This window comes from Ruegeria sp. BHSC029 (genome assembly GCF_059613085.1).
Genome location: NZ_JBXWRU010000007.1, coordinates 54,172 through 107,597 on the forward strand (window position 1 = coordinate 54,172; position 53,426 = coordinate 107,597).

General features: G+C 61.9%; 68 protein-coding genes and 1 tRNA gene (2 of these 69 only partly in view). 35 read left to right on the forward strand and 34 right to left on the reverse strand.

Annotated elements, in window-relative coordinates:
* Positions 1-120 carry the 3' end of an FCD domain-containing protein gene (locus tag AC2FML_RS17410; RefSeq protein ID WP_496783966.1) on the forward strand. The gene continues 657 nt to the left of window position 1, outside the view, so 120 of the gene's 777 nt are visible here — the last part of the coding sequence; its start codon lies beyond the left edge, outside the window; the stop codon is at positions 118-120.
* A 13-nt stretch (positions 121-133) separates the two neighbouring features.
* Here AC2FML_RS17410 and AC2FML_RS17415 read toward each other — a convergent pair whose 3' ends face one another.
* The gene (locus AC2FML_RS17415; protein ID WP_496735388.1) at positions 134-1,489 is read right to left on the reverse strand and encodes a glycosyltransferase; all 1,356 of its coding nucleotides are present in this window, start codon (positions 1,487-1,489) and stop codon (positions 134-136) included.
* 67 nt (positions 1,490-1,556) lie between these two features.
* On the opposite strand from AC2FML_RS17415, the gene AC2FML_RS17420 reads away from it, so the two are divergent.
* Positions 1,557-2,402, forward strand: a complete 846-nt coding sequence (locus AC2FML_RS17420) for an ATP-grasp fold amidoligase family protein (protein WP_496783967.1) — start codon at positions 1,557-1,559, stop codon at positions 2,400-2,402.
* A gap of 15 nt (positions 2,403-2,417) precedes the next feature.
* Here the strand turns inward: AC2FML_RS17420 and AC2FML_RS17425 are convergent, their stop codons facing one another.
* From AC2FML_RS17425 to AC2FML_RS17450, 6 genes are all read right to left on the reverse strand, one after another.
* Entirely contained in the window at positions 2,418-3,353 is a 936-nt protein-coding gene (locus tag AC2FML_RS17425) for a glycosyltransferase family protein (RefSeq protein ID WP_496783968.1), read from the reverse strand.
* A 129-nt stretch (positions 3,354-3,482) separates the two neighbouring features.
* Positions 3,483-4,043 carry a F0F1 ATP synthase subunit B gene (locus AC2FML_RS17430; protein ID WP_093965218.1) on the reverse strand — a complete coding sequence of 187 codons (561 nt, stop codon included), beginning with the start codon at positions 4,041-4,043 and terminating at the stop codon, positions 3,483-3,485.
* A 5-nt stretch (positions 4,044-4,048) separates the two neighbouring features.
* Positions 4,049-4,600 (reverse strand): F0F1 ATP synthase subunit B', encoded by a 552-nt coding sequence (locus AC2FML_RS17435; protein ID WP_170343394.1) that lies wholly within the window; start codon positions 4,598-4,600, stop codon positions 4,049-4,051.
* A gap of 86 nt (positions 4,601-4,686) precedes the next feature.
* A complete protein-coding gene (locus AC2FML_RS17440; RefSeq protein ID WP_005981269.1) occupies positions 4,687-4,911 on the reverse strand; it encodes a F0F1 ATP synthase subunit C in 225 nt (74 codons plus the stop codon).
* A gap of 69 nt (positions 4,912-4,980) precedes the next feature.
* Positions 4,981-5,736, reverse strand: a complete 756-nt coding sequence (locus AC2FML_RS17445; protein ID WP_093965215.1) for a F0F1 ATP synthase subunit A — start codon at positions 5,734-5,736, stop codon at positions 4,981-4,983.
* Between the two features lie 2 nt (positions 5,737-5,738).
* Positions 5,739-6,071 (reverse strand): AtpZ/AtpI family protein, encoded by a 333-nt coding sequence (locus AC2FML_RS17450; RefSeq protein WP_093965213.1) that lies wholly within the window; start codon positions 6,069-6,071, stop codon positions 5,739-5,741.
* A gap of 231 nt (positions 6,072-6,302) precedes the next feature.
* On the opposite strand from AC2FML_RS17450, the gene AC2FML_RS17455 reads away from it, so the two are divergent.
* Entirely contained in the window at positions 6,303-6,638 is a 336-nt protein-coding gene (locus AC2FML_RS17455) for an ArsR/SmtB family transcription factor (protein WP_170361571.1), read from the forward strand.
* Here the strand turns inward: AC2FML_RS17455 and AC2FML_RS17460 are convergent.
* From AC2FML_RS17460 to AC2FML_RS17475, 4 genes are all read right to left on the reverse strand, one after another.
* The gene (locus tag AC2FML_RS17460) at positions 6,635-7,048 is read right to left on the reverse strand and encodes a universal stress protein (RefSeq protein WP_170361483.1); all 414 of its coding nucleotides are present in this window, start codon (positions 7,046-7,048) and stop codon (positions 6,635-6,637) included. The two genes, AC2FML_RS17455 and AC2FML_RS17460, sit on opposite strands and share 4 nt — an antisense overlap.
* A gap of 74 nt (positions 7,049-7,122) precedes the next feature.
* Entirely contained in the window at positions 7,123-7,392 is a 270-nt protein-coding gene (locus tag AC2FML_RS17465; RefSeq protein WP_141138530.1) for a hypothetical protein, read from the reverse strand.
* Positions 7,393-7,449: 57 nt separating this feature from the next.
* Positions 7,450-8,364 carry a DMT family transporter gene (locus tag AC2FML_RS17470; RefSeq protein ID WP_170372685.1) on the reverse strand — a complete coding sequence of 305 codons (915 nt, stop codon included), beginning with the start codon at positions 8,362-8,364 and terminating at the stop codon, positions 7,450-7,452.
* Complete coding sequence (locus AC2FML_RS17475; protein ID WP_170367906.1) at positions 8,361-9,239, reverse strand: LysR family transcriptional regulator; 879 nt, start codon at positions 9,237-9,239, stop codon at positions 8,361-8,363. Before AC2FML_RS17475 ends, AC2FML_RS17470 begins: the two co-directional genes overlap by 4 nt.
* Before the next feature lie 121 nt (positions 9,240-9,360).
* Between AC2FML_RS17475 and AC2FML_RS17480 the strand changes: the two genes are divergently transcribed.
* Together AC2FML_RS17480 and AC2FML_RS17485 are read left to right on the forward strand one after the other, a co-directional pair.
* Entirely contained in the window at positions 9,361-9,942 is a 582-nt protein-coding gene (locus AC2FML_RS17480; protein ID WP_496783969.1) for an FMN-dependent NADH-azoreductase, read from the forward strand.
* A gap of 73 nt (positions 9,943-10,015) precedes the next feature.
* On the forward strand, positions 10,016-10,756 hold the full coding sequence (locus tag AC2FML_RS17485; protein WP_496783970.1) for an aspartate/glutamate racemase family protein: 741 nt from the start codon (positions 10,016-10,018) through the stop codon (positions 10,754-10,756).
* Here AC2FML_RS17485 and AC2FML_RS17490 read toward each other — a convergent pair whose 3' ends face one another.
* The gene (locus AC2FML_RS17490; RefSeq protein WP_496783971.1) at positions 10,757-11,287 is read right to left on the reverse strand and encodes a prolyl-tRNA synthetase associated domain-containing protein; all 531 of its coding nucleotides are present in this window, start codon (positions 11,285-11,287) and stop codon (positions 10,757-10,759) included.
* A 258-nt stretch (positions 11,288-11,545) separates the two neighbouring features.
* On the opposite strand from AC2FML_RS17490, the gene ffh reads away from it, so the two are divergent.
* The 10 genes from ffh (at position 11,546) to trmD (ending at position 17,891) form a co-directional block, all read left to right on the forward strand.
* Positions 11,546-13,054 (forward strand): signal recognition particle protein, encoded by a 1,509-nt coding sequence (gene ffh, locus AC2FML_RS17495; protein ID WP_496783972.1) that lies wholly within the window; start codon positions 11,546-11,548, stop codon positions 13,052-13,054.
* Positions 13,055-13,663 carry a GNAT family N-acetyltransferase gene (locus AC2FML_RS17500; RefSeq protein ID WP_496783973.1) on the forward strand — a complete coding sequence of 203 codons (609 nt, stop codon included), beginning with the start codon at positions 13,055-13,057 and terminating at the stop codon, positions 13,661-13,663.
* Positions 13,660-14,211 carry a GNAT family N-acetyltransferase gene (locus tag AC2FML_RS17505; protein WP_496783974.1) on the forward strand — a complete coding sequence of 184 codons (552 nt, stop codon included), beginning with the start codon at positions 13,660-13,662 and terminating at the stop codon, positions 14,209-14,211. Before AC2FML_RS17500 ends, AC2FML_RS17505 begins: the two co-directional genes overlap by 4 nt.
* A complete protein-coding gene (locus AC2FML_RS17510; RefSeq protein WP_170342735.1) occupies positions 14,208-14,504 on the forward strand; it encodes a chorismate mutase in 297 nt (98 codons plus the stop codon). The genes AC2FML_RS17505 and AC2FML_RS17510 overlap by 4 nt, the downstream gene beginning before the upstream one ends.
* 70 nt (positions 14,505-14,574) lie before the next feature.
* Positions 14,575-14,970 (forward strand): 30S ribosomal protein S16, encoded by a 396-nt coding sequence (gene rpsP, locus AC2FML_RS17515; protein WP_170421814.1) that lies wholly within the window; start codon positions 14,575-14,577, stop codon positions 14,968-14,970.
* Between the two features lie 12 nt (positions 14,971-14,982).
* On the forward strand, positions 14,983-15,618 hold the full coding sequence (gene bluB / locus AC2FML_RS17520) for a 5,6-dimethylbenzimidazole synthase (RefSeq protein ID WP_496735405.1): 636 nt from the start codon (positions 14,983-14,985) through the stop codon (positions 15,616-15,618).
* A gap of 6 nt (positions 15,619-15,624) precedes the next feature.
* The gene (locus tag AC2FML_RS17525; protein ID WP_170372674.1) at positions 15,625-15,774 is read left to right on the forward strand and encodes a hypothetical protein; all 150 of its coding nucleotides are present in this window, start codon (positions 15,625-15,627) and stop codon (positions 15,772-15,774) included.
* On the forward strand, positions 15,767-16,270 hold the full coding sequence (rimM, locus tag AC2FML_RS17530; protein WP_093965189.1) for a ribosome maturation factor RimM: 504 nt from the start codon (positions 15,767-15,769) through the stop codon (positions 16,268-16,270). Before AC2FML_RS17525 ends, rimM begins: the two co-directional genes overlap by 8 nt.
* Complete coding sequence (locus tag AC2FML_RS17535) at positions 16,267-17,085, forward strand: hypothetical protein (RefSeq protein ID WP_480638301.1); 819 nt, start codon at positions 16,267-16,269, stop codon at positions 17,083-17,085. The genes rimM and AC2FML_RS17535 overlap by 4 nt, the downstream gene beginning before the upstream one ends.
* On the forward strand, positions 17,082-17,891 hold the full coding sequence (trmD, locus tag AC2FML_RS17540; RefSeq protein ID WP_496783975.1) for a tRNA (guanosine(37)-N1)-methyltransferase TrmD: 810 nt from the start codon (positions 17,082-17,084) through the stop codon (positions 17,889-17,891). Before AC2FML_RS17535 ends, trmD begins: the two co-directional genes overlap by 4 nt.
* Here trmD and AC2FML_RS17545 read toward each other — a convergent pair.
* Positions 17,888-18,691: a glycoside hydrolase family 25 protein gene (locus tag AC2FML_RS17545; RefSeq protein WP_170367885.1), complete on the reverse strand. Its 804-nt coding sequence runs from the start codon at positions 18,689-18,691 to the stop codon at positions 17,888-17,890. The two genes, trmD and AC2FML_RS17545, sit on opposite strands and share 4 nt — an antisense overlap.
* 395 nt (positions 18,692-19,086) lie before the next feature.
* Between AC2FML_RS17545 and rplS the strand changes: the two genes are divergently transcribed.
* A complete protein-coding gene (gene rplS, locus AC2FML_RS17550; RefSeq protein ID WP_093965183.1) occupies positions 19,087-19,470 on the forward strand; it encodes a 50S ribosomal protein L19 in 384 nt (127 codons plus the stop codon).
* Positions 19,471-19,481: 11 nt separating this feature from the next.
* Complete coding sequence (gene rpmE / locus AC2FML_RS17555; protein ID WP_093965180.1) at positions 19,482-19,703, forward strand: 50S ribosomal protein L31; 222 nt, start codon at positions 19,482-19,484, stop codon at positions 19,701-19,703.
* A 64-nt stretch (positions 19,704-19,767) separates the two neighbouring features.
* On the opposite strand, the gene AC2FML_RS17560 is transcribed toward rpmE, so the two are convergent.
* Both AC2FML_RS17560 and AC2FML_RS17565 read right to left on the reverse strand, forming a co-directional pair.
* Positions 19,768-20,088: a Dabb family protein gene (locus tag AC2FML_RS17560; RefSeq protein ID WP_170439825.1), complete on the reverse strand. Its 321-nt coding sequence runs from the start codon at positions 20,086-20,088 to the stop codon at positions 19,768-19,770.
* A 25-nt stretch (positions 20,089-20,113) separates the two neighbouring features.
* A complete protein-coding gene (locus AC2FML_RS17565) occupies positions 20,114-21,001 on the reverse strand; it encodes an AEC family transporter (RefSeq protein WP_496783976.1) in 888 nt (295 codons plus the stop codon).
* 218 nt (positions 21,002-21,219) lie between these two features.
* Here AC2FML_RS17565 and AC2FML_RS17570 point away from each other — a divergent pair, with 218 nt between their 5' ends.
* The gene (locus AC2FML_RS17570) at positions 21,220-22,029 is read left to right on the forward strand and encodes a division plane positioning ATPase MipZ (RefSeq protein ID WP_093965175.1); all 810 of its coding nucleotides are present in this window, start codon (positions 21,220-21,222) and stop codon (positions 22,027-22,029) included.
* On the opposite strand, the gene AC2FML_RS17575 is transcribed toward AC2FML_RS17570, so the two are convergent.
* Positions 22,026-23,258, reverse strand: a complete 1,233-nt coding sequence (locus AC2FML_RS17575) for an adenylate/guanylate cyclase domain-containing protein (RefSeq protein WP_496783977.1) — start codon at positions 23,256-23,258, stop codon at positions 22,026-22,028. The genes AC2FML_RS17570 and AC2FML_RS17575 overlap by 4 nt on opposite strands.
* 59 nt (positions 23,259-23,317) lie before the next feature.
* Positions 23,318-23,770, reverse strand: a complete 453-nt coding sequence (locus tag AC2FML_RS17580) for a MarR family winged helix-turn-helix transcriptional regulator (RefSeq protein ID WP_093965172.1) — start codon at positions 23,768-23,770, stop codon at positions 23,318-23,320.
* Positions 23,771-23,826: 56 nt separating this feature from the next.
* Between AC2FML_RS17580 and hmgA the strand changes: the two genes are divergently transcribed.
* The 7 genes from hmgA (at position 23,827) to AC2FML_RS17615 (ending at position 30,451) form a co-directional block, all read left to right on the forward strand.
* Complete coding sequence (hmgA, locus tag AC2FML_RS17585) at positions 23,827-25,182, forward strand: homogentisate 1,2-dioxygenase (protein WP_496783978.1); 1,356 nt, start codon at positions 23,827-23,829, stop codon at positions 25,180-25,182.
* Between the two features lie 42 nt (positions 25,183-25,224).
* The gene (gene fahA / locus AC2FML_RS17590; RefSeq protein ID WP_496783979.1) at positions 25,225-26,481 is read left to right on the forward strand and encodes a fumarylacetoacetase; all 1,257 of its coding nucleotides are present in this window, start codon (positions 25,225-25,227) and stop codon (positions 26,479-26,481) included.
* Positions 26,482-26,491: 10 nt separating this feature from the next.
* Positions 26,492-27,442, forward strand: a complete 951-nt coding sequence (locus tag AC2FML_RS17595; protein WP_496735156.1) for an MBL fold metallo-hydrolase — start codon at positions 26,492-26,494, stop codon at positions 27,440-27,442.
* A gap of 134 nt (positions 27,443-27,576) precedes the next feature.
* Positions 27,577-29,187, forward strand: a complete 1,611-nt coding sequence (locus AC2FML_RS17600; RefSeq protein WP_496783980.1) for an FAD-dependent oxidoreductase — start codon at positions 27,577-27,579, stop codon at positions 29,185-29,187.
* Between the two features lie 5 nt (positions 29,188-29,192).
* Positions 29,193-29,384, forward strand: a complete 192-nt coding sequence (locus AC2FML_RS17605; protein WP_149776332.1) for a DUF2783 domain-containing protein — start codon at positions 29,193-29,195, stop codon at positions 29,382-29,384.
* Positions 29,381-30,019, forward strand: a complete 639-nt coding sequence (maiA, locus tag AC2FML_RS17610; protein ID WP_496783981.1) for a maleylacetoacetate isomerase — start codon at positions 29,381-29,383, stop codon at positions 30,017-30,019. Before AC2FML_RS17605 ends, maiA begins: the two co-directional genes overlap by 4 nt.
* 90 nt (positions 30,020-30,109) lie before the next feature.
* Positions 30,110-30,451 (forward strand): DOPA 4,5-dioxygenase family protein, encoded by a 342-nt coding sequence (locus AC2FML_RS17615; protein ID WP_170361437.1) that lies wholly within the window; start codon positions 30,110-30,112, stop codon positions 30,449-30,451.
* On the opposite strand, the gene AC2FML_RS17620 is transcribed toward AC2FML_RS17615, so the two are convergent.
* Positions 30,448-32,076: an acyl-CoA synthetase gene (locus AC2FML_RS17620; protein WP_496783982.1), complete on the reverse strand. Its 1,629-nt coding sequence runs from the start codon at positions 32,074-32,076 to the stop codon at positions 30,448-30,450. The genes AC2FML_RS17615 and AC2FML_RS17620 overlap by 4 nt on opposite strands.
* Before the next feature lie 222 nt (positions 32,077-32,298).
* On the opposite strand from AC2FML_RS17620, the gene AC2FML_RS17625 reads away from it, so the two are divergent.
* Positions 32,299-33,690, forward strand: coding sequence for an aminotransferase family protein (locus AC2FML_RS17625; RefSeq protein ID WP_496783983.1), 1,392 nt, complete (start codon positions 32,299-32,301; stop codon positions 33,688-33,690).
* 120 nt (positions 33,691-33,810) lie between these two features.
* Here AC2FML_RS17625 and AC2FML_RS17630 read toward each other — a convergent pair whose 3' ends face one another.
* From AC2FML_RS17630 to AC2FML_RS17655, 6 genes are all read right to left on the reverse strand, one after another.
* Positions 33,811-34,614 (reverse strand): methyltransferase domain-containing protein, encoded by an 804-nt coding sequence (locus tag AC2FML_RS17630; RefSeq protein ID WP_496783984.1) that lies wholly within the window; start codon positions 34,612-34,614, stop codon positions 33,811-33,813.
* A gap of 200 nt (positions 34,615-34,814) precedes the next feature.
* Positions 34,815-35,540: a LamG domain-containing protein gene (locus tag AC2FML_RS17635; protein ID WP_496783985.1), complete on the reverse strand. Its 726-nt coding sequence runs from the start codon at positions 35,538-35,540 to the stop codon at positions 34,815-34,817.
* 161 nt (positions 35,541-35,701) lie between these two features.
* Entirely contained in the window at positions 35,702-36,067 is a 366-nt protein-coding gene (gene rplT, locus AC2FML_RS17640; protein ID WP_170344760.1) for a 50S ribosomal protein L20, read from the reverse strand.
* Positions 36,068-36,081: 14 nt separating this feature from the next.
* Positions 36,082-36,282 carry a 50S ribosomal protein L35 gene (gene rpmI, locus AC2FML_RS17645; RefSeq protein ID WP_039523697.1) on the reverse strand — a complete coding sequence of 67 codons (201 nt, stop codon included), beginning with the start codon at positions 36,280-36,282 and terminating at the stop codon, positions 36,082-36,084.
* 181 nt (positions 36,283-36,463) lie between these two features.
* A complete protein-coding gene (locus AC2FML_RS17650; RefSeq protein ID WP_170361427.1) occupies positions 36,464-38,017 on the reverse strand; it encodes an alanine/glycine:cation symporter family protein in 1,554 nt (517 codons plus the stop codon).
* Between the two features lie 14 nt (positions 38,018-38,031).
* On the reverse strand, positions 38,032-38,469 hold the full coding sequence (locus AC2FML_RS17655; protein ID WP_093965150.1) for a universal stress protein: 438 nt from the start codon (positions 38,467-38,469) through the stop codon (positions 38,032-38,034).
* A gap of 189 nt (positions 38,470-38,658) precedes the next feature.
* Between AC2FML_RS17655 and AC2FML_RS17660 the strand changes: the two genes are divergently transcribed.
* Positions 38,659-39,144, forward strand: coding sequence for an Lrp/AsnC family transcriptional regulator (locus AC2FML_RS17660; protein WP_093965149.1), 486 nt, complete (start codon positions 38,659-38,661; stop codon positions 39,142-39,144).
* A gap of 2 nt (positions 39,145-39,146) precedes the next feature.
* On the opposite strand, the gene pyk is transcribed toward AC2FML_RS17660, so the two are convergent.
* The gene (gene pyk / locus AC2FML_RS17665; protein WP_170361425.1) at positions 39,147-40,592 is read right to left on the reverse strand and encodes a pyruvate kinase; all 1,446 of its coding nucleotides are present in this window, start codon (positions 40,590-40,592) and stop codon (positions 39,147-39,149) included.
* Positions 40,593-40,709: 117 nt separating this feature from the next.
* Between pyk and AC2FML_RS17670 the strand changes: the two genes are divergently transcribed.
* The 3 genes from AC2FML_RS17670 to AC2FML_RS17680 all read left to right on the forward strand — a co-directional run bounded on the left by AC2FML_RS17670 (position 40,710) and on the right by AC2FML_RS17680 (position 42,161).
* A complete protein-coding gene (locus tag AC2FML_RS17670) occupies positions 40,710-41,447 on the forward strand; it encodes an N-formylglutamate amidohydrolase (RefSeq protein ID WP_480638322.1) in 738 nt (245 codons plus the stop codon).
* A gap of 87 nt (positions 41,448-41,534) precedes the next feature.
* A complete protein-coding gene (locus tag AC2FML_RS17675) occupies positions 41,535-41,774 on the forward strand; it encodes a DUF6868 family protein (RefSeq protein WP_005981131.1) in 240 nt (79 codons plus the stop codon).
* A gap of 72 nt (positions 41,775-41,846) precedes the next feature.
* Positions 41,847-42,161 (forward strand): DUF1244 domain-containing protein, encoded by a 315-nt coding sequence (locus AC2FML_RS17680; RefSeq protein ID WP_170452998.1) that lies wholly within the window; start codon positions 41,847-41,849, stop codon positions 42,159-42,161.
* A 42-nt stretch (positions 42,162-42,203) separates the two neighbouring features.
* Here the strand turns inward: AC2FML_RS17680 and AC2FML_RS17685 are convergent, their stop codons facing one another.
* From AC2FML_RS17685 to dgcN, 3 genes are all read right to left on the reverse strand, one after another.
* A complete protein-coding gene (locus tag AC2FML_RS17685) occupies positions 42,204-43,064 on the reverse strand; it encodes a D-amino-acid transaminase (protein ID WP_496783986.1) in 861 nt (286 codons plus the stop codon).
* Between the two features lie 49 nt (positions 43,065-43,113).
* The gene (dgcA, locus tag AC2FML_RS17690) at positions 43,114-44,079 is read right to left on the reverse strand and encodes an N-acetyl-D-Glu racemase DgcA (RefSeq protein ID WP_496783987.1); all 966 of its coding nucleotides are present in this window, start codon (positions 44,077-44,079) and stop codon (positions 43,114-43,116) included.
* Positions 44,080-44,151: 72 nt separating this feature from the next.
* A complete protein-coding gene (gene dgcN, locus AC2FML_RS17695) occupies positions 44,152-45,153 on the reverse strand; it encodes an N-acetyltransferase DgcN (protein ID WP_170445794.1) in 1,002 nt (333 codons plus the stop codon).
* Positions 45,154-45,446: 293 nt separating this feature from the next.
* On the opposite strand from dgcN, the gene AC2FML_RS17700 reads away from it, so the two are divergent.
* A complete protein-coding gene (locus AC2FML_RS17700; RefSeq protein ID WP_496783988.1) occupies positions 45,447-46,409 on the forward strand; it encodes an L-malyl-CoA/beta-methylmalyl-CoA lyase in 963 nt (320 codons plus the stop codon).
* A gap of 58 nt (positions 46,410-46,467) precedes the next feature.
* Here AC2FML_RS17700 and AC2FML_RS17705 read toward each other — a convergent pair whose 3' ends face one another.
* Both AC2FML_RS17705 and AC2FML_RS17710 read right to left on the reverse strand, forming a co-directional pair.
* Positions 46,468-47,043 (reverse strand): PA14 domain-containing protein, encoded by a 576-nt coding sequence (locus tag AC2FML_RS17705; protein WP_170366169.1) that lies wholly within the window; start codon positions 47,041-47,043, stop codon positions 46,468-46,470.
* A gap of 119 nt (positions 47,044-47,162) precedes the next feature.
* A complete protein-coding gene (locus AC2FML_RS17710) occupies positions 47,163-47,615 on the reverse strand; it encodes an Lrp/AsnC family transcriptional regulator (RefSeq protein ID WP_170373309.1) in 453 nt (150 codons plus the stop codon).
* Positions 47,616-47,687: 72 nt separating this feature from the next.
* Between AC2FML_RS17710 and AC2FML_RS17715 the strand changes: the two genes are divergently transcribed.
* Together AC2FML_RS17715 and AC2FML_RS17720 are read left to right on the forward strand one after the other, a co-directional pair.
* A complete protein-coding gene (locus tag AC2FML_RS17715) occupies positions 47,688-48,284 on the forward strand; it encodes a LysE family translocator (protein WP_496783989.1) in 597 nt (198 codons plus the stop codon).
* A gap of 120 nt (positions 48,285-48,404) precedes the next feature.
* Positions 48,405-49,367, forward strand: a complete 963-nt coding sequence (locus AC2FML_RS17720; protein WP_170372615.1) for an acetyl-CoA carboxylase carboxyltransferase subunit alpha — start codon at positions 48,405-48,407, stop codon at positions 49,365-49,367.
* A 4-nt stretch (positions 49,368-49,371) separates the two neighbouring features.
* Here the strand turns inward: AC2FML_RS17720 and AC2FML_RS17725 are convergent, their stop codons facing one another.
* From AC2FML_RS17725 to AC2FML_RS17735, 3 genes are all read right to left on the reverse strand, one after another.
* Positions 49,372-50,511, reverse strand: coding sequence for a lytic murein transglycosylase (locus tag AC2FML_RS17725; RefSeq protein ID WP_170361404.1), 1,140 nt, complete (start codon positions 50,509-50,511; stop codon positions 49,372-49,374).
* A 112-nt stretch (positions 50,512-50,623) separates the two neighbouring features.
* Positions 50,624-51,271 carry a GntR family transcriptional regulator gene (locus AC2FML_RS17730; protein ID WP_093965127.1) on the reverse strand — a complete coding sequence of 216 codons (648 nt, stop codon included), beginning with the start codon at positions 51,269-51,271 and terminating at the stop codon, positions 50,624-50,626.
* A 30-nt stretch (positions 51,272-51,301) separates the two neighbouring features.
* Entirely contained in the window at positions 51,302-51,997 is a 696-nt protein-coding gene (locus AC2FML_RS17735; protein WP_244952479.1) for a M48 family metallopeptidase, read from the reverse strand.
* Between the two features lie 100 nt (positions 51,998-52,097).
* On the opposite strand from AC2FML_RS17735, the gene AC2FML_RS17740 reads away from it, so the two are divergent.
* Both AC2FML_RS17740 and AC2FML_RS17745 read left to right on the forward strand, forming a co-directional pair.
* Positions 52,098-52,418 carry a TIGR02300 family protein gene (locus tag AC2FML_RS17740; protein WP_170342794.1) on the forward strand — a complete coding sequence of 107 codons (321 nt, stop codon included), beginning with the start codon at positions 52,098-52,100 and terminating at the stop codon, positions 52,416-52,418.
* 144 nt (positions 52,419-52,562) lie between these two features.
* Positions 52,563-52,638 (forward strand) — tRNA-Ala (locus AC2FML_RS17745).
* Between the two features lie 36 nt (positions 52,639-52,674).
* On the opposite strand, the gene AC2FML_RS17750 is transcribed toward AC2FML_RS17745, so the two are convergent.
* Positions 52,675-53,426, reverse strand: the 3' portion of a protein-coding gene (locus tag AC2FML_RS17750) for an ester cyclase (protein ID WP_496783990.1). It continues 256 nt past the right edge of the window; 752 of the gene's 1,008 nt are visible here — the last part of the coding sequence; its start codon lies off the right edge, out of view — the gene reads right to left on this strand; it ends in the stop codon at positions 52,675-52,677.

Here is a 53,426-nt window from a genome sequence, read left to right on the forward strand (position 1 = left end):
GCGGTGGAACAGCACCTTAGCTTTGTCGAACGCTGCATGGAAGACCAGCAGAAGGCCCGGCGCAACGAACTGATCGCGCGGCAGCGGCTGGAACATGAGGTTGGCAACACGGACGGTTGAGGTCCTCCGCCTCTCACTGCGCCTTCAACCCCAGTGTTTCATAAAGGCGCCTGTACTGCTCGGCCACGATTGGCATCGCGTAGCTCTGCAGGGCATGTTTGCGCGCGGCATTCCCGTCGCGCTTCTGCCCTTGAACCTGGCAGGAACGCTGATCATCGATCACCCCCTTTAGGCAATCCGCCAAGCCCCGCGCATCAAACGGCTCGGCCAGCCGCCCGCACCCGGGGTTCGGGACCAGATCGGGCAATCCGCCGATCTTGAACCCGACGATCGGAATACCGCAAGAAAGCGCCTCAACGCCGGTGTTGGGCAGGTTGTCTTGTCGGGACGGCAACGCAAAAACGTCCGCGCACGCGTAAACAGACCGCAGTTCCTCGGGCACTGAATGTTGTCCAGTGAAATGAGCCGGAAAGGGCAGATCTACCTCATGCGCATCCGCGCCGAATATCAGAACGCGGATATCAGATCTTTCCTGTTTCAGAATCGACAAAGCTTCCTTGAGGTGCCGAAATCCTTTGCGCGGATCGCTGTCGCCCCCCATGGCCCCAAAACCGATGACAGCAGAATCGCGTGGCAGACCCAATCGGTCTCTGGCCGCGTCTCGGTCGGTGGGGCGCCAGACGTCGGTGTCGATTGCGTTGGGAATGACAGAGACGGGCCAGTCCTGTGTCAAGGCGCTTTGCCGGGCGCAATCCGCCAGCCAGCGGCTGGGTGCAACAAGATGGAACGGCCGCGTCCAAAACCGCTGTTTTGTTTTCCAAACACGGCGGTTCAGCCTGCTCGCTCGGCTATCCTGCTGGGTCGCGTAACCGTTTTTCCAGGCATCGCCCTCAGAGTAATGCTCCACCCCACATAACGGCCACATGTCATGCATGGTCCATACAACCGGATGAGACAGGTTTCCGATCTCGCGGATCGACATCAGATCCGAATTGACCCAGTGCAGGTTCAGAATTTGCGAGGGCTGTTTGTTCAGGTACTGCGCCAAACCCGAACGGACCTGACCTAGCGAAATCAAACCCGAGAAATCCGCTTCATGCCGGCGCCGGATACTGCGCGCTATTTCCCGTTGGATCATTCGTCCCAGACCCTTGGCCGGCTTGAACGTCGTGATGCCCGGCCCTTCCTGACCTCGCGCAACGGTCATGATCGAATTCACGCCGCTGGCGTTTAGGGCCATATGCAGCCTGTGCGCCGCAATTGCCGCGCCCCCCTCAGAACTACTGAAACTGATGTGATTTACGCGTTCCAACTCTTGCGCCTGAATTGATGCCCCAAATCTGGATTGATCCAACCGACAACGCCGTATTTGTGCGAATTCAGCGGGAACACTTGCAACACTGTCTACTGTGCCGCATAGCAGACACAACCCTTAAGGCGCCAAAATCACTGGATACATGCTCTCGTTTCTGAAACTCATCCGCCGCAAACTGTACATGGCTATCGCCCGTCCGATCGCCAAAAGGCTTCCCTATTCGGACAGAGGCGACAGGTGGTTCTACTGGCACCATTTCTTCACGCAGCACGACCGGTGGCCCGGCAAGCGCATGCTTTTCAACGATGTGCTCTACCGCATCAAGTCAGGGCCGGAAATCGTGTCGCCCTTGCGGTTAAAAACAACAGACAAGGAACTGGCAAAGGAATTCATCGCGGAACGTGCAGGAGCGAAATACAACGTCCCCACGATTGCCGTGCTGCGCAACAAGGAAGATATCGACAAATTCGACTTTCCCGAAGACTGCGTCATAAAGCCAACGCACGGTTGCGGCGGCGTGACGATCCTGCAAGGCGGGGCGCAGCCGGACCGGGCCGCGTTGGCAGAACAGCTTACCAGCAACTACTACTATGCTGCGCGGGAACGGAACTATCGCGACCTGACCGGGAAACTGATCGTTGAGCCTCTTCTGTTTCAGGGACATGACGTGCACGACTTCAAAGTCTTTTGCTGGAAGGGCAAGGCTCGCTGTATCCTTTACGTCAACGACCGCAACGTGGCCTTCTATCGTCAGCTCTACGACACCAATTGGTCGCTCCTTCCGATCGAGCTGTCCCCGTACGGGATAGAAAAACCTAACGTTGACCGCCCTCTCGTTCTGCAGGAAATGCTGGAGGTCGCGGAAAAGCTCTCGGCGCCATTCGACTTTGTGCGGATCGACTTCTACATCGACGGCAAAACCCTGCTGGTCGGTGAAATCACCCATTGCCACTGGGGGGCCAACGACAGATTTCTCAGCCTTGACGATGAGAAAGCGCTTTCACGACTGGTTTTCGACGAGACCTGACTGTCTATCGGTTCATTACCCAAACAGCTTGCGGGTAAGTTTTCCCAGCTTGCGGGCAAGACGCCGGTGCAACGGCGGCCTACGGGTATAATAGTCCTTCAACTGCCCCAGCGCCGCGGCGTCTTCAACAGTCGTGGCCGGCCATATCGGATCGATCGAGGTGTTCAGACCCGCTCGGCCATACGAGCTGTTGACCACGCCATGACTGCCAGAGCCGTCAAATCCGATGTTTTCGACGTAGGAGAAATGGGGGGATAAACACAGCCCCCCATTGCGGAAGATCGTGGCGTACCAGAACACGGCCCAAGTCTTCAGTTCCCCACTCTTATTGGCAAGAACCTGAGCCCAGAAGTCATTTGCTCCGTCCAGGTTGAAACGGTGGATGTCTTCATCCGAAAACACACGGGGCAACTCGTCCGGATCGCGCGAGTAATGGGTCCATCTATCAGCCCACGTCGCCCAGCCCCAGCAACTCATGAACCGCCACAGACTCGCATGGTTCGAGCCTCTGTTCTGCGGAATATCCTCATTGTACCCGGCTATGTGCCACACATCCGGAGTATCCCTGTAGTGCTCTAGGGCAAGGTTCATATAATGAAGAAAGGCTGGCGACGTGAGTATATCATCCTCGAGAATGATCGCGCGGCCATGCTCGGCCATCATCTGCGAAACACCCTCCTCGATCGAGACCGCCAGCCCTGCATTTTGGTCACGTCGGCGCAGCTCGATACTGGCGAAGCCCTGCTGCGTTTCGGCGACCTTCGCAACAGCGTCGACAATCGGCTTCTCGGCATCATTGCGGGGGCCGTCGATGAATACGGTCAAGGATGTCGACGCGGCCAAGGGCGATTGGGCCAGGGCATCCAACGTCCGCCGCGTGTGTTCGGGTCGGTTGAACGCGAACACGCACACAGGGGCGGGATCAACAATCTTGGTATGTCCGGATGTCATCGTACCTCACCGAAACGCCACAAGCTGACTGCCCTGAATCAACAGACAATGACACGGGCTACAAGCAAAAAACCCGAAAGCAGGTAGCCTTCGGGTTTTGGAAATTGAGATTGGCTCACGCCGAACAGCTCAGTGCAGCTTGTCACCGACCTCGGAGATCGCCGAGTCAATCAGCTTGTTGGCTTGCGCCGCAGTCATCTGCTTGGCCAGCACGGACTTGGCCGCCGCAACGGCCGCAGTCACAGCCTGGTCACGCACTTCCTTCACCGCCGAGGCCTCGGCCGATGCGATTTGATCCTGTGCGGCAGCCAGACGACGCGCGATGGATTTCTCCAGATCCGCCTTTGCCTGTTCGGCAGCCAGAACCGAATCTTCCTTCGCCGCGGCCACGATGGCTTCGGCCTGAGTCTGCACTTCGCGCTGCTTGCGCTCGTATGAGGCCAGCAGGCTGCGCGCTTCTTCATGCAGGGCACGGGCCTCGTCCAGCTCGGCCTTGATGCCTTCGGCGCGGTTGTCCAGCGCCCCGCCGATCATCGACGGAACCTTGAAATAGAACAGGACCGCGATGAAGACGATGAAGCCCAGCGTCACGACGAAGTCGGTGTTCGCCAGCGAGAAGAACGGGCCGCTTGCGGCCAGCGCCGGGCTGGCGAAGCCTGCGGTCAGGATAAGAGCAAGTGTATTCCGCATGTCACTTATCCTTTCATCTGTGCGCTGACGGCACTGCTGATGGCTTTGGCATCCGCCTCGCCGCCCAGCGCAGTCACCAGTTCGGCCGCCGTATCGTTGGCAACCTGTTGAATGCTTTCCAGCGCTCCGGCACGGATTTCGGCAATTGCCTTCTCCGATTCTGCCGCCTTGGCCGCGATTTCCGCATCTGCCTTGGCAATCGCGTCATCCAGATCCGCCTGGATTTCGGCGCGCGCTTCGGCTGCGATCCGCTGAGCCTCGGCACGGGCATCGGCCAGCGCCTTGTTGTAGGCCTCTTCGGCCTCGACCGCCTTGGCCTTCAGGTCTTCGGCCGCAGCCAGGTCATTTGTAATGGTCCCCTGACGCTCGGCCAGGATCGCCGCGATGCGCGGCAGGGCCACGCGGGACAGGACCAGAAAGATGACGACCAGCGTAATGACCAGCCAGAAGATCTGGTTGGGGAACCAATCGAAGCAGAGCTGCGGCATCCCGATGGCCGAGCCATGGGAATCGACGCATTTGCCGACTGCTTCTGCAGCTATGGGTTCTGTCGCCATGATGTCCTCCGTCGGAACGTTGTCTTTACAACAGGTGGGCCGCTATGGCTTGGGCCCACCTGCGCGTAAGGATCAGGTTCCGCAGATTATACGGCGAACATCAGCAGCAGCGAGACCAGGAATGCGAAGATCCCCAGGGCTTCTGCGAATGCGATACCGATGAACAGGGTTGCGGTCTGCGAAGCAGCCGCCGAAGGGTTGCGCAGAGCGCCGGCCAGGAAGTTGCCGGCCACGTTGCCCACCCCGATTGCGGCCGCGCCGGAACCGATTGCTGCCAGGCCTGCGCCGATGTGTGCGAGATCGCCTTCCATGATGTATCTCCTTACGAATTGGAAGTTTCGATTTTGGGTTATCGTTCCTGTGCTCAGGGTCGCCCCTGATCAGTGATGCGGATGCAGAGCGTCCTTCAGGTAAACACAGGTCAGAATGGTGAATACGTAGGCCTGGATGAAGGCCACCAGGACCTCGAGGCCGTACATTGCGGTGATCGCCAGAACCGATACGGGCGAGATCACGGCGACCGCGGCGAAGCCGGCGAAAACCTTGATCACAGCGTGGCCGGCCATGACGTTACCTGCAAGACGAATGGAGTGGCTGACCGGGCGCACGAAGTACGAGATCAGCTCGATGATCGCCAGGATCGGGCGCAGCGCCAGCGGCGCGCTGGACACCCAGAACAGGCTGAGGAACCCAGCTCCGTTCTTGACAAAGCCCAGAACGGTCACGGTCAGAAACACGGCCAGCGCCAGCGGAATGGTGACCGCGAAATGCGATGTCGTGGTAAACGAGGTCGGGATCAGGCCGAGGAAGTTCGCGGTGACGATGAACATAAACAGGGTCATGACATAGGGGAAGTATTTGACACCTTCCTTGCCACAGATGTCTTCCAGCATCTTGTAGATGAAGCCGTAGGCGAGCTCGGCGATCGACTGCATGCGGGTCGGGACGATTGCGCGCTTCGAGGTGCTCAGCACCAGCAGGCCGATGATGGCCAGAACCGCGAAGAACAGCCACAGGGTCACGTTGGTGGGCGTGTACCAAGCCATCTCACCGCCGAAAAGCGGCTTGACGATGAACTGGTCCATCGGATGGAAAACCAGGCTGCTGCCTTCTGCTGCGGTGGTCTCGGTCGCCACGTTCAGTCCCTCTCGTCCTTCTCGGCCTGTGTCGAGGCCGCTTGTTTCTCTTGAGCTTCTTGCGCGCTGCGGAGCATGACCTTCACGCCCGCGACAAGGCCCAGCAATGTGAACAGCACCAGGAAGATCGGGATCGTCCCGAACAGGCTGTCCAGCCCGTACCCGATGCCAAATCCGATCCCCAGACCGGAAACCATCTCGATGACCATCCGCCAGGCCAGTTCGCCCCCGGATATGTCAGCGTCCGCACGAGGTTTCGGCGCTTTGGCCTTTTTTGCCGCGTCGATCTTGGCCTCAAGCTGCGTCAGGCGCTGCTTTGGGTCGTCATCGGTCACGGGCGTTTCCCTCGCACAGTCTTGGCGCAGTTGCTATGCGGCCTCGCGCGCAGAGTCAACGCTGTTGATGGCTCCAATTGACGCAGCTTAAACCTTTGTTTTCTAATGTATATTAAGGGAGAACGTTGTCTGCCGATCGGGTCACTGGCAATCCATTCCGCTGGAAGCACCGGATTCCGCATATTCAACCAAATGGTTGACCAAACTTTCCGGCTGTGGTTCAGCGGGATCATGTCCGATGACCTCGATACCGTCTTTGCGGCCCTGGCCGACCCCACGCGGCGCGCCATTCTGGCGATGCTGCTCGAGGATGACATGGCCGTCACCGACGTGGCCGAGCCGTTCGAGATGTCACTGGCGGCGATCTCAAAACACTTGACGATCCTGACCCGGGCCGGGCTGATCAGCCAGGAAAAGCGCGGCCGGGTGAAATGGTGCAAGCTGGAACCCGACGCGTTGCGCGCGGCCTCGGTCTGGATGCAAGGGTTCGGGCAGTTCGAACCCGTGAATCTGGACGCGTTCGAGCGGTTCCTGGAAAACCAGCTTTCCGCGGGGGACGAGGTCTAGCGCACTACGAAGACCGACATGCTGGCATGTTTGGCCAGATATCCGGCATGACTGGACAGTATAAAGTCGGTAATCCGCGGCGCATGGGTGCCCACCACGATCAGGTCGGCACCGATCTCTTCAGCGGTGCGGGCCAGGTCACCATCCACTTCGACCGCCACATCCACCGAATGAATGTTGCGGAAATCAACTTGCGCTCCACTGGCTTGGGACAACTCGTCCGCCAGATCGGACAGATGGTCCTTGATCGCGGATTCGGTTTGCGTGGGGTCGCCGGGCTGATTGCTTGTCACGCTGACGATGGTTATCCGCGCCCCCTGCCACCGGGCGACTTGTGCCGCAACCTCGGCCGCCTTGCGCACTTCGGGTGGCAGATGCAGATCGACGGGAAACATTATGTGTTTGAACATCAGTCCCTCCTTTCACGCCGACAGCTTAGCGGGTTTGACACAACCGGCCCTTGATGTGGCTCAACCCAAGAGGATCAGCCTTGCTGGCTGTACTCGACCCCTGTGACCACGCCGCTGGGATCGGCGCGGCACAGCCAGGGTGCCTGAGCGCCGGCCACTGCGACCTGCGTGACGGTTCCCGCCGGTTCGGCAGTTGTAGACAGAGCCTGGACATCCGCGGGGCTCCGGTTTGCCTCAGCAGCCACCAATGCCTCGCAGCTGGCTTGAAGGGTTGAATTGTCGGCGGTGTCCTGCGTACATCCAAAAACCAACATTAGCGTGGCCGAGGCAATCAATCTGTGCATGTTCCGATCCTTTCGGAGTTTGCCCCACCCTGCCACGAACGGGCGCTTTGGCAAAGGTCAGTCCGGCGCGGTTTGTTGCCGAGCCATCCCCAGGTCATCCCCTTTCAGCAGCAACACAAGGGCAAGGATCGTCAGCCCGATCCCCACTAGAACCAGAAGGCCCGGCGCCGGCTGGCCCAGCGCGATCTGCCAGATGATCACCCAGCTGGGCGTCAGGTAGGTATAGGCCATGACCTTGGCCGACGGCAGCAGCAGCGTGGCGTATTGCAACAGAACGAAGGTGGCCGCGCTGGCGCAGATGGCGACGTAGAACAGGCCGATCCAGACGATCGCCGGCAGGTTGGCCCAGTCGGTCGCGCGGATGTCGCTCCAGCCGAACACCGTCAGCACCGCGCACCCAGCCACCAGAGTGCCGAAGGTGAAAACGACCGGCGGCTCGCCCCGGTTCAGCTTGCGCACCATGGGCGTATAGATCGCATGGGCCACGCAGCCCCAGAAATAGATGATCTCGCCCTGCCCGATCTCGAAGGCGCGAAAGGCCAGCCAGTCGGCGCGGAACACCACCCACAGCGCGCCAACCGCGCCCACGCTCAGCGCGAGGGCCATGTGCGGGGTGGTGATCTGGCGCAGCAACACCCACCCCGCCACCGCCGACAGGATCGGCGTCAAGGTGAACACCGCCGCCGCGCTGACTGGCGGCGCGGTTTTCAGCCCGTAGAACATCAGCACGAAATAGGCCGAGAACAGCCCGCCCAGCACCAGATAGCGCCACGGCGCGCGCGCCGCGCTGCGCGGCAAACCGGTCGTCATCAGCGCCGCGATGCCGATCACCACGCCGGCAATCGCGAAGCGCGCGGCGTTCAACGCCGCCGGCGCGATCTCGTTGGCAATCATCGAACCCAGCGAGAAACTGCCCGCCACCAGCGCCGAGAACACCAGCATGGCCAAGTGGCCACGCGCCTGCGGGCTCATGGCAGCCAGTCCTTGGCCTGCTCCTTGAGGAATTTGAGAAAGGTCTGCACCTTGTTGGTGCGGTGCAGATCCACATGGGTTACCAGCCACAGATTGCCGGCCCATTCCGGCAGCGGCTCCATCACTTCCTGCAGCTGCGGATGGCGGGCGGCCTCCCACCGGGCCATGAAGCCGATCCCCGCCCCGGCCAGTACCGCCTCGGCCACGGTGAAGTTGTTGGAACAACGGAAGGTGATCGCCTCGGCCGGAACATTGGCGCGCAGCCAGCGTGAAAAGGGCGCGCGGCTGTTTTCATCATCCGCCCCGACGAAGGCGTGGTTGGGGAAATCCTCGACGCCCGCGGGCAGGCCGCGCCGCGCGATGTAGTCCTGACTGGCATAAAGCCCCACCTCTTGCGTCATGAAGGGCTGCACCACGTTGTCCGGCTGGTCGGGGGCCGCACCGGCGCGGATCGCCACATGCGCCTCGCCATATTCCAGGCGGAACAGGCGGTCGCCGGTCAGATAGCGCACGATCAGGTCGGGATGGTCCTGCTGGAACGCGGTCAGGGTGGGTACCACCAGCGGCGCCAGCGAGGCCAGCGAGGTCACCACCAACTCGCCCGAGACATCGTCTCCACGCCCCTTCAGCCGCCCGACCAGCTGGTTGAACTGATCCTCGGTGGCCTGGGCCACGCGCAGCAGATCCTCGCCCGCCTCGGTCGGGGTGTAGCCGCGCGCGTGGCGCTGGAACAGCTTGACCTTCAGCCGGGCCTCGATCGCGTCGATATGGCGGATCACCGTGGCGTGGTGCACCCCCAGAACCTCGGCCGCGCCGCTGACCGTACCCATTCGCGCAACCTGATAGGCGGTGCGGACCTCGTCCCAATTGTCCATGACAAAACCAATTCTGTGCAATTTCCAACAATGCCTGTTGATTTATCCTAGTTTCGTTCGCTCACGCAATACTCATATTGGGCTCAGACGCAAAATCCGAACCCTGAGAAGGATCCACGCCATGACAAAGACCATCCTGCATATCGACGCCTCGGCCCGCCGCACCGGCTCGGCCACCCGCGACCTGTCGGCCCGCATCGTCCAACACCTGGGCGCCAGCCGCATCATCCGCCGCGACCTGGCCACACCCCTGCCCCTGCTGACCGAGGACTGGATCACCGCCAACTTCACCCCCGCCGATCAACGCGACGCCACCCAGCGCGACCTGCTGGCCCTGTCGGACGAGTTGGTCAAGGAACTGCAGCAGGCCGACACGGTGGTGATTGGGTTGCCGATCTACAATTTCTCGGTCCCGGCCGCCTTCAAGGCCTGGATCGACCTGGTCGCTCGTGCAGGCCTGACGTTCTCGTATACCGAGAATGGCCCCAAGGGCCTGCTGGAGGGCAAGCGCGCCATCCTCGCCATCGCTTCGGGCGGTACCGTGGTGGGGTCCGAGATCGACTTTGCAACCGGATACGCCCGCCATGTTCTGGGCTTCATCGGCATCCATGACGTGGATGTGGTGGCCGCTGACCGCATGGCGCTAGACCCGGAAGCAACTCTGAGCAACGCCCAGAAAGCCGTGGCCGAACTCGCCGCCTGATCCGGCCACTGGCCATCCCCGGTCAAACCGTCCAATCTGTCCCCGAGCGGGATCGGCAGATTGGACGGTTGTCATGAAGAAGATCGGAATTCTGGGCGGGGTCGGCTGGGCGTCGACAATAGACTATTACCGCGCCATCGCCGAGGGCGCCGGGCGCCATTTTGCAGAACGCGGGCACGGATCACCGCTGCCTGTTCCTCCGATGACCATCGAATCCGTCACCCAGGCCAAAACCCGCGCGCTGCGCGGAACCTCCGGCGACGAAGCAAGCTGGTCCGCGTTCGATTCCGTTTTCCGCGATGCACTGCTGACGCTTGAGCAGGCGGGATGTGATTTCGGCATCATCGCCTCGAACACACCTCACGCCCGTTTGCATGCGATCCGGCAGGGCGTGACCATGCCGATCCTGAGTATCTTTGATGCAACCGCCGTGGCCACCAAAACGACAGGCGCCAAAAGCGCGCTGGTGCTGGGAACCTCGGTCACGATGCAAGCGCGCCACTATGCGGAACGGCTGGCGGCTGAAGGCATCACAGCCAATGACCGACTTCCCGAGGACCAGATCGCGGAAATGCAGGCCATGATCGACACCGAGTTCTACGGCGGTGCCTCGGCCAATGCCCGCGGCCGTCTGCTGGCATTCTGCAATCGGCACGCCGCCCCCGGAACCGCGATCCTGCTGGCCTGCACGGAATTGCCGCTGGCCTTTCCCCAACATCTTGATGACCCGGTTTTTGAGGCCGACGGGCACCTGTTCGTCAATCCCTCGGCCGCCCATGTCGCCGCCGCGTTGAAAGAGGCGCTGAGCGAATGATCACGGCAGCCAGGTGACCTCGCACCCGATCCGGTCGAAGAAGGCCATCAGGTCGTCGCGCGCCATGGCCACCGTCCGGTCGTTGACCAAGGGATGCATATAGATCACGTCCGCGGGCTGCGCCGCGTCGTCCATGAAGAACCGTACACCGTTGCCAACGCCGTTTATCATGGCCAGCGGGCTGACCGCGCCGGGACGGATGCCGAGGTTCTGCATCAGCCGATCCGCCGACCCGAAGGACAGGTTGCCTACACCCAGTTCGGCGCCCAGCGCCTTGAGGTCGATCTCGCGGCTCTGTTCCAGCGTCACCAGGTAGTTCCGCTTTTTCTTGTCGCGCAGATACAGGTTCTTGAGCCGCAACGCGTTTTCGCCCGGCACCATGAACTGATCTTCGACCGCCTTCGACTCTTCGACCGTCCGCAGCGGGACGTGGCTGTGCAGACGATAGGGCAGCCCCCAATCGTCCAACTGCGCCAGCAAGGCGTCCGAACTGAGCGGCAATGAGTCCTGAAAGGCGGATGAGGCGTCCATGGTCTTCTCCCGAATATCGCGCCAGTGATGGCCGACGGGGCCAGACGATGCAACCCGGCAAGCGCGGATGGTTGACTCAGGCGGCTAATGGGCCTAAACGCCAACGCAACATCCGGAAGCGTCTGTTCTTCCGGTCCCTTGAGTCGTTCAGGGATCGCCCCCCACCAGCGAGTTTCGCCCGTGGGGGCGTTTGTGCATTGACCCGTCCGCCCCTATCTATGGGGCGCCAACCGACAACCGGCGAAGGAGGCCGAAGGCATGTTTGAAAATCTATCCGAACGCCTCTCTGGCGTCTTTGACCGGCTGACCAAACAGGGCGCCCTGTCCGAGGAAGACGTCAAAACCGCCCTGCGCGAAGTTCGCGTGGCGCTGCTTGAGGCCGACGTATCGCTGCCAGTGGCGCGTGCGTTCGTCAAAAAGGTTCAGGAACAGGCGACCGGCCAGGCGGTGACCAAGTCAATCACGCCGGGCCAGCAGGTCGTCAAGATCGTGCACGACGCGCTGGTCGATACGCTGCGCGGCGAGGACGACCCGGGCAAGCTGAAGATCGACAACCCGCCCGCGCCGATCCTGATGGTCGGCCTGCAGGGCTCGGGTAAGACGACGACCACCGGCAAGCTCGCCAAGCGCCTGAAAGAAAAAGAGGGCAAGAAGGTCCTGATGGCCTCGCTGGACGTTTACCGCCCGGCGGCGATGGACCAGCTGGCGGTGCTGGGCACCCAGATCGGGGTGGACACCCTGCCGATCGTGCCGGGCCAGAAACCGGTGGACATCGCCAAGCGCGCCAAACAGCAGGCCACGCTGGGCGGCTATGACGTCTACATGCTGGATACCGCGGGCCGTCTGCACATCGACGAGGTCCTGATGGACGAGGTCGAGCAGGTCCGCAACGTGGTCGACCCGCGCGAGACCCTGCTGGTGGTTGACGGCCTGACCGGTCAGGTCGCCGTCGAAGTGGCCGAGGAGTTCGATGCCAAGGTCGGCATCTCGGGCGTGGTCCTGACCCGGATGGACGGTGACGGCCGCGGCGGCGCGGCGCTGTCGATGCGCGCAGTGACCGGCAAGCCCATCCGCTTCGTCGGTCTGGGCGAGAAGATGGATGCGCTGGAAACCTTCGAGCCCGACCGCATCGCGGGCCGGATCCTGGGCATGGGCGACATCGTCTCACTGGTCGAAAAAGCCCAGGAGACCATGGAGCTCGAGCAGACCGAGCGCATGATGAAGCGCATGATGAAGGGTCAGTTCAACATGAACGACCTGAAGATGCAGCTGGAACAGATGATCCAGATGGGCGGCATGCAGGGCATGATGGGCATGATGCCGGGCATGGGCAAGATGGCCAAGCAGATGGATCAGGCCGGGCTGGACGACCGGATCCTGCGCCAGCAGATCGCCATGATCCAGTCGATGACCAAGAAAGAACGCGCCAACCCCGCGTTGCTGCAGGCCAGCCGCAAGAAACGCATCGCGGCCGGGTCGGGCATGGAAGTCAGCGACATCAACAAGCTGCTCAAGATGCACCGGCAGATGTCGGACATGATGAAGAAGATGGGCAAGATGGGCAAAGGCAAGATGCTGAAACAGGCCATGAAAGGCATGTTCGGCAGAGGCGGCCCCTCGCCCGAAGAAATGGCCGCGGGCATGGATCCCAAGGCGCTGGAAGCCGCGGCCAAGGCGATGGGCGGCAAGATGCCCGGCGGCATGCCCGGCATGGGCGGCGGCATGGCCCTGCCCCCCGGCCTGAGCGGATTCGGAAAGAAGAAGTAAGTGACCGCGCCCGTCGCATATCCCTGGGAGGCTCCGGCCACCGGCCCCGCCGCCGCGCTGTCGGCGCGGCTGGCTGCGGACTTGCCGCGGCTGGAGACCGCGCGGCTGGTGCTGCGCGCGCCGCGGATCGGGGATTTCGACACCTATGCCGACATCCTGATGTCGGACCGTGCCAAACACATGGAAGGCCCGTTTGACCGGCAGGCGGCCTGGCTGGATTTCTCGCAATACGTCGCGGGCTGGCTGCTGCGCGGGGCGGGAATGTGGGCCATCGAGGACCGTGCGGGCGGTCAGGTTCTGGGCTTCGTGACGATCGGCATGGAATTCGGTGACCGCGAACACGAGCTGGGCTATCTGCTGACCGAAGCCGCCGAAGGGCGTGGCATTGCAACCGAAGCGGCCGAAGCCGCCCGCGACTTTGCGCTGGGGTCGCAGGCTCTGCCGTCACTGGTCAGCTATGTGGACCCCGACAACGCAGCCTCGGCCCGCGTGGCCGAGCGCCTGGGCGCCCAGCGCGACCTGCAGGCCGAGGCCGGGTTCGACGAGCCGGTTCTGGTCTATCGCCACCTGCCCGGCGACGGCGATGGCGGGATGGAGGCCTACGCATGACGACCTTCACCATCCCGACCCTTGAGACCGAGCGCCTGATCCTTCGGGCACCGCATCCGGACGACCTGCCGGCCATGACGGCCTTCTACGCGACCGAGCGCAGCCACATGGTGGGCGGCCCCAGGGATGCGGCGGGCTGCTGGAACGGACTGGCCAACCGTCTGGGCCATTGGGCGCTGCGTGGCTATGGCCTGTGGCACCTGACCGAAAAGGCCAGCGGTACTTTCGTGGGCTGGACCGGCATGATCTATGTGCCGGGCTGGGACGAACCCGAGCTGGGCTGGACCCTGATGGAAAAGGCAGAGGGCAAGGGTCTGGGCTTCGAGGCTGCGCAGGCCGCCCGCGACCATGCCGCGCGCTATCAGGGGCTGAACGGCGTCATCAGCTACATCGCCCACGCCAATGACCGCTCGCGCGCTCTGGCACATCGTCTCGGCGCCACCTACGAGCGCGAGGGCGAAGTGCTGGGCAAGTCCGCGCAGATCTGGCGGCACCCGAAACTCGACACGTCAACGACCGATCTGACCACCGAAAGGACCGGCCAATGAACAATCCCGTGACGCGGGCCGCGGCCTTGCTGAAAGACCACCGCGAAAGCATCGACCGGCTGGACGCGATTCTGGTCTATACGCTGGCCGAGCGGTTCAAGCACACGCAGGCCGTTGGCAAGCTCAAGGCCGAACACGAACTTCCCCCGTCCGATCCCTCGCGCGAGGCCGCGCAGATCGCACGGCTTGAAGACCTGGCGAAAGAGGCGGATCTGGACCCCGATTTTGCCAAGGCTTTCCTGAATTTCATCATTCAGGAAGTCATCCGACACCACAAGAAACACCAGAAGTGAACCCGAGGTTCAACAAACACCAGAAATAGCCGGAACACTCCGGCCAACGCCATCCAAAGGAGATACCACAATGGCAATGAAAATTCGTCTGGCCCGTGGCGGCTCGAAAAAGCGCCCCTTCTACCGCATCGTTGCAGCGGACAGCCGCATGCCGCGTGACGGCCGCTTCATCGAGAAGCTGGGCACCTACAACCCGCTGCTGCCGAAAGACAGCGAAGAGCGCGTGAAGATGAACATGGAACGCATCCAGTACTGGCTGGACCAAGGCGCGCAGCCGACCGACCGGATCGCCCGCATGCTGGAAGCCGCCGGCGCCAAGGAAAAAGCCGAGCGCAACAACCCCAAGAAGGGCACCCCGGGCAAGAAGGCCCAGGAGCGCGCCGAAGAGAAAGCCGCCAAGGCTGCTGAAGCCGCAGAGGCTGCTGCCGCTCCGGCCGAAGAAGAAGCTGCTGCTGCAGAAGAGTAAACAGGCGGGCGCGTGCAGGATCAGGCTTTCACCGAAGATTTCCGCACGCAGTTCGATCTGTTGATGCGGCTCCGGCGCGATGTACGCCGGTTCCGCACAGACGCGGTGGACGAGGCAGTGCTGACGCGCTGCCTCGATGCGTTTCAGCTGGCCCCTTCGGTGGGGCTGAGCGAACCGTGGCGCGTGATCCGCGTCGAAAGCACTGCGGCCCGGACCGCGGCGCTGGAGAACTTCAAGGCGGCAAATGACGCGGCGCTGGCGGGCTACTCCGGTGACCGAGCGCAGTTGTACAGCCAGCTGAAACTGTCGGGCATGCAAGAGGCGCCGGTTCAGCTGGCGGTGTTCTGCGATGACGCCACCGACAAGGGCCAGGGGCTGGGCGCAGGCACCATGCCAGAGATGCGCCGCTATTCGGTGGTCTCGGCCGTCACTTTGTTCTGGCTGACGCTGCGCGCGCATGGCCTGGGACTGGGCTGGGTCTCGATCCTCGATCCCGACCGGCTGGCCCGCGACCTGTCGGTGCCCGAGGGCTGGCGGCTGATCGGCTATTTCTGCGTGGGCTGGTCCGAGGAAAGCTCGGACACGCCCGAACTGGAAACCCATGGCTGGGAGTGCCGCCGCGGCAGCCTGCCGGTGGAAACGCGGTAGGGTGGCATGTTTGGTTTGATACGCCTTCCCATCCTGCTGCTGATCGCCTTTATTGTGGGCGTGTTCTTTGAGCGCAACAATCAACGCGAAGCCTGCGACGAAATCGGTGTCTGGGAAAGTGGAATATGCGTGACAACGGAAATGCCCAATGACTGATCTGATCTGTGTCGGCAGCATCGCCGGGTCCTTCGGCGTACGCGGCGAGGTCCGCCTGAAAAGCTATTGCGCGGTACCCGAGGATATCGAGACCTACTCCCCTCTGACCGACGAGAGTGGCGCCCAGCGCTATCCGCTGATCATCACACGCGCGATCAAGAACGGATTTGCCGCGCGTCTGGGCGGGGTCGAAACCAAGGAACAGGCGGACGCCCTGAAGGGGCTGCGCCTTTATGCCCGGCGCGAGCAGTTGCCATCGCTGCCGGATGACGAATTCTATCACGCCGACCTTTTGGGGCTTGAGGTCTATGACACCGGGGGAACCCTGCTGGGGCGGGTCAAATCGGTGCAGAACCACGGCGCCGACGACCTGCTCGAACTGCACGGGCCCGGGTTGAAATCCACTGTATTTCTGCCATTCACCAAAGCGGCCGTACCCACGGTTGACCTTGAAGCCGGGCGTATCGTCGCCGACCCTCCCGAGGGCCTGCTGTGACGCGGCGCATCCTGCTGCATCTGGGCCTTCACAAGACCGGCACGACCGCCGCGCAATCCTTTCTGTTCGAGAACCGAGCGTTGATCTGGCCGCGCCACGCATTGGTTCTGCCCTATGTCACCCGCAAATCCGGGTTATCCGAAGCCGCCACGCGCCATTCGCTGTATGGGACATTCGGTACGCTGTCCGAATTCGGCAATCGCTGGCGCGAACTTCTGGCGACGCTGGATTTCGGGGAAAAGCGCGGCCTGATCCTGAGCGAGGAGAACTTCTCGGGGCTTCGCCCCAGCCGCAATCTGGTTATGGGATACGCCGAAGCCCCTGATCTGGCCGCCTGCCTGGTCGATACGCTGCGCAACCGGCTGGTCGGGTCGGAACTGGACATCACCGTATATCTCTCGCTGCGCCAGCGCGGCAGTTGGATCCGCAGTCTCTGGGCCCATGATCTTCAGCGCACGCGGCTGGTGCAGGATTTCGACACGTTCCGCGAGAGGCTCGAAGAGCTCCCTTCGCTGCAGCAGACTGCGGACGCCGTTCGTGATCGGCTACCCTCGGTTCGAGTGCGGACCGAATGGCTGGAAGACCTGCGTGAGCATAGCTTTGGCCCCGGCACACCTTTTGCCGAATTCCTGGACCTGCCGCCCGAGAAGGCCACCCTGCTGGTCAAGCCCACTCGGTCAAACCCGGCATTGCCGCAAGAAGCGCTGTCCGAAATGCTCGAGTTGAACCGATCGGGGCTGGACGAGGCGGCGCTGGTCCGACAGAAAGCCCGCATCGTCGAACGCGCTCAAATCAGTCTGACCACGAACACATGACGGACAAACCTGCAAAGTCACATGGCCGCAAGGCTATTCGCCCCACGCTGAAACCGCGTGAGCTGCTGACGCCCACGCCGGACCTGCATGGCGTGTGGAAGGCCAAGGTGATCACGCTGTTCCCATCTGCCTTTCCCGGCGTCTTGGGCGAAAGCCTGATCGGCAAGGCGCTGCAGGAGGGGCTGTGGCAACTGGAAACGGTCGATCTGCGGCAGTTCGGTGTCGGCAAGCATCGCAATGTCGACGACACGCCCGCAGGCGGCGGTGCCGGCATGGTGTTGCGGCCGGATGTACTGGGGGCCGCCATTGATCACACTATGGATGGGGTACAGGGCAACTGGCCGCTGATTTACCTCAGCCCGCGCGGGCGCCGGATGGATCAGCGCATGATGCAGAACTTGGCCCGTTGCGATGGCATGACCCTGTTGTGTGGCCGCTTTGAAGGCGTTGATGAACGGGTTTTGGAGCACTACGGCATCCAGGAAGTCTCGCTGGGCGATTTCGTCATGACCGGAGGCGAGATTGCCGCGCAGGCGCTGATCGACGCCACCGTGCGACTGCTGCCCGGGGTTCTGGGAAATCAGGCCTCGACCGAGGAAGAGAGCTTTTCGTCCGGCTTGCTGGAACACCCGCAATACACTCGGCCGGCCGAGTGGAACGGGCGCGAGATCCCTCCGATCCTGATGTCCGGACATCATGGGCGCATCGCCGAATGGCGTCACCAGATGGCGGAAGAGATTACCCGCACGCGCCGCCCGGACCTGTGGGATGCCTACCTGAAGGCGCGCGGGGAAACCGACGACTAGGGTGCGCCCGCCTTCCATCGCGCCCAGATATCAGGCGAGCCGTTGAAGGCGTTGATGTCCACCCGCCCCTGCACGCCGGGAACCAACCCGGTGCCCGTGTACTGCCAGAACCGCCAGACTGCCTTGGGATAGACATTGCGCGGATGCCCCGCGACCGAGCGCAGCCAGAACTCGGTCTTTGGCAGACGTCCGATACCTGTGTCCTCGTAGAAATCGACCGTGGTGTAGACGATCGGCCGGCGGCCATAATGTCGCTCCAATATGTCGAGGAACCTTTCCGCCTCGGCCCGCACCGTCTTGCCATCGGGACGCAGGGTGCAGGTTTTGGAATGGGGGGTCCATTCCATGTCCAGCACATGCGGCAGGTCGGCCCCTCGGGGAACGTTGCGAATGAACCAACGGGCCTGTTCGGCCGCGGGGCGGCAGAAGTAGTAATAGTGATATGCACCCCACGGAACCCCCGCCGCCCGGGCGCCCTGACTGTGATCCTGGAACATCGGATCGGCCACGTCGCCCCCTTCGGTCGCCTTAATGAACACGAAACTGACCCCCGAGGCCTTGGCCTGACGCCAGTCGATCGGTCCCTGCCAGCGCGAGACGTCGAGCCCATGCACGGGATAGTGCTCGGGCCGCCGCCGCTCCCAGTCATGCGGGTCGGCATCCGCAAAGGCTGGGTACAGAACCGAAGGTCCGGAAAGTCCCGCGACCACCGGTTGGTCTAAGATTTGGGGCGCCGGCGCACGACGCCCGCAAGACATCAGTGCCAGCGCAAGAACCACGCAGAAAATCGCTTTGCTCATCGTGTTGCTCTGCCTCTAAACCTGCCCTCAAATTATGACCCAGAATGCCCGATCCCCGGCACAAGGCAACGCCGCGGTAAAGGTGACGGCGGATTCCCACCAAATCTACCACGATTTGGCCTGAAATCCGGCGATTTGGGCTTGATATGCACGTCCGACTTCCCTAAACGGGCGCAATCCGGTGCCGCCTCTGGGGCGACTCCGGTGTTTTGGGTTGATCGCAGGAACGCACCTGCCCTTCTTCGGATCAGGGAAGCTGTGGAATAACCCGGACCAAAAGGAACATTCGACCTGACCTCTGGCGGGCTGCAGATCGCGGGACCCGGAGAAGACCAAGAGCTCTCAGATCGTGCCCAACTTCGTGGACCAACCACGAGCAGATAGGAGTAACTGCGATGGACCTGATCGCACAGCTTGAGGCGGAACAGATTGCCGCCCTGGGGAAAGACATCCCCGACTTCAAAGCCGGTGACACCATCCGTGTCGGCTACAAGGTGACCGAAGGCTCGCGCACCCGTGTGCAGAACTACGAAGGTGTCTGCATCGCGCGTAAAAACGGCGACGGCATCGCCGGATCGTTCACCGTTCGCAAGATTTCGTTTGGCGAAGGCGTGGAGCGTGTGTTCCCGCTGTATTCGACCAACATCGACAGCATCACCGTTGTCCGTCGTGGCCGCGTCCGTCGCGCCAAACTGTACTATCTGCGTACCCGTCGCGGTAAATCCGCCCGTATCGCAGAAGTCACCAACTACAAGCCCAAGGCTGGTGCCGAGGCGTAAGGAGCGGAAAGATGAAAAAAGACATCCATCCCGACTACCACATGATCGACGTCAAACTAACCGACGGCACCGTGATCCAGATGAAATCGACCTGGGGCGCCGAAGGCGATCAGCTGGCCCTGGAAATCGACCCCTCCTCGCACCCCGCGTGGACCGGTGGCTCGTCGCGCCTGATGGACGCCGGCGGTCGCGTGTCGAAGTTCAAGAAGAAGTACGAAGGCCTGGGTTTCTGAACCAGCGCCTTTGCGGAATTTCCAAGGCCGTCCCCCAGGGGGCGGCCTTTTTCGTTGGCCGCTTCTATTGCGCGTCCGGAACGTCGAGGTCAAAGACGATGATCCCGTCGGCACCATTCTGACACAGATCACACAGCTGACCGCCCAACCGGCGGTGTGTCGGGTGTTCGGCGTAAGCCTTCACGGCGGGTCGATCCGCAAAGCGGATCACGAACCCATCGCGATAGTCCTGCGACTTTCCTTCGAAATCGAGATTGGGGCCGCTTTCAAAGGCCAAGGCCCCGTCCAGATCAGCGCATAGCTCGGCCAAGCCGGTCAGAACGGTGCGGCGCGCGTCCTGCGGTGCATCTGATCGGAAAGTGAAGAACACGCAGTGCAATATCATGATGTCGGTTCCTGGTTGGGCAAAGTCAGATCCAGTAGGCCAAGGCGAGCGGCAGCACCAGGATCGTCGTCAGGGTTGAGACCATGATGTACCCGGCCACTTCCGGGCCATATTCCGGAACATGCTGGTCGATGAACAGGTATGTCGCAACCGAGGACGGCATCAGGCAGCACAGGATCAACACTCCGCGTTCGACCCCGGTAAAGCCGAACAGCCAGACAAGCGTGGTGGCGATCCCGGCTGCCAGAACGAGATGCAGACCTGTCAGAACGACTGCCCGGCCAAGGCTGCCCGTCCGAAGCGTGGCCAGCGTGTGACCAAGTGTCAGCAACATCAGCGGGATCGACAGCCCGCCCAGGATGTCAAAGGATTTGGCGATCGGTTGCGGCAGGGCAGAACCCGTAGCCATCAGCGTCAGCGCGATGGCAACCGCATAGATGATCGGAGATGTTGCAAGCTTCCGGGCCGAGAACTCTCCGGCCGGGATCCACATGCCTACCGTGAAAATGCTCACCAACACCACGACGACAAAAGCCATCGTATAGGCCATGCCCGCATCGCCCAGTGCCAGCAAAGTGACCGGCAATCCGATATTGCCCACATTGCCATGCATCAGCGGTGTCAGAAACGCCCGCACCGGCCAACGCAACAGCCGCAACGCCAAAAATCCGAGCACGCCGAATGCCGCAATGGCGAGGGCAGCAGCCGCCATCATGTCCAGAAACGTGGCAATCTGGATCTTGGTGGCGGACAGATGAGAGATGATCAATGTCGGATATCCCACCTTCGAGACAATCCCGCCGATCACCTTGTTGTCGAACGGTGCGCGCGCGACCGCCAGCCCGTACCCCACACCGGCACAGATCAGCACCGGCAGAACGATGTTCAATACGTTCAGGAATACGTGCTCCAAGCCGCGTCCTTGCGTCCAAGTCAGTTTGCAGACTGTGGCGGCGGACGCCCCGTTTGGCAACAACCAAGCGTCAAGCTGCGGGTATCGCGAAAAAAACCAATATAGACACTGATATTGTCCCGCAGACCCTACAGGACCGCTTTTCTTCGCGGATCACACAACATATAGTGGGTTCAAACAACGTGTAGGCAAACACGGCGCGACTTGGGAATACAGGTATGGCACATATCATCGTTGTGGGGAACGAAAAGGGCGGCGCAGGCAAGTCGACGGTTTCCATGCATGTTGCAACCGCGCTTGCGCGTTTGGGCAACAAGGTCAGCACCCTGGATCTGGACCTGCGGCAGCGCAGCCTGGGCCGCTATTTCGAGAACCGCCGCAATTTCCTTTCCACGGAAAAGCTGGAGCTGCCCAGCCCGCGCCACCATGACCTGCCCGAGATCGACGCAAGCAAGCTCAAACCCGGCGAGAACATCTATGACCACCGTCTGTCGGCCGCCGTGGCCGAGTTGGAAAGCGACAGCGATTTCATCCTGATCGACTGCCCTGGCTCACACACAAGGCTGAGCCAGGTGGCTCATTCGCTGGCCGACACGCTGATCACGCCGCTGAACGACAGTTTCATCGATTTCGACCTGCTGGCCCGGATCGACTCGAAGGGCGAAAAGATCCTCGGGCCCTCGGTCTATTCCGAGATGGTCTGGAACGCGCGGCAATTGCGGGCGCAGGCCGGGCTGAAACCGATCGATTGGGTGGTGGTGCGCAACCGCGTGGGCACCCAGCGCATGGTCAACAAGGAAAAGATGCAGCGCGCCATCGAGATGCTGTCGCAGCGCATCGGCTTCCGCGTCGCCTCGGGCTTTTCCGAGCGTGTGATCTTTCGCGAACTGTTCCCGCGCGGGCTGACGCTGCTGGACCTCAAGGATATCGGGGTGAAACAGCTCAATATCTCGAACATCGCAGCCCGTCAGGAGTTGCGCGACATGATGCGTGAGCTGAACCTGCCCGGGGTCGAGATCGACTTCTAGGCCGTCGGCGCGTAGATCGTGAACAGCTCTTTGGGTTCGGGCACGCCGCGCAGCATATAGCGCCCGACCGAGATCAGGTCCTGTTCGCAGGGCTGAGCGGCGCGGGCCACGTCATCCGAGATCAAGATACGCCGGTCCAGCGACCGGTGCATGCCTGCGATGCGCGCGGCCTGGTTCACCGCCGGTCCGATCACGGTGAAATCCAGCCGGCTTTCAGCACCGATATTGCCATAAAGGATCTCGCCCGAATGCAAGGCAAGGGTGAAATTGGCGACCGGCAGGCCGGCGGCGGCCCGTTCCGCGTTGAGCTCGGCCATACGCGTCTGCAGAACACCAACGGCGGCCAGCGCGGCGCGGGCGTCCTCGTCGATCTCGCCCACGTCGAACATGGCCATCAGGCCGTCGCCCATGAATTTCAGGATATTGCCGCCACAACCCTGAACGACCTCGACCGCCACGGCCAGATAGTCGTTCAGCATGGCGATGATGTCCGACCCGGGAAGGCGTTCGGCCAGGCCGGTAAAGCCCTCAAGGTCGAAATTCCAGATCACGGCATCGATCTGCTGCAACGATCCGCGCCGGATTTCCCCTGACAAAACGCGCCGACCCGCATCCCGTCCAAGATAAACGCGCAGCAGATCCTGCGCCATTTTCCGGTTCGAGGCCGATTTCAAGGCCAGCCCCAGATGCGGCAGAGCATATCGGATCAGATCCAGGTGAATGTCGTCGAACCCCTCGGCATGGTCCGTCGTCCACGACATCAGCACCCCCTCGGGCATCTGGTCCAGGGCGATCCGGTTTTCGGGATCGACCTTCTGCAGAACCAGACCGGATGCAAAGTAGTCGGTGGCACCTTTCTGGTGCAGTTCGTTCAGAAAGGGAAATCGGCTGGGTTCGTTCTGGTCTTTCAACATTTCACGCAGCTCCTTCGCGCCGGACTGCAGCATCGCGTAAAGCGGGCTGGAAACCCACTGATCGGGCAATTCCTCGCGGTGCTCGTAATTCTCGACACTGCCCCCTTCGTCCCGGTACCAGTTGAAGCCGGTGCCGCCGTAAGTGGGGTGATAGGCGCTCTGGGCGGCGTGAAACCGCATCAGTGGAACGCCCGCATCCACAAGCCGCAGGCAATAACCTTCGAGTATTTCCGACTGTTCGGCCCCTTCCAGCCCCCGGTCCAGCAACCATCCAATCAGATCATCGGCGCGGGATTTGGGGTCGGTGGATGGCATCTTGGGGCTCCGTTTGGTCTGCACCCCACTTGGGGGCTGCGAGGCCAGATTACCAGAGGTCAGTCCATCCCGGCCAGCCGCCGCAGCATCATCCTCAACAGCGCCGCCTCGCCCGTCGTGAACATGCCCGCCAGCCGGGCGTCATAGTCGCGGGCGATGTCGCGCAATTCGCGGTACACCGTCAGACCGGCGGGTGTCAGGGTCAGCCGCTCCATCCGGCGGTCGTTTTCGTCGCGGGTGCGCCGCAGGTATCGGCGCTGTTCCAGCTTGTGCACCGCGCGGCTGATCTTGGTCTTGTGCATCTTGGCACGTTCCCCGATCTGCTTAGCGGTCATCTCCCCGTAATTGCCAAGGTGGAACAACACGCGCCATTCGGTGCGCAGCATCCCATAGCGGTTCTTGTAGACCTTCTGGAAATCCAACGAGCTTTCCTCGGCCGCCTGGTTGAGCAGGAAGGGCAGGAAATTTCGCAGGTCGAAGTCATCTTTTTCGGCGGAATCTGGCTGTGTCATGGTTGTTAGTTACAAAATCAACTATTATCCGACAAGCAGCAAACGGAGGAACCCCGATGAATCGTCCGACTGACCCGCACGCTCTGACCCAAGCCAGCACGCCCGTTGGCACCCATGCAGGCTATATGCCCGGCTTTGGCAATGACTTTGAAACCGAGGCGCTGCCCGGCGCGCTGCCGCAGGGCATGAACAGCCCGCAGAAATGCAACTATGGCCTTTATGGCGAACAGCTCAGCGGTACCGCCTTCACCGCCAACCCGCCCGAGCGCACCTGGTGCTATCGCATCCGGCCGTCGGTCAAGCATTCGCACCGCTATGAAAAGATCGACCTGCCCTTTTGGAAAAGCGCCCCGAATGTCGATCCGGACGTGATCAGCCTGGGCCAGTACCGCTGGGACGCGGTGCCCCATTCCGACCAGCCGCTGACCTGGCTGACCGGCATGCGCACCATGACCACCGCCGGCGACGTGAACACCCAGGTCGGCATGGCCAGCCACATCTATCTGGTCACCGAATCGATGGTGGACGACTATTTCTTCTCGGCCGATTCCGAGCTTCTGGTGGTGCCGCAGGAAGGCCGGCTGCGTTTTGCGACCGAGCTGGGCATCATCGACCTGGAACCCAAGGAGATCGCCATCATCCCGCGCGGGCTGGTCTACCGCGTCGAGGTGCTGGAAGGCCCCTGCCGCGGTTTCGTCTGCGAGAACTACGGCCAGAAATTCGAGCTGCCGGGCCGCGGCCCGATCGGCGCCAACTGCATGGCCAACCCGCGCGACTTCAAGGCGCCGGTGGCCGCTTTCGAGGATCGCGAGGCGCCCTCGACCGTGACGATCAAGTGGTGCGGCCAGTTCCACACCACCAAGATCGGTCACAGCCCGCTGGACGTGGTGGCCTGGCACGGCAACTACGCGCCCTACAAATACGACCTGCGCACCTATTGCCCGGTCGGGGCCATTCTGTTCGACCACCCCGATCCGTCGATCTTTACCGTGCTGACCGCGCCTTCGGGCGTTCCGGGCACGGCCAATATCGACTTCGTCCTGTTCCGCGAACGCTGGATGGTGATGGAGGACACCTTCCGCCCGCCGTGGTACCACAAGAACATCATGTCCGAGCTGATGGGCAATATCTACGGCCAGTATGACGCCAAGCCGCAGGGCTTCGTACCGGGCGGCATGAGCCTGCACAACATGATGATCCCGCATGGCCCCGACAAGGAAGCCTTTGAAAAGGCGTCCAACGCCAATCTGGGGCCGGACAAGCTGGACAATACCATGTCCTTCATGTTCGAGACCCGCTTTCCGCAGCACCTGACCGCCTTTGCCGCGAACGAGGCGCCGCTGCAGGATGACTACATCGATTGCTGGACGGATCTAGAGAAGAAATTCGACGGCACGCCCGGCAAGAAATGACACCGGTGGCCCCACGGCCACCGCACCGCACAAGGAAACGCAATGCCTTTGATGAAATCCTGGGTGGCCTCGGCCAATGACGCGAACCACCCTTTTCCGCTGAACAACCTGCCTTATGGCGTCTTTTCGACCGAAGGCACCGAGCCACGCTGCGGCGTGGCCATCGGGGACATGATCCTTGACGTGTCCACCGCCGAGGCCGAAGGGCTGATCACGCTGGGCGACGAGCCGCTGTTCGACCTGCCCTTCTGGAACCCGCTGATGGAACAGGGACCGGCCGTCTGGGCCGCCCTGCGCGAGCGGCTGACCGCCCTGCTGGCGAAAGGGTCGAAAGAACAGGACAAGGTCGAACCGCTGCTGGTTCCGCAGGCCGAGGCCCAGCTGCACATGCCCTTCGCCGTCAGCGAATACACCGATTTCTACGCGGGCAAGCACCATGCCACCAATGTGGGCACCATGTTCCGCGGCCCGGAAAATGCGCTGCCGCCCAACTGGCTGCACATCCCCATCGGCTACAACGGACGGGCCTCGTCGGTGGTGGTTTCGGGCACCGATATCCGCCGCCCGTGGGGCCAGTTGAAATCGCCCGACCACGACCGCCCAGCCTTCCTGCCCAGCCGCCGTTTCGACATCGAGCTGGAGATGGGCGCCATCGTCGGCACCCCGTCCGACGGCCCGATCACCTTGCAGGAGGCCGACGACCACATCTTTGGCTATGTCCTGTTGAACGACTGGTCGGCGCGCGACATCCAAGCGTGGGAATACCAGCCGCTGGGCCCGTTCCAGGCCAAGGCCACCGCCACCTCGATTTCGCCCTGGATCGTGACCAAGGCCGCGCTGGACCCCTTCCGCTGCGACACGCCCCCGCGTGAAGTCGAGTTGCTGGACCACCTCAAGGACTGCGGCCCGATGCTCTATGACATCGAGCTTGAGGTGACGATGGCGCCCGAGGGCAAACCGGCGTCCACCATCGCCCGCACCAATTACAAGGAAATGTATTACTCCTCGGCGCAGCAACTGGCGCATCACACCACCTCGGGTTGCCCGATGAACGTGGGCGATCTGCTGGGCTCGGGCACGATCTCGGGGCCGACGAAAGACAGCCGCGGCTCGCTGCTGGAACTCAGCTGGGGCGGCAAGGAGCCGATCACGCTGGACACCGGCGAAACCCGCAGCTTTATCGAGGACGGCGACACGCTGACCCTCAAAGGCGCGGCCCGGGGCGACGGCTACACGATCGGGTTCGGCGACTGCACCGGCACGGTGCTGCCTGCCCTTGAAGACCCATACGCACGATAAGGAGCGCCAAATGGCAAAGGCATTCGCGTCCCAGGGGGACATGACCGAAAAGAAGATCTCGTTCACCGAGGTGGGCGAAGGGCTATATGCCTTCACCGCCGAAGGTGACCCGAACTCGGGCGTGATCATCGGCGATGACAGCGTGATGGTGGTCGAAGCCCAGGCCACTCCGCGCCTGGCGCAGAAGGTGATCGACTGCATCCGGTCCGTGACCGACAAGCCGATCACCCATGTGGCGCTGACCCATTACCACGCGGTCCGCGTGCTGGGCACCAGCGCCTTCGGCGCGCAGCAGATCATCATGTCGGACAGGGCCCGCGCCATGGTCGTCGAACGCGGGAAAGAGGACTGGGACAGCGAGTTCCAGCGCTTTCCGCGCCTGTTTGAAGGGCATGAAAGCATCCCCGGCCTGACCTGGCCCACCACCACTTTCAACGACACGATGACGGTCTATCTGGGCAACCGCCGGGTCGACCTGATGCATCTGGGCCGGGCCCATACGGCCGGCGACGTCGTGATCCATGTGCCCGACCAGAACGTGATGTTCACCGGCGACATCGTCGAATATCACTCGGCCTGCTATTGCGGTGACGGGCATTTCAGCGACTGGGGCGACACGCTGGATCAGATCCAGTGGTTCGACGTGGACGCCATCGCCCCGGGGCGCGGCGATGCGCTTGTCGGCAAGGAAATGGTGAACGCCGCCATCGAGAACACCCGCGATTTCGTCGAAAGCACCTATCGCCCGGCGGCCAAGGTGGCGGCACGCGGCGGCAGCCTGAAAGAGGCCTGGGACGCGGTGCGTGCGGAGTGCGATCCGAAATTCTCGGACTACGCCATCTATGAACACTGCCTGCCCTTCAACGTGGCCCGCGCCTATGACGAGGCGCGCGGCATCGACACCCCGCGCATCTGGACCGCCCAGCGCGACCTGGAGATGTGGGAGGCCCTGCAGGGCTGAGAAATAGCCCGGCAACTTGATCCAGATCGTGTTGCCGGCCTGAAAACGATGCAACCATGGAGGAGAGCCATCGGCGCCCCGCGCCGGTGGGCAGGGAATGTGCGCCCGGCGCACAGAACTTGGGGAGAGAGCCCATGAACAAGATTTTTGAACAGCCGCTCTATGCCTATGCCCGCAGCCCCGATCAGGATGCCCCCGCCCCGGTGCGGCATCAGGTGATCGTGATCGGTGCGGGCCCGGTCGGGCTGGCCGCCGCCATCGACCTGGCCCAGCAAGGCGTCGAAGTGGTGGTGCTGGACGACAACGACAAGGTCAGTTTCGGCAGCCGCGCCATCTGTTTCGCCCAGCGCACGCTGGAAATCGCCGACCGGCTGGGATGTGCCCGGCCTATGGTGGACAAGGGCGTGCTGTGGAACACCGGCAAGGTGTTTTTCGACGACCGCAAGGTCTATGAATTTAACCTGCAACCCGATGAGGGCTATGCCCATCCGGCCTTCATCAACCTTCAGCAATACTACTTTGAGCAGTTCATGGTCGAACGGGTCCGCGCGTTGCAGGCCCAGGGCGCGCCGATCGAGATCCGTGGCCGCAACAAAGTCGAGGCGATCGGTACCCATGACGACCACGTCAAACTCGAGGTGGAAACGCCCGAGGGGTCGTACACCGTCGAAGCCGACTGGCTGATCGCCTGCGACGGGGCCAATTCGCCCACCCGCCGGATGCTGGGGCTGGATTTCGTGGGCCGGGTGTTCGAGGACAACTTCCTGATCGCCGACGTGATCATGGAGGCCGATTTCCCGTCCGAGCGCTGGTTCTGGTTCGACCCGCCCTTCAACCGCGGCCAGTCGGCGCTGCTGCACAAACAGCCCGACAATGTCTGGCGCATCGACCTGCAACTGGGCTGGGACATCGACAAGGAACGGGAAAAGCGCCCCGAAAACGTGATCCCGCGCCTCAAGGCGATGCTGGGCGAGGATGTCCAGTTCGAGCTGGAATGGGTCAGCATCTATACCTTCCAGTGCCGCCGGATGGAGAAATTCCGCCACGGCCGCGTCCTGTTTGCCGGCGACAGCGCCCATCAGGTCAGCCCCTTCGGCGCGCGCGGGGCCAATTCGGGCCTGCAGGACACCGACAACCTGTGTTGGAAGCTGAAGATGGTCCTGGACGGTACCGCGCCCGACAGCCTGCTGGACAGCTATGACTTCGAGCGCATCCATGGTGCGGACGAGAACATCCTGAACTCGACCCGCTCGACCGATTTCATCACGCCGAAATCGGAAATGTCACGCATCCTGCGTGACGCAGTTCTGGACCTGAGTGAGCACTACGAGTTCGCCCGCCCGCTGGTGAACTCGGGTCGGCTGAGCGTGCCCTGCACCTATGGCGGATCGCCGCTGAATTCGGCGGATGCGCTGGGCGGCCCGGCCGAAACGCGCCCCGGTTCGCCCTGCCCCGATGCGCCGCTGGGGGATGAATTCCTGTTGCCCAAGCTGGCAGGCAAGTTCACCCTGCTGACCATCGACGCCGACGCCCCGGAGACGATCGAGGAAGAGGGCGTGACGGTCGAGCGACTGGCGCTGTCGGTCAAGGATGACCGCACGCTGGCGCTGAAGCGGCGGTATCTGGGCGACGCGGAAGGTGCGGTCTATCTGATCCGGCCCGACCAGCACGTGGCGGCGCGGCGCGACAGCTATGAAGATAACGCGTTCCGGCATGCGATCCGCCGGGCCATCGGCAAGGAGTAGGCACAATGGATGAACTGATCCTCACCCCGAATATCGACGGCGCGGATGATTTCTATGCCGATCTGCTGGCCGCGCACGACGGTCTGGACAAGGCCGAAAGCGATGCGCTGAATGCGCGGCTGGTACTGGTGCTGGCCAACCACATCGGCGACCGGACCATCCTGAAACAGGCGATCGACGCGGCCAAAGCCCGATGAGCGACGTCGTCCTGTATGACTATTGGCGATCCTCGGCCAGCTATCGGGTGCGCATCGCGCTGAACCTGGCCGGGATCGCCTATCGCGCGCAGACCGTCGATCTGGTCAAGGGCGAGCAGACCGCGCCCGCGCATCTGGCGCGCAATCCGCAGGGCTTTGTGCCCGTGCTCGAGATCGACGGCGTGCAACTGACACAGTCGCTGGCCATTCTGGACTATCTCGACCGGACGCGAGGGCTGAACCTGCTGCCGGACGAGCTGCTTGCGCGGGCCAGGGCGCAGGCGCTGGCCCATGCCATCGCGGTGGATCTGCACCCGGTCTGCAACCTGAAGGTCGCCCGCCACGCCACGCAGTTGAGCGGCGGAAAGGGCGACATGCCCGGCGACTGGATGCGCCATTTCATCCGCCCCGGTCTGCTGGCCTTCGAGGCAATGCTGGACGGGTTCGAGCAAGCCCCCTATTGCACGGGATCGGCGCCCGGTTTGGCCGATCTGTGCCTGATCCCACAGATGTACAACGCCCGGCGCTGGCAGGTCGATCTGTCGGACATGCCGCGCATTCTGGCGGTCGAGGCGGCCTGCGCCGACCACCCTGCCTTTGCAGCGGCCCACCCGGACACCCACGCGCCGGGCTGAGCCGCGCACAGGGTCTGTGTGCCGATGCGTCTGTGCACCGGCGCCGATCCGGCCTAGCCTTGTGCCGGAAATCACCGCACGAGGCCCCCGATGCCACAGATCACCGGCTATCACGCCCATGTCTATTTCGACGCCGAAACGCAGGAGACCGCCCGCCGTGTCTGCGAAGAGGCTGCCCGCCTGTTCCCCGTCCAGATGGGCCACATGCACAGCCGTAATGTCGGCCCCCACCCGCGCTGGAGCTGCCAGCTGAGCTTTGCCGCCGATGCCTTCGACAAGGTGATCCCATGGCTGATGCTGAACCGGCAGGGACTGACTGTGTTCACCCACCCCGAAACCGGCGAGCACCTGCCCGACCACCGCGACCGGGCGATCTGGATGGGCGAGATGCTGGAATTGGACCTGTCGATCTTTGACCGGCTGGGCGCCTAGCCCAGCGCCCGGGCCTGATCTCTGAGCTTGAATTTCTGGATTTTGCCCGTCGAAGTCTTGGGCAATGGCCCGAAAACGACCGTTCTTGGTGCCTTGAAATGGGCCATGTGATCGCGGCAGAACGCGATCAGATCGGCCTCGGTCGCCTCGGCGCCCGACTTCAGCTCGACAAAGGCGCAGGGCGTCTCGCCCCATTTCTCGTCCGGTTTGGCGACCACGGCGGCCTCCATCACCGCCGGGTGCTTGTAGAGGATATCCTCGACCTCGACCGACGAGATGTTCTCGCCCCCCGAAATGATGATGTCCTTTGACCGGTCCTTCAGCGCGACATAGCCGTCGGGATGCATCACCCCCAGATCGCCCGAGGCGAACCAGCCGCCGCGGAACGCTTTCTGCGTGGCCTCGGGGTTCTTGAGATACCCTTTCATCACGATGTTGCCCTGCATGAAGATCTCGCCCATGGTCTCGCCATCGGCCGGCACCGGTTCGAGCGTTTCGGGATCAGCCACCATCAGCCCCGACAGCGCGACGTATTTCACCCCCTGCCGCACCTTGAGCGCGGCGCGTTCCTCGGCGGGCTTGTCGTTCCATTCGTCCTTCCAGGCGCACACGACCGACGGCCCGTAGGTCTCGGTCAGGCCATAGACATGGGTGACCTCGATGCCCATTCCCTCCATCGCGGCGATCACCGCGGCAGGCGGCGGGGCGCCTGCGGTCATCACCTTGATTTCATGATCGAAATCTCTGAGGTGATCGGGCGCGTTGGCCAGCATGTTCAGAACGATGGGCGCGCCGCAGAAATGGGTGACCTTCTCGTCCCGGAAGGCCTTGTAGATCGGCTCGTCCCGCACCGCCCGCAGGCAGACGGACGTGCCAGCATTCGCGGCCATGGTCCAGGGGAAACACCAGCCGTTGCAGTGGAACATCGGCAGCGTCCACAGATAGACCGAATGCTGCGGCATGCCCCATGTCAGGATGTTCGACGTGGCGTTCAGCGCCGCGCCGCGGTGGTGATAGACCACCCCCTTGGGGTTGCCCGTGGTGCCAGAAGTGTAGTTCAGCGTGATCGCGTCCCATTCATCGGCGGGCAGAGACCAAGAAAATTCCGGGTCGCCTTCGGCCAGCAGGTCGTCATACGTCAGCGCGCCCAGTTTCTCGCCACCGTCGAAACTGGGATCCTCGATGTCGATCACCAGAATGTCGTGATCCACCTGCTCCAGCGCCTGCTTCACCACGCCCGAAAACTCGGGATCGACCAGCAGCACCTTGGATTCGGCGTGGTTCAGGATGAAGGCGATGATCGGGGCATCGAGCCTTGTGTTGATGGTGTTCAGCACCGCGCCTGACATGGGCACGCCGAAATGCGCCTCGTACATTTCGGGGATGTTGGCGGCGATGATCGATACCGTGTCGCCCGTGCTCACCCCACGCGCAGCCAACGCGCTGGCCAACCGGCGGCAGCGCGCATAGGTCTGCGCCCAGCTATGGCGCCGGTCGCCATAGACCACGGCCGGATAGTCAGGGTAAACGGCCGCCGTCCGCTCGATATAACTAAGCGGGGACAGGGCCGTGAAATTGGCCCGGCCTTTGTCCAGATCGCGCTGATAAATGCTGTGGGTCGCCATCCGCCTCTCCTCCCCAATTCGTCGGATTTTTCGTATTGAGCACAAAGGTTGCCGCAAAACAAACCCGTAAAAAAACCCGAGACGAATATACTGGAGCTACGCGATCGGGTAATCTGGCCCTACTGCGTACCGGGCTTTCGGGCTGATCTGCGGTATCTGGTTCATCCGCGCCTGCCGGGCATCGTGATTCCCGCGCGTCGCGTCTTACTGAAAGGACATGTCATGGACGGCACGTTCAACGAAAACGATCTTTCCCGCGTGGTCGAGGCCGACCGCGCCCATATCTGGCACCATCTGATCCAGCACAAGCCGTTTGAGACGAACGATCCGCGCATCATCGTCGAAGGCAAGGGCATGCGCGTCTGGGATCAAAAGGGCAAGGAACACCTGGATGCCGTCTCGGGCGGTGTATGGACGGTGAACGTGGGCTATGGCCGCGAATCCATCTGCAAGGCCGTCTACGACCAGTTGATGAAGCTGTGCTACTTTGCAAACTCGGCGGGCTCGATCCCCGGGGCGCTGTTTGCCGAAAAGCTGATCGAGAAGATGCCGGGCATGAGCCGGGTCTACTACACCAACTCGGGGAGCGAGGCGAACGAGAAGGCGTTCAAGATGGTCCGCCAGATCGCCCACAAGAAGTACGGCGGCAAGAAGACCAAGATCCTGTATCGCGACCGCGACTATCATGGCTCGACTCTGGCTGCGATGTCGGCGGGCGGTCAGGATGAGCGCAACGCGCAATACGGCCCCTTTGCGCCGGATTTCGTGCGCGTGCCGCACTGCATGGAATACCGCAAGCACGAACTGGACGGCGCGCCCGACGAGAACTTTGGCGAGTGGGCCGCAGATCAGATCGAACGGGTCATCCTGCGCGAAGGCCCCGACACTGTGGGCGCGCTGTGCCTTGAGCCGGTGACCGCCGGCGGCGGCGTGATCGAAGCGCCCGAGGGCTATTGGCAGCGCGTGCAGGAGATCTGCAAGAAGTACGACATCCTGCTGCATATCGACGAGGTCGTCTGCGGCGTGGGTCGCACCGGCACCTGGTTCGGGTACCAGCAATACGGGGTGAAACCCGACTTCGTGACCATGGCCAAAGGCGTGGCCTCGGGCTATGCCGCGATTGCCTGCATGGTGACCACCGAGGAAGTCTTTGACATGTTCAAAGACGATGCCGCGGACCCGATGAACTATTTCCGCGACATCTCGACCTTTGGCGGCTGCACCGCCGGGCCGGCCGCGGCGATCGAGAATATGCGCATCATCGAAGACGAGAACCTGCTAGGCAATTGCGCCGCCATGGGGGACCGCATGATGGGCAACCTGCAGGCACTGATGGACAAGCACAAGGTCATCGGCGACGTGCGCGGCAAGGGCCTGTTCCTGGGTGCCGAACTGGTCGCGGATCGCGCGTCCAAAGAACCGGTGGACGAAAAGCTTGCCCAAGCGGTCGTGGCCGATTGCATGGCGCAAGGGGTAATCATTGGCGTGACCAACCGCTCGGTCCCCGGGCGCAACAACACGCTGTGCTTCTCTCCGGCTTTGATCGCCACGGCGGACGACATCGACCAAATCACCGATGCGGTTGATGGCGCACTGGGGCGTGTGTTCGGGTAAACTCAGCGCAGGATAAAAGACCAAGTGAAACCGGCGTTCTTCGCGCCGGTTTCTTTTTTGAGCTCCATTCGCTCAGGCAATAGCCTTTGTTTGAGTCAATCAGCGCATCCAGACCAAAGTCTAGGATTTGCGCCCGCTGATGACAAAATGGGTTAGCGAAAAGAAAAACCGGCCCTTCGCGGCCAAGGATCTCTGCTCATCCGCCCATTCCTTGGCTTCCTGATCCGGAACGAGCTTGTTGGACTCGGCAAACCTTTTCATCAGGGTGATCATCATATTGGCCAGCCCATCTGGCCGGAGTTCGTTATCGCAAATCGTGATCGGCGTGATGCTTTCCACAGTGAAACCCGCGTCTCTCAATATCGGTGGCAGTCGTGCGGGCACGTCTCTCCCGACAAAGTGCTCGTCCCAGGCTTTTATCATCTGATCCATTCTTGCCGGATCATCACTGTACCAAACCAGACTGTCGAAATGGATGTCGCCCACGACAAGCAGACCAGCCGTCCTGAGACAGCGATGGGCCTCCGCCACCGCGGCGGCAATGTCGTCTAAATACTCGTAAACCTGAACCGATACCGCCTTGTCGAGTGACGCATCCTCGACCGGAAGTTGGCCTGCCTCACCCTCCATGATCTGGACCCAGTCATATTCATGGCAGCGGTTTTTGGCGGAACTCCGCATCGCCTCACTTGGATCGATCCCCAAAACACGCCCGGTCGGACCAACCGCCCGCGCGAGCTCTGCTGTCAAAAGACCGTTGCCGCATCCAACGTCCGCAATGGTATCACCCGGGGCTGGTCGCAACGCGTCAAAAGACCCTCGCCGCCGCCGGGTGACATCGGCACCTTGATACACGCTATCGAGTAGACGCGTTGTTGCTGCATCAAATTCAAGCATGGCACTCGCAAAACCAATGTTGGTCAATTCAGCACGTGCAAGCCTAGCGGTTTTTGGTCTAATTGTCTGCCTGCGCAAAAAAGCAGGCACTCAGGCATCAAAAAAAGCCGCCCCTTGTAGCGCGGCCTTTCTTTCACTGTTTACTGAATGAGGAGGCCAGAGGGGCAAGTACCCTAGAAACCACCCCACCAAGCAGCTCCAGTTCGTGCAACCTGCGTTTTTGTGCGTCAGTTCGCCCTTTTGATTTCGACTTCATCAAATTCGAAACGGCCAGTTCCAAAGGCTGCCAGGCCTATCCCCGCACGAGCGCCCTGGCTGGAGTTCGTGGACGTTCGCTTTGAGAACAGCGTTTGAACGACCTTGGTCCCGTTGGCAAAGAAAACCACATGCGCCCCTCGGACCTGGAAGGTCAGCTTGTTCGGGGCGCCGACACGTATCGCGTCATGTCTGTCCGCGTGTACCAGCCGCAATTGGCGACCGTCCTTTTGCTGTACGTGATAGCGCCCTTTGTCGTCCACAGTGAACGCCACATACTTCCCGGACTTTCCGCTGCCAACCAGAATGCCCACACCGCTTTTGCCGCTGAACTCTCCGTCCACCACGGCAGAGATTACCATGTCCTGCGTGCTCTCCAACGAATCCGAGCCGGGAAACTTCACCCACGCCACATCGTTGAACTGAAGGCTACGCGCATCCTGTCTGTTCTCCATGACGAATTTTTTATCGGCCACATAAACAGCCCAGGGCGGCTTGGCCGTTTGAAAGTCGATCTGCCCACCCAGCATGAGCGTCGTGTCGTCGCCATCAAAGGTTTCAACCAAAACGTCAGGAAGGTCAGGTTCGGTGATCGTGTCCTGTGATCTTGCCACTGTCGGGTGGCAAATCGCCACTGCCGTCAAGACAAGAAGGGCTTGTGTAAGTCTTTGGCAAATAGGCATTTCAGTATTCCGCATTCAATTCATCAGTGAAACTCAGTAGATGACTACATCAAATGCGTGTAGTGACCATGACGGAATCCCATACTTGGTTTATGCGAAATCCAATCTGGTCGATCCAAAGAAAAAAGCCGCCCCGAACGGGACGGCCTTTCTTTCACTGTCTCTCTAAAAGAGGATCAGGCAGTCAGAGCGGCCTGAGCTTTGGCGACGATCGCGCCGAACGCTTCCGGTTCGTGCACGGCCAGGTCGGCCAGAACTTTGCGGTCCACTTCGATACCGGCCAGGTTCAGGCCGTTGATGAAGCGGGAATAGGTCAGAGCTTCGTCATGCGAACGAACAGCGGCGTTGATGCGCTGGATCCACAGGGCGCGGAAGTTGCGCTTGCGGTTCTTGCGGTCGCGGGTTGCGTACTGGTTGGCCTTGTCGACGGCCTGACGGGCAACCTTGAAGGTGTTCTTGCGGCGGCCATAGTAACCTTTGGCGGCCTTGATGACCTTCTTGTGACGGGCGTGAGTTACGGTTCCACCTTTAACGCGGGACATATCGGTATCTCCTCTTAGCGGTCGTAGGGCATGTAGCCCTTGACGATCTTGGCGTCGGGGGCGGACAGGGTGGTGGTGCCACGGGCGTCGCGGATGAACTTTTTGGTCCGCTTGATCATGCCGTGCCGCTTGCCGGCCTGAGCCGACATGACCTTACCGGTCGCGGTCACCTTGAAGCGCTTCTTGGCGCTCGATTTTGTCTTCATCTTGGGCATTTCCGTCTCCTTTCAGGGTTCGGTCCGAAACGCGACTCGGCATGCCACATCGGCCGGTCGCGCGATCAGATGCGCCGTTTACGCAAGTTCGGTCATGCTGGCAAGGGGTTTTTGACCTGTTCGGGTGCTTTTTGCACCGGGGTCGGGAACCGGGGCAGCAAGGCCGCCCCGGTTGGTGTCATCAGTCGGCAAACTTGCGGATTTCGCCGCTTTTCAGTCGCGCGCTGTACGAGGCCAGCTCCTGACGCACCACTTTCATCAGGAAGTAGAGCGCAAAGACGTTGACCACGGCCATGGCAAAGATCGCCGCGTCCGAGAAGTCGATGACCGGGCCCAGGTTGGCCGCAGCCCCGATCACCACGAAGATGCAGAAGATCAGCTTGAACGCCAGCTCCTTGGTGTGGCCCTCGCCGAACAGATAGGTCCAGGCCTTCAGGCCATAGTAGGACCAGCTGATCATGGTCGAGAAGGCGAACAGGATCACCGCGATGGCCAGGATGTAGGGGAACCAGCTGAAGGCGCTGCCGAAGGCGGCCGAAGTCAGGCTGACGCCCGAGTTGCCATCCACGGTTGCGATCGCCGTGCCGGCTTCGTTCAGCACGTACAGGCCGGTTGCCGGGTCGATCACCAGCTGCTGGGTGATGATGATCACCAGCGCGGTCATGGTGCAGATCACCACGGTGTCGATGAACGGCTCAAGCAGCGAAACAAAGCCCTCGGTGATCGGTTCCTTGGTGCGGACGGCCGAGTGCGCAATGGCAGCCGAGCCAACGCCCGCCTCGTTCGAGAATGCGGCGCGCTTGAAGCCCTGAATCAGAGCACCGACCATGCCGCCGGCGACACCCAGACCGGTGAAGGCACCAGCGAAGATCTGACCGAAGGCCCAGCCGATCATGTCGGCGTTCATGATGATGATGACCAGAGCAGTGGCGACATACAGGATGCCCATGAACGGCACGACCTTCTCGGTCACGCGGGCGATCGACTTCAGGCCGCCCACGATGACCATGAACACCACGGCCGCGAAGACCAGGCCGGTGATCCAACCGGGATAGTCACCGACGATACCCGCGATCTGCTGGTGCGCCTGGTTGGCCTGGAACATGTTGCCCCCGCCCAGCGCGCCAAGGATACAGAAGATCGAGAACAGGACCGCCAGGATCTTGCCGCCGGGCAGACCCAGCTCGGCAAAGCCCTTGGACATGTAGTACATCGGGCCGCCCGAAACGGTGCCGTCTTCATACTCGTTGCGGTACTTCACGCCCAGCGTACATTCGGTGAATTTCGATGCCATGCCCAGAAGGCCGGCAAGGATCATCCAGAAGGTCGCACCGGGTCCGCCGATGCCGACCGCCACCGCGACGCCCGCGATGTTGCCGAGGCCGACCGTACCGGACAGCGCCGTTGCCAGCGCCTGGAAGTGACTGACCTCGCCCGCATCGTTGGGGTCGGAATAGTCACCTTTGACCAGGCTAATCGCATGGCTGAAGAACCGCATCTGCACAAAGGCGAAATACAGCGTGAACACCGTCGCGGCCACGACCAGCCACATCACGATCCAGGGAAAGCTCGTCCCCGGAAAAGGTGCGAAGATGAAGCTGACGAAGGGGCCCGTCAGATTCGCGAAAGTCTGGTTGATCTTTTCATCCAGACCGGGGGCCTCCTGCGCAAATGCGGGGTTAGCCAGCAGGGCCGCGGCCGCACCCGACAGACCCAGGGTTTTGATCGATTTCATGTCTGCTCCTCCCGTCAGTTCACGACTGTGACCGGAACGTCGGCATGCATGACCAAATTCTGGGTCGAACTGCCGAAGATTCGCTTTTTGATGCCGTCAGCCGAGGATCGTCCCACGACGATCTGCGATCCGCCGTTTTCGACCGTGATCGCGTTCAGCGTTTCGGCCACATCGCCATGGCGGACAATACCGCGGGCGCTGAAGCCTGCGGCCTTCAGGGCCTCGACGGCGGGTTCCACCACGCGGCTGGTGGCAAGCGCGATTTCCTCCTCGCGCCGCTTGTGCCGCAGGGCGTTTTCCTCGGGAGTTTGGAAAGTATAGGGCGACCATTCGATGACATAGGCAACCAGCAGTTCACACGATCCAATCCGACTTGCCAGATCCTTGGCAAAGCCGACCGCGCGATCCCCGGTCTCTGTCCCGTCCAGTCCTATGACAATTTTCGTTGTCATCTCGTTCCTCCGTTTTTGTTGATTTGGCCGGGGCCCGTGCCCCCGGCAGGGCAGCCGGAACCTGGAACTCGTTTTACAAGACTGCCCTTCGGTCAAGTATCAGGAAAAATCACTAGGAAAAGGAGATTTTTTCGGTCTATTTTCAGGAAAATATGCCGCCAGACCTCAAAAACGCAGGGAAATTGCCTGATGGACAGGGATTTGGATAAGATCGATCAACGGATATTGGCCGAGCTCGAGGCCAATGGACGCCTGCCAATAGTCGAACTGGCGGCCCGAGTAAACCTGACCAACACGCCGTGTTCCGAGCGGGTGAAACGGCTGGAAAAGAGCGGGTACATCACCGGCTACAGCGCGGTGATCGACAAGGAGAGGCTGGGACTGGGGCACTTGACGGTGGTGCAGGTTTCGCTGACGGCCACAGCCGAACACTCGCTGGATCGTTTCAACGAGGCCGTGCGACGGGTACCTGAAATCGAAACCTGCCTGATGGTCGCCGGATCATTCGACTACATGCTGACCGTGCGGACACGCGACATCGCGCATTTCCGAACGGTTTTGGGCGACAAGATCAACAAGCTTCCGGGGATACACCAGACAAGCTCTTTCACGGTGATGGAAACCGTAAAAGAACCTGTCGGCGCCAAAGCAAGACCCGGCGGACCGGGTGGCTGATCCTATTCGGGATCCGTCGAGTAGATCAGGCGCTCGTCGCAGGGGGCGACGCGCAGGATGTTTGTCGAGCCTGGCACGTTGAACGGAACACCGGCGGTCACCACGATCTGATCCGAGGCGCCGGCAAATCCGCTGGCACGCGCGGCGCGCGCCGCATTGACCACGGCGCTTTTGAACCGCTCGAGCTCGGGCGTCATCACGCAGTGACAGCCCCAGCTGAGGCACAGACGCCGCGCGGTGCCCCGCAGCGACGTCATGGCGATGATCGGGACACCGGGACGCTCGCGGGCGGTGAGCAGTGCGGTGGTACCGCTTTGGGTAAAGCAGCAGATCGCCTTGATGTCGGTCTTTTCGGCAATTTCACGGGCCGCGGCCACGATACCGTCGGCAACGGTCGTTCCCTTGGTCTGGCGCGAGGCGTCGATGATCTGTTTGTATGTTGGGTCGGCTTCGACCTCGATCGCGACCTTGTTCATGGTCTGAACGGCCTCGATCGGATACGAGCCCGCGGCCGACTCGGCGCTCAGCATGATGGCGTCGGTTCCCTCATAGATGGCGGTGGCGACGTCCGACACCTCGGCGCGGGTGGGCATCGGGCTTTCGATCATGCTTTCCAGCATCTGGGTGGCAACGATCACCGGCTTGGCGGCGGCGCGGCACTTGCGGACCAGTCGCTTTTGAATCGGAGGCACGGCCGAGACCGGGAGTTCGACCCCCAGATCGCCACGGGCGACCATGATGCCGTCCGATGCGTCGAGAATTTCGTCGAACGCCTCGACCGCGGCGGGTTTTTCAATCTTGGACAGGATGGCGGCACGGCCATCGGCCAGGGCGCGCGCTTCGTAGACGTCCTTGGCACGCTGCACGAAGCTCAGCGCAAGCCAGTCGACACCCAGCTGGCAAACGAACTCCAGATCGTCCCGGTCCTTTTCGGACAGGGCTGCCAGCGGCAGCACCACGTCCGGCACGTTCACACCCTTGCGGTTCGAGATGGTTCCGCCGATTTCAACTTTGCAATCCGCGAAATCGGGGCCGCATTTCTCAACCACAAGCCGGATCTTGCCGTCGTTGACCAGCAGATGCGCCCCCGCTTCCAACGCCTGAAAAATCTCGGGATGCGGCAGGCAGACCCGGCTGACATCGCCCGGAGTTTCATCCAGATCCAGACGGAACGCGGCACCTTCGACCAACTCTTCTGCATCATTCGCAAACACACCGACCCGCAGTTTCGGGCCTTGAAGGTCAGCCAGAATGGCGATCGGACTGTCGAGATCCTTTTCGATCTGACGGATGATCCGGTGGCGCTCACGGATTTCGTCGTGGCTGCCATGGCTCATGTTCAGGCGGAAAACATCGGCGCCGGCCTCGTGCAGAGCACGGATCATATCATAGTCGTTGGACGCCGGGCCCAGCGTCGCCACGATTTTCACATTTCTCAGGCGTCGCATCGCGCTTGCTCTCCTTGATGGCCGAATGTTACCGCAAACAGTGTTCGGGTCGCTTATTGCGCAATTCCCTTTCCGTGGCAACTGTCCTACACCTGCGGCAAACTAGATGACAGGCTCATGACATACACTCCGTTTTATGTGCACGGGGCGGATCGCCCGTCCCGCTGGCTGATCACGTGTGACCATGCCACCAACACCGTACCGCCGCAGATCAACGGCGGCGACCTTGGCCTTCCGCGTGAGGACATGGAGCGCCACATCGCCTATGACGTGGGCGCCTACGAGGTGTCGAAACATCTGGGCGAGATCCTGAACGCGCCGGTGATCGCGGCCAATTTCTCGCGGCTGGTGATCGACCCGAACCGAGGCGAGGACGACCCGACGCTGCTGATGAAACTGTACGACGGGTCGATCATCCCGGCCAACCGTCATGCCGACGCCGCCGAGCGCGAACGGCGCCTGAACCTGTGCTATCGCCCCTATCACGAGGCGCTGGCCAAGATGGCCGCCCTGCCCCACGCCGTTGTCGTGTCGATGCATTCCTTCACGCGCCAGTTGCGGGGCCGTCCGCCGCGCCCCTGGCATGTCGGCATCCTGCACACTGCGGACGAACGGTTCTCGGCCCCTCTGATCGACCGGCTTCGGGCCGAGGAGGATCTGTGCGTCGGCGTCAACGAACCCTACACCGGCGTGTTGCCGGGGGATGCGATCGACCGGCACGCCACCGCCTTTGGCCGCCCCAACGCCCTGATCGAGCTGCGCAACGACCTGATCGCCGATCATGCCGGGCAGCGTGCCTGGGCCGAGCGGCTGGCGCCGATCCTGCAGGACGCGCTGGCCGCAAGCGGGCTGTAACGCTGGAAAAATCCGCGACCAAACGACGCCCGTACTCTTGCACGGCGCACGGGCGGACCCCATTTTTTGGGGTGAAAGGAGGCCGTCATGACACCTGAAACCCTGACAGCCTTTTTCGGCTGGATGACCGTTTTGAACTTTGCGGTCCTGCTGCTGTCGACCCTGATGGTGGTGGCCCTGCAGGACCGCATCGCTGCCATTCACGGCCGCATGTTCCAGATGGAAAAGGCCGAGGTCAGAAAGGCCTATTTCAAGTATCTTGCGAACTATAAGATACTGACCCTGATCTTCTGCCTGATGCCCTGGATTGCCCTCAAGCTGGTCTGAACCGGCGCGCGTTGTGCAATGGCCTCGGGCTTGCTAGGTCTGGATCAAATCCCTTCAAACCGGAGCCCGACCATGGACCCCCAGACCGAGATCGAACTTCAGGCCGCCGCTTTCCGCCGTCTGCAGAAACACCTGATGCAGGACCGCACCGACGTTCAGAACATTGACATGATGAACTTGGCCGGGTTCTGCCGAAACTGCCTGGCACGGTGGTATCAAGAGGCGGCCAATGAAAAAGGCATCGAAATGGGCAAGGGCGAAGCCCGCGAAATTTTCTATGGCATGACCATGGATGAGTGGAAATCCACATACCAGACCGCGGCCAGCCCCGAAAAACAGGCCGCCTTCAAGGTCGCGTTCGAAGAGAACGTGGGCAAAAAAGACTGACACCATAACGAAAGGGCCCGCCAGATCGGCGGGCCTTTGAATTCAGATCGCTGCCTTCAGGCTTTCGTCCAGATAGATCTCGCGCAGGCGCGTGGCGATCGGGCCCGGCGTGCCGTCGCCCAGCGCTACGCCGTCGATCTCGACCACCGGCATCACGAAAGCGCTGGCCGAGGTGGTGAAGGCCTCGTCGGCCTCTTTTGCTTCGTCGATCGTGAACAGGCGCTCCTCGACTTCCATCTGCGCCTCGGTCGCCATGCGCAGCACCGCCTTGCGGGTGATCCCGTGCAGAATGTCGTTTGACAGCGGGCGGGTAACGATCTTGCCGTTCTTGACGATATAGGCGTTGTTGCTGGTGCCCTCGGTCACGTACCCGTCTTCGATCATCCAGGCATCATCGCACCCTGCGGCCTTGGCCATCATCTTGCCCATGGACGGGTACAACAGTTGCACCGTCTTGATGTCGCGGCGGCCCCAGCGGATATCCTCGATCGAGATGATCTTGGCCCCTTTCTTCGCCGCCGGGTTGTCAGCCAGCCCGGGCTTGTTCTGGGTGAACAGCACCAGCGTCGGCTTGGTGTCGACCGAGGGGAAGACGAAATCGCGGTCGCCGTCGCTGCCGCGGGTGACCTGCAGATAGACCAGCCCCTCGGTGATGCCGTTCAGCTCGACCAGCTTGCGGTGGATTTCGAGCAGCTCGTCCTTGCTGCAGGGTTCGGCCATCTGCAATTCGTCCAGAGACCGCTTCAGGCGCACCGCGTGACCCTCGAAATCGATCAGCATGCCGTCCAGCACGCTGGTCACCTCATAAACGGCATCCGCCATCAGAAAGCCTCGGTCGAAGATCGAGACCTTGGCTTCGGTCTCGGGCAGGTATTCGCCGTTCACGTAAACGGTGCGGGTCATGTCATATCCTTCTCGTCCTTGGGCTGCGCCCATTCCTTGCCTCAGCGCGTCACCCCCAGAGCGCCGCCTGCGGCGGGTGTACTCCGGCCGCGTCGAAAACCAGCGGGGTGTCGCGGTCTTCGGCCAACAGAAGCGGGCCGTCAAGGTCCGTCACCAGCGCGCCCTGCGCCACCAGTGTCGCAGGCGCCATCGCCAAAGAGCTGCCGACCATGCAACCCACCATGATGCCATAGCCCGCGGCCTGCGCCCCGCGGCGCAGTTCCAGCGCCTCGGTCAGGCCGCCGGTCTTGTCCAGCTTGATGTTGATCACGTCATATTTGCCCTTCAACCCGGGCAGGCTGGCACGATCGTGGCAGCTCTCGTCGGCGCAGACCGGCACCGGGCGCTCCAGCCCGATCAGCGCCTCGTCATCCCCGGCGGGCAGCGGCTGTTCGACCAGCGCGACGCCCAGCCGCACCAGATGCGGCGCCAGATCAGCATAGACCTCGGCCGTCCAGCCCTCGTTGGCATCCACGATGATTCTGGCGTCGGGCGCTCCAGCCCGCACGGCCTCGAGCCGCGGCATGTCGTCGGGCGTGCCCAGCTTGATCTTCAACAGCGGACGATGCGCGTTCTTCGCCGCCTGCGCCCGCATGGCGTCGGGCGTGTCCAGCGACAGGGTATAGGCGGTGATCTCGGGCTTGGGCGCGGGCAGGCCGGCCAGTTCCCAGGCGCGCTTGCCCGCCCGCTTGGCCTCAAGGTCCCACAGGGCGCAATCCACCGCATTGCGCGCGGCACCGGCGGGCAGCAGGTCCATCAGCGACTGGCGCGTGAACGTGTTGGGCAAACCGCGGATCTCGGCTTCGACCGATTCCAGCGATTCGTCATACCGGGCATAAGGCACACATTCGCCCCAGCCCTGATGCGCCCCATCCGTCAGGCGCACCGTCAGTACCTTGGCCTCGGTCCGCGACCCGCGCGAGATGGTGAACACCTGCGCCAGCCGGAACACATCACGAGAGACGTCGATCTGCACGCGCCCACTCCTCTGTCTTTGCAGTTTCCAGCGCCGGAGGCAGGTATCCCCGCCATCGGCGCCCCGGTTGGATCACATCGCGGCCAGCGCGTCCACCAGCTTGCCCGCGCCGAACCGGTACGGATCGGTCGCCGGTAGGCCCATCTCGGCCTCGACCTTGGCGATGTAGGCTTTCGCGTCCTCCTCGCTCAGGTGCTGGGTGTTGATCGAAACACCCGCAACCTGGCAGGCGGGGTTGGCGACGCGCGCCAAAGGCAGGGCCGTGTCGCGCAGCTGCTCCAGCGACGGCAGGGAATATTCCGGCAGACCGCGCATATGGGTGCGGGTCGGCTCGTGGCACAGAACCAGAGCATCCGGCTGACCGCCATGGATCAAAGCCATGGTCACGCCGGAATACGAGACATGGAACAGCGATCCCTGCCCCTCGATGTGATCCCAGTGATCGGGATCGTTCTCGGGCGTCAGGTATTCAACGGAACCGGCCATGAAATCGGCCACCACGGCGTCCAGCGGAACGCCCTGCCCGGTGATCAGAATGCCGGTCTGGCCGGTGGCGCGGAAGGTCGATTTCATGCCGCGCTTGCGCATCTCGGCATCCATCGACATGGCCGTGTACATCTTGCCTACCGAACAATCGGTGCCCACCGCCAGACAGCGCTTGCCGCTGCGCTTGCGCCCGTTGGCGATCGGATAACCCACCGTGGGCACACGAACGTCATGCAGGGTGCAGCCATGGGTCTGGGCCGCGGCCACCAGATCGCCTTCGTCGCGCAGAAGGTTGTGCAGGCCCGAGGCCAGGTCATAGCCCATTTCCAGCGCGGCGATCAGGACCTCTTTCCAGGCCTGGCTGATGACGCCACCGCGGTTCGCGACACCGATCACCAGCGTCTTGGCGCCGGCGGCCTTGCCTTCGGCCAGGGTCATGTCTGTCAGGCCCAGATCGGCCTTGCAGCCCTCCATCCGCAGCTGACCCACGGCGTTTTCCGGGCGCCAGTCCCGAATGCCGATCGCGACCTTGGCGGCCAGTTGGTCGGGGGCATCGCCCAAAAACAGCAGATACGGTGTCTCGATCATCGCGCGCTCTCCTTTTCTTCCGCCCCAACCTATTAAAGGCCGTCAACGAGCGTTTCTCGTTTTCCTCCGACCTCCCGCACCTCGGCCGGAGAATTTTGCAAGATTCCCCCGCGCGGCGCAAAAAGCTTCGAAATTTTCAAAACGATGAAACTTTGACCGCCGCGTTCCGGGGGTTGCGCACAGCTTTCTGCAACAGCATTGCCGCAGTTGCACAATCAGGCTTGCGCAGGGTCGCGCAATTTAATACCCAATTGCCAACTGAAATCGCAATTTCATTACCCAACGAGGTGCCGATGAGCTTTCGTATCCAACCCGCCGCCCCGGCGCGACCAAACCGCTGTCAGCTGTTCGGCCCCGGTTCCAACACCAAGCTGTTCCCCAAGATGGCCGCCTCGGCCGCGGACGTGATCAACCTCGACCTCGAAGATTCGGTGGCCCCGTCCGACAAGGACACCGCCCGCGCCAACGTGATCGAGGCGCTGAACACCGTGGACTGGGGAAACAAGTACATGTCGGTGCGCATCAACGGGCTGGATACGCCCTATTGGTACCGCGATGTCGTTGACCTGCTGGAACAGGCCGGCGACCGGCTGGATCAGATCATGATCCCCAAGGTGGGCTGCGCCGAAGATGTCTATGCGGTTGACGCTCTGGTCACTGCGATCGAACGCGCGAAGGGCCGCACCAAGCCCATCAGCTTTGAAGTCATCATCGAATCCGCCGCCGGCATCGCCCATGTCGAGGAAATCGCGGCCTCCTCTCCACGCCTGCAGGCCATGAGCCTGGGCGCGGCCGATTTCGCCGCCTCGATGGGGATGCAGACCACGGGAATCGGCGGCACGCAGGAAAACTATTACATGCTGCGCGAGGGTCAGAAATACTGGTCGGACCCGTGGCACTGGGCCCAGGCTGCCATCGTGGCTGCCTGCCGCACCCATGGGGTGCTGCCGGTCGACGGGCCGTTCGGCGACTTCTCGGACGACGAAGGCTATATCGCGCAGGCGCGCCGTTCGGCGACGCTGGGCATGGTCGGCAAATGGGCGATCCACCCCAAGCAGATCGCGCTGGCCAATCAAGTCTTCACCCCGTCGGACGAGGCGGTGGCCGAAGCGCGCGAGATTCTGGCCGCGATGGAGCAAGCCAAGGCCAAGGGCGAAGGCGCTACCGTCTACAAGGGGCGGTTGGTCGACATCGCCTCGATCAAGCAGGCCGAGGTGATCGTAGCACAGGCCGAGCTGATCGCCGCAAACGGCTGACAGGGACTTACGAAAAAAGGCGCTCGTTCCGAGCGCCTTTTCCTGACTTCGGTTGGCCTCAGCGGCCGAACACGTTGTTTGGGGTCCAGGTAAACTTCTCACCCTGCTTGCCGGATTTCATCATCAGGCAGGACGTTCCCAGCTTCTGGAAATAGATGATCTTCAGAGGGTACCAGCCCGCCTTTGGAACTTCGACCTCGGTGCGCTGGTTGGCTTCACACCCCTGGATCCCGGTGACACGGCCGATCTGCTGACCACCGACATAGGCCTCGATCCCGTCATTGGACCATGTTTCAAGCTCGTAAATGCCCGGAGAATCAAAGCGCATGTACCCGGTGATTTCAGCGGCAACATTGTAGGGGTCCGTGAATGTCAAAACCGGCTCGCCCTTGTTGGTGTCGGCGTAGTCCAGCCCGCGCAGTGGCTTGCCCGGCTTGGCCTTGGACAACACGCTTTTGGCCTGGCTCAGATCGCGGATCTTTCTCTGAGTACCCTGCCCCACATATTTCACGTTCAACCCCGCCTTGGGATTGGGCTGCGGGTTGGCGGGCTGCAATTTCAAAGGCGCGGCAAATGCGGCACCGGCGACAATCGCCATCACGGCCGCCAGTACGCCTGTCCGAACAAAACTCATGATCGTGTCTCCCTGACATCGCGCCCTGTTCGATCTGATGCCGAGTTTCTGGCGCTTTCAGGCTGACGATATTCCGGGATACATATGCCTGCAAGGTCCTTGCGGCAGTGGGTTCAAGCTCAGGCCCTCAGGTCTTTCGGGGATCCCATGACCACGTAGGACGTGATCGAGGTGACATGGGGCAACGTGCCCAATACGTCGGTATGGAAGGTCTTGTAGGCCGACAGGTCGGCGCATTCCACCCGCAACAAGTATTCGATCGTACCGGTGATGTTGTGGCATTCGACCACTTCGGGCGCCAATTGCACCGCTTTTTCAAAACCTTCCTGGGCGGTCTTTGTATGCTCACCCAGTCCGACGCCGATATAGGCGACAAAACCGACACCCATCGCCGCAGGGTTCAAAACGGCGCGATACCCGCTGATAATGCCCGACCGCTCAAGCTCTTGAACCCGGCGCAGACAGGCTGACGGCGAAAGCCCTACGCGGTCCGCCAGTTCAAGGTTGCTGATCCGGCCATTCCGGGCCAGCTCTTGCAATATTTGCTGATTCTTGAGGTCAATATTCGCCATTTGTTGCAAGCTTTATGTAATCGAGCGCGAAATCGCAATTTCATTTGACCAAACCTGGGCGATCTTTGCGCCATGACTTACGACATTCTACTTGCGCTGGTCGCCTTTGCCTTTGTCTCGTCCATCACGCCGGGACCGAACAATCTGATGCTCATGGCCTCAGGGGCGAATTTCGGGTTCCGGCGGACAATCCCGCATATGCTGGGTATCGGCCTGGGTTTCATGCTGATGGTTTTGTTGGTCGGCGCAGGGTTGGTGCAGGTGTTCGAAGCCTATCCCGTCAGCCACGTGACCCTCAAAATCGCGTCGGTGGCCTATCTGCTATTCCTCGCGTGGCGAATTGCCAATGCGGCTCCTGCCAAGGGCCCGGGACACGCCGGACGACCCATGACGTTTCTGCAGGCGGCGGCGTTTCAATGGGTGAACCCCAAAGCCTGGACCATGGCGTTGACGGCGACGACCGCCTATGCCCCGGGCCAGACCCTGCAAGCCATTGCGCTGGTTGCCATTATATTCGGCTGCGTGAATCTGCCATCTGTCAGCACCTGGACGGTTCTGGGCCAGCAGATGGCGCGCGTGCTGACCAACCGGCGACGTCTGACCGTGTTCAACTGGTCGATGGCGGTTCTTCTGGTGATTTCGTTGTACCCGGTGCTGTGGCCGGGCTGAAGTCGCCGGCCCGCCTACCTTGCCGCCCCGCGCGGGAAACGCACCCCGACATGCGGTGCCGAGTTGCATCCGGGGCGACCTCGGGTCATATAGCGGAGAACTTTCGCGTTGAGAGGCGTCATGACCCAGTATCTGGATTTCGAAAAACCGCTGGCCGAGATTGAAGGCAAAGCCGAAGAGCTGCGCGCCCTGGCCCGCGCCAACGAAGAGATGGACGTAGCGGACGAAGCCGCCGCGCTGGACGCCAAGGCGGCCAAGCTGCTGGACGAGTTGTACAAGGACCTGACGCCCTGGCGGAAATGCCAGGTGGCCCGCCATCCCCAACGTCCGCACTGCAAGGATTATGTCGAGGCCCTGTTCACCGAATTCACCCCGCTGGCTGGCGACCGCAATTTTGCCGACGATCTGGCGGTCATCGGCGGCCTGGCACGGTTCAACGACCAGCCGGTGATGGTGATCGGCCATGAAAAAGGCTCGGACACCAAATCGCGGATCGAGCGCAACTTCGGCATGGCTCGCCCCGAAGGCTATCGCAAAGCCGTGCGCCTTATGGAAATGGCTGGTCGGTTTGGTCTGCCGGTGATCACCTTGGTAGATACTGCCGGCGCGTATCCGGGTAAGGGCGCGGAAGAGCGCGGGCAATCCGAAGCGATCGCCCGTTCAACCGAGATGTGTCTGAAAATCGGTGTGCCGCTGGTGTCTGTCATCATAGGCGAAGGCGGCTCGGGCGGCGCGGTGGCTTTTGCCACGGCCAACCGGGTGGCGATGCTGGAGCACTCGATCTATTCGGTGATTTCGCCCGAGGGCTGCGCGTCGATCCTGTGGAAAGATGCAGAAAAAATGCGCGAGGCCGCCGAGGCGCTGCGCCTGACCGCGCAGGACCTTCAAAAGTTGGGCGTCTGCGACCTGATCATCCCCGAACCCAAAGGTGGCGCGCATCGCGACCGCCCGGCCACGATCGAATCCGTGGGCAAGGCGATCGCCAAGATGCTGAAGGATCTGAACGGCAAGGATGCCGCCGCGCTGATCAAGGACCGGCGTCAGAAGTTCCTGGACCTCGGATCCAAAGGACTGGCGGCCTGATCCGTCAGCCACCCAATGAGCGCAACAAGCTGACCGAGGGCACGCCTGTAACGGGCAGGCCCTTGGCTTGCTGATACGCGGTGATGGCCGCGGTGGTGTTCTTGCCGATCACCCCATCAGCGCCTTGCGTGTCATACCCGGCAGCCGTCAGACGCCGCTGCAACTCTTTGCGATCTTCCAGCGTCAGGCCGGTTTCGTCCGGCCCGAATGACGCCTGAAAGGGTGCGCCACCGGCGATCCGATCGGACAGGTGCCCGACCCCGATCGCGTAGCTGTCCGAGTTGTTGTAGCGTTTGATCACCTGGAAATTGCGGAACACCGCTATGCGCGGCCCGGGTTTCTGCGGCTGCAGAATTGCAACCGGTGTGCCCGAATTCGCCGCTGCAGATCCGACCTCACCCCCCCAAGGCTGGCCCCGCACCCAACCCGCCCGTGACAGGTAGGCAGCTGTCGAAGCCAGCGAGTCCGTCGGATCGTCGGACCAGATGTCGCGTCGGCCGTCTCCGGTGAAATCCACTGCGTAAGCCAGATACGAGGTCGGGATGAATTGCGTATGCCCCATGGCGCCGGCCCAGCTGCCGGTCATGTTCGCCGGCGACGTGTCACCGTTCTGAAGGATCTTCAACGCCGCAATCAGCTGGCTTTCGAAGAACGCCCCGCGACGCCCGTCATAGGCCAGCGTGGAAAGGGCCGAAATCACGGGCACATCGCCCCGCCGCTGCCCATAGCGGCTTTCCAGCCCCCAGACCGCCACCACAACCTCTTTGTCCACGCCATAGCGCGACTCAATCTGCGTGAGGGTGGCGTTGTGGCGTTGCAGCATCTGCTTGCCGGTACTGATCCGCTCGTCTGACGCGGCAATGGCCAGATAGTCTTCGAGCGAGCGCTTGAATTCGACCTGGTTGCGGTCGCGTTCGATCACATCTGGCAGGTAACCGGCCCCCTGAAACGCCCTGTCGATCGTCGCTTGCGAAATACCCTGCCCGGCCGCGCGCGCCTTGAAACTTGCAACCCAAGAATCCCAGCCGGCATTGGGCACTGCCCGCATTCGCGACGCGGTTGTTCCGGTAGGCGCGGACCCGCCCGCGCAGGCGCTCAGGAAACCTGCACCGAGGCCCAGTGAGAATGTCCGTCGATTGATCATGGCTGAAATCTGCTCTTGTTTGTTGTTGGCAGCAGCGTAGCGCAGCAAATGCCTTGAGGCCAGCTTCGCAACCGCCGCCCGTTTGGATTTCACACTTTGAGCAAAGGCCCGCTCAGCTGACCAGCAGGCGCAGACCCTGGGTCACATCCGATCGCACCGCCAACCGCAAACCCGGTTCGTCCCCCGCCTTCAGAGCGGCGATGATCAGCTTGTGGTAATGCGGCGGCTCGGTCCGTCGCAGGCGGCCATAAAGAGCCCGCATGGTCGGACCAAGCTGCAGCCAGACTGTTTCGGCCATCGCAAGCATGGCCGGAGCCTGCGCCCGCAGATAAAGCGTGCGGTGAAACTCGAGGTTCGTTCGGATGTAGCCGACCGCATCGCGCTTGGTCACCATTTCGGCCACGGTCATGTTGATGCTCTGCAACCGGTCGATCAGAGCCATATGCGCCCGAGGCAGCGCACGGCTGGCCAGCTCGACCTCCAGCAGGGCCCGCAGCGCGGCCAATTCTTCGATCCGGTCGTTGCTGAGTTCGGGCGTAGAGACCCGACCCGAGTTGGACAGAAACAGCGCCCCTTCGGCGGCCAGACGGCGAACGGCTTCGCGCGCCGGCGTCATGGACACACCGAACTCCTTGCCGATGCCGCGCAACGTCAGCGCCTGACCGGGCGGGATTTCTCCATGCATGATTCGAGACCGCAAGGCGCGGTATACCTGATCATGGGTCGCGATCTGGGAGTCGGAGCTGCGGGTGGTCAACATGCCCTCATGTGATCACAAATCCACGTGACGTCAACCGGCGGGCGCATCGAACCTGTAACGGTGCAGTTCGGCCCCATTGTCGCGCAGCCAGTGCCGGGCCGCTTTGTACGGCCCAAAAAGCCGCTCGACCTGCGCCCAGAACGCCGCCGAATGGTTCATCTCGGCCAGATGCGCGACCTCATGAGCCGCGACATAGTGCAGGATTTCGGGGGGCGCCAGAATCAGCCGCCACGAAAACATCAACCCTCCCGCTGCACTGCACGACCCCCACCGCGACCGTGTATCGCGCATCGTCAGACTGGAGTAGCCCCGCCCCAGCATGGCCGCATAGTCGTCGCAGGCTTCGGTCAAGCGATCACGCGCCAGCTCTTTCAAAAAGCGGGCGAGGCGCCGCGCTTCGGCCCCTTCGGGCACCGCAACCTGATCGGCGTGCAAACTGACCCGGCGCCCCTCCGCCGGCACGATTCGCCTTGGCACACCTTCGACCGGCAGGGTTTCCCCGAAGCCGACCGACGCCGGAACGGGCCGCGCACCCAGATGCTGGCGGATCCAGTCCTCCTTTGAGCGCGCAAAGCCGATCGCCTCGGATTCGGACACAGCCTGCGGATAAGTCAACGTAACCCGGCCATCCAACTGGGAAATCCGCAAGCTTATGCGGCGTGCCCGCGCCGATTTGCGCAAGGTCAGCGCAACGGGAGGCTGTCCGGGCAATGAATGTCGCCCCATGGTGCGATCTCCTTGGCGCAAAGGCTTTGACAGTACCCGCCGCATGTGGCAGGTGACCTGAATCGTTGATACGACTCACCTGATATCAAGGGGAATTGACATGCCCAAGGAAGAATGGGGCGTAAAGCGCGTTTGTCCGACCACTGGCAAGCGGTTTTATGACCTGAACAAGGACCCGATCATCAGCCCCTATACCGGCGAGATCGTGGAATTGGAAACCGGCAAAAGCCGGATGATCGCAGCCGACGCCGAAGATGCAGCGTCGGTCAAGGCGCGCGAAGCCTCGTCCGATGACGAACTGCTGGACGATGATGACGCAGTCGATGTCGATCTGGACGACGATCTGCTTGAGGACGACGACGAGGACAACGTCTCGTTGGACGACATCACCGACGTCGCGTCGGAAGACGAAGACTCGTGATCCGGCCGGGGCGGCGCAGGCTGCCCCGCGCCCCGATGCGCCCCGTGCGCCGCGCATCTTTTTTCACCGAATCCGATTTTTTGGTCTTGCACTCGCGCACGTCGTTTCATAAACGTCCGTCCACCGCACAGGCGGTACCGGAAAGGGGCCTTAGCTCAGTTGGGAGAGCGCTTGCATGGCATGCAAGAGGTCAGGGGTTCGACTCCCCTAGGCTCCACCAAATCCCCTTCCATCGCATCCAGATCGCCCCCCCGGGCTAAATCTGCGCCGTTCCGATGCCCGTGGTTCTTTCCAGTATGTCCACGCCCTGCTGTTTCCAGAAATGCAAAAGGTCGATGAAAATCCAGTTCTCGGCCAGTTTCTCGCCTGCGCGGCGGTAGATGTCGATAACCCGAAACTCACCGGGCGTTTGGGTCGCGGGCATGCCCATGAACCCTCCGGTCGGAACAGCCGTGAAGTTCGGCCAGCCGAAAAACCCGCCGTAGTGACCTTCGGCCAGCCGGCAGACATGTTTGGTCTTTGACCGCTCGGCGAATGCCGCGCGGAAGGGACCGGCGTGTTGCTTGCCATACCGTTCAATCGTGTAGGTGGCGCCAATTCCCTCGGGCCCCCACCAGATCATGTCGTCATGCCAGGTGCGGCTTAGCTCTTCGCTCAGGGTCAGGCCACATTTCCACTGGCCCAGATCGGAAATCATGGCGTTGATCAGCGCCAGAGTCTGCTCCCCTTCTTCGGCGGGTTGATCCGTGCCAAGGACACCGTCGTGTGTCTGGGGCCCGGGCTGTACAAGATGGGCTGCGGTTTGGGGCGGAAACGGGTTCTGACCAGCCTGCACCATCAGATGCGGGATATCGAAATACATCGCGGTCTCAACGATCTTGCCGTCTTGCACCTTGTTGAACTCGCAATAGCGCAGGAATGCCATTTTGCCTGTCGGTCGAATGCCCAACCAGGAGTGGTCGAACAGACCCATCAGATGGCCCATGGAAACCACCCAGACCTCGCACT

Coding starts and splice junctions, on each gene's coding strand:
- AC2FML_RS17465 (WP_141138530.1), bottom strand. CDS start 7,392: ATGCACAGATTGATTGCCTCGGCCACGCTAATGTTGGTTTTTGGATGT.
- AC2FML_RS17730 (WP_093965127.1), bottom strand. CDS start 51,271: ATGTTGACCACCCGCAGCTCCGACTCCCAGATCGCGACCCATGATCAG.
- AC2FML_RS17595 (WP_496735156.1), top strand. CDS start 26,492: ATGGCAAAGGCATTCGCGTCCCAGGGGGACATGACCGAAAAGAAGATC.
- AC2FML_RS17655 (WP_093965150.1), bottom strand. CDS start 38,469: ATGACAACGAAAATTGTCATAGGACTGGACGGGACAGAGACCGGGGAT.
- AC2FML_RS17625 (WP_496783983.1), top strand. CDS start 32,299: ATGGACGGCACGTTCAACGAAAACGATCTTTCCCGCGTGGTCGAGGCC.
- AC2FML_RS17545 (WP_170367885.1), bottom strand. CDS start 18,691: ATGAGCAAAGCGATTTTCTGCGTGGTTCTTGCGCTGGCACTGATGTCT.
- AC2FML_RS17580 (WP_093965172.1), bottom strand. CDS start 23,770: ATGACACAGCCAGATTCCGCCGAAAAAGATGACTTCGACCTGCGAAAT.
- AC2FML_RS17620 (WP_496783982.1), bottom strand. CDS start 32,076: ATGGCGACCCACAGCATTTATCAGCGCGATCTGGACAAAGGCCGGGCC.
- AC2FML_RS17605 (WP_149776332.1), top strand. CDS start 29,193: ATGGATGAACTGATCCTCACCCCGAATATCGACGGCGCGGATGATTTC.
- rimM (WP_093965189.1), top strand. CDS start 15,767: ATGACTGATCTGATCTGTGTCGGCAGCATCGCCGGGTCCTTCGGCGTA.
- AC2FML_RS17485 (WP_496783970.1), top strand. CDS start 10,016: ATGAAGAAGATCGGAATTCTGGGCGGGGTCGGCTGGGCGTCGACAATA.
- AC2FML_RS17575 (WP_496783977.1), bottom strand. CDS start 23,258: ATGCCATCCACCGACCCCAAATCCCGCGCCGATGATCTGATTGGATGG.
- AC2FML_RS17685 (WP_496783986.1), bottom strand. CDS start 43,064: ATGACCCGCACCGTTTACGTGAACGGCGAATACCTGCCCGAGACCGAA.
- rpmI (WP_039523697.1), bottom strand. CDS start 36,282: ATGCCCAAGATGAAGACAAAATCGAGCGCCAAGAAGCGCTTCAAGGTG.
- trmD (WP_496783975.1), top strand. CDS start 17,082: ATGACGGACAAACCTGCAAAGTCACATGGCCGCAAGGCTATTCGCCCC.
- AC2FML_RS17525 (WP_170372674.1), top strand. CDS start 15,625: ATGTTTGGTTTGATACGCCTTCCCATCCTGCTGCTGATCGCCTTTATT.
- AC2FML_RS17505 (WP_496783974.1), top strand. CDS start 13,660: ATGACGACCTTCACCATCCCGACCCTTGAGACCGAGCGCCTGATCCTT.
- pyk (WP_170361425.1), bottom strand. CDS start 40,592: ATGCGACGCCTGAGAAATGTGAAAATCGTGGCGACGCTGGGCCCGGCG.
- hmgA (WP_496783978.1), top strand. CDS start 23,827: ATGAATCGTCCGACTGACCCGCACGCTCTGACCCAAGCCAGCACGCCC.
- rpsP (WP_170421814.1), top strand. CDS start 14,575: ATGGCAATGAAAATTCGTCTGGCCCGTGGCGGCTCGAAAAAGCGCCCC.
- AC2FML_RS17570 (WP_093965175.1), top strand. CDS start 21,220: ATGGCACATATCATCGTTGTGGGGAACGAAAAGGGCGGCGCAGGCAAG.
- AC2FML_RS17735 (WP_244952479.1), bottom strand. CDS start 51,997: ATGGGGCGACATTCATTGCCCGGACAGCCTCCCGTTGCGCTGACCTTG.
- AC2FML_RS17435 (WP_170343394.1), bottom strand. CDS start 4,600: ATGGCGACAGAACCCATAGCTGCAGAAGCAGTCGGCAAATGCGTCGAT.
- AC2FML_RS17480 (WP_496783969.1), top strand. CDS start 9,361: ATGACAAAGACCATCCTGCATATCGACGCCTCGGCCCGCCGCACCGGC.
- AC2FML_RS17420 (WP_496783967.1), top strand. CDS start 1,557: ATGGCTATCGCCCGTCCGATCGCCAAAAGGCTTCCCTATTCGGACAGA.
- dgcN (WP_170445794.1), bottom strand. CDS start 45,153: ATGATCGAGACACCGTATCTGCTGTTTTTGGGCGATGCCCCCGACCAA.
- AC2FML_RS17660 (WP_093965149.1), top strand. CDS start 38,659: ATGGACAGGGATTTGGATAAGATCGATCAACGGATATTGGCCGAGCTC.
- AC2FML_RS17710 (WP_170373309.1), bottom strand. CDS start 47,615: ATGGCGAATATTGACCTCAAGAATCAGCAAATATTGCAAGAGCTGGCC.
- AC2FML_RS17675 (WP_005981131.1), top strand. CDS start 41,535: ATGACACCTGAAACCCTGACAGCCTTTTTCGGCTGGATGACCGTTTTG.
- AC2FML_RS17510 (WP_170342735.1), top strand. CDS start 14,208: ATGAACAATCCCGTGACGCGGGCCGCGGCCTTGCTGAAAGACCACCGC.
- AC2FML_RS17490 (WP_496783971.1), bottom strand. CDS start 11,287: ATGGACGCCTCATCCGCCTTTCAGGACTCATTGCCGCTCAGTTCGGAC.
- AC2FML_RS17440 (WP_005981269.1), bottom strand. CDS start 4,911: ATGGAAGGCGATCTCGCACACATCGGCGCAGGCCTGGCAGCAATCGGT.
- AC2FML_RS17720 (WP_170372615.1), top strand. CDS start 48,405: ATGACCCAGTATCTGGATTTCGAAAAACCGCTGGCCGAGATTGAAGGC.
- AC2FML_RS17650 (WP_170361427.1), bottom strand. CDS start 38,017: ATGAAATCGATCAAAACCCTGGGTCTGTCGGGTGCGGCCGCGGCCCTG.
- AC2FML_RS17705 (WP_170366169.1), bottom strand. CDS start 47,043: ATGAGTTTTGTTCGGACAGGCGTACTGGCGGCCGTGATGGCGATTGTC.
- AC2FML_RS17600 (WP_496783980.1), top strand. CDS start 27,577: ATGAACAAGATTTTTGAACAGCCGCTCTATGCCTATGCCCGCAGCCCC.
- AC2FML_RS17560 (WP_170439825.1), bottom strand. CDS start 20,088: ATGATATTGCACTGCGTGTTCTTCACTTTCCGATCAGATGCACCGCAG.
- AC2FML_RS17635 (WP_496783985.1), bottom strand. CDS start 35,540: ATGCGGAATACTGAAATGCCTATTTGCCAAAGACTTACACAAGCCCTT.
- AC2FML_RS17715 (WP_496783989.1), top strand. CDS start 47,688: ATGACTTACGACATTCTACTTGCGCTGGTCGCCTTTGCCTTTGTCTCG.
- rpmE (WP_093965180.1), top strand. CDS start 19,482: ATGAAAAAAGACATCCATCCCGACTACCACATGATCGACGTCAAACTA.
- rplS (WP_093965183.1), top strand. CDS start 19,087: ATGGACCTGATCGCACAGCTTGAGGCGGAACAGATTGCCGCCCTGGGG.
- AC2FML_RS17425 (WP_496783968.1), bottom strand. CDS start 3,353: ATGACATCCGGACATACCAAGATTGTTGATCCCGCCCCTGTGTGCGTG.
- rplT (WP_170344760.1), bottom strand. CDS start 36,067: ATGTCCCGCGTTAAAGGTGGAACCGTAACTCACGCCCGTCACAAGAAG.
- AC2FML_RS17680 (WP_170452998.1), top strand. CDS start 41,847: ATGGACCCCCAGACCGAGATCGAACTTCAGGCCGCCGCTTTCCGCCGT.
- AC2FML_RS17470 (WP_170372685.1), bottom strand. CDS start 8,364: ATGAGCCCGCAGGCGCGTGGCCACTTGGCCATGCTGGTGTTCTCGGCG.
- AC2FML_RS17460 (WP_170361483.1), bottom strand. CDS start 7,048: ATGTTCAAACACATAATGTTTCCCGTCGATCTGCATCTGCCACCCGAA.
- AC2FML_RS17455 (WP_170361571.1), top strand. CDS start 6,303: ATGTCCGATGACCTCGATACCGTCTTTGCGGCCCTGGCCGACCCCACG.
- AC2FML_RS17615 (WP_170361437.1), top strand. CDS start 30,110: ATGCCACAGATCACCGGCTATCACGCCCATGTCTATTTCGACGCCGAA.
- AC2FML_RS17475 (WP_170367906.1), bottom strand. CDS start 9,239: ATGGACAATTGGGACGAGGTCCGCACCGCCTATCAGGTTGCGCGAATG.
- maiA (WP_496783981.1), top strand. CDS start 29,381: ATGAGCGACGTCGTCCTGTATGACTATTGGCGATCCTCGGCCAGCTAT.
- fahA (WP_496783979.1), top strand. CDS start 25,225: ATGCCTTTGATGAAATCCTGGGTGGCCTCGGCCAATGACGCGAACCAC.
- AC2FML_RS17740 (WP_170342794.1), top strand. CDS start 52,098: ATGCCCAAGGAAGAATGGGGCGTAAAGCGCGTTTGTCCGACCACTGGC.
- AC2FML_RS17725 (WP_170361404.1), bottom strand. CDS start 50,511: ATGATCAATCGACGGACATTCTCACTGGGCCTCGGTGCAGGTTTCCTG.
- ffh (WP_496783972.1), top strand. CDS start 11,546: ATGTTTGAAAATCTATCCGAACGCCTCTCTGGCGTCTTTGACCGGCTG.
- AC2FML_RS17700 (WP_496783988.1), top strand. CDS start 45,447: ATGAGCTTTCGTATCCAACCCGCCGCCCCGGCGCGACCAAACCGCTGT.
- AC2FML_RS17670 (WP_480638322.1), top strand. CDS start 40,710: ATGACATACACTCCGTTTTATGTGCACGGGGCGGATCGCCCGTCCCGC.
- AC2FML_RS17430 (WP_093965218.1), bottom strand. CDS start 4,043: ATGCGGAATACACTTGCTCTTATCCTGACCGCAGGCTTCGCCAGCCCG.